Raw genomic sequence first — 56,575 nt, 5'->3', positions numbered from 1 at the left:
ACGGCTTTCGATGGCTTCGGCCAGACGTTCACCGATCTGCCCGCCGCCAGCAATGACGATGCGTTTGTAGGTTTCGTCGAGACGGCGCATTTCACTCATCACTGCGCGAATGTTCTCACGAGCGGCGATGAAGAAGACTTCGTCGTCCGCTTCGATGACTGTGTCGCCTTGCGGCAGGATCGGCCGGTCGCGACGGAAAATCGCGGCGACGCGGGTTTCGACATTCGGCATGTGTTCGCGCAACTGACGCAATTGCTGGCCCACCAGCGGCCCGCCGTAATAGGCGCGCACCGCCACCAGTTGCGCCTGGCCGCCGGCGAAGTCGATCACCTGCAAGGCGCCCGGATGCTGGATCAGGCGCTTGATGTAGTTAGTAACGACCTGCTCCGGACTGATCAGCACGTCGACCGGGATGGCTTCGTTGTCGAATAACTCATCGCGGGTCAGGTACGCCGCTTCTCGCACCCGAGCGATTTTCGTCGGCGTGTGAAACAGGGTGTGAGCGACCTGACAGGCAACCATGTTGGTTTCGTCGCTGTTGGTCACCGCCACCAGCATGTCGGCGTCGTCCGCGCCGGCCTGGCGCAGCACCGTCGGCAGTGACCCACGGCCCTGCACGGTGCGGATATCGAGGCGGTCGCCGAGGTCACGCAAGCGGTCGCCGTCGGTGTCGACCACGGTGATGTCGTTGGCCTCACTGGCCAGATGTTCAGCCAGCGAACCGCCGACCTGTCCTGCACCGAGGATGATGATTTTCATCCAGTCACTCCATTAAAACCGTTTAGCCGCGTGCGGCGGCGATCTTGATCAGCTTGGCGTAGTAGAACCCGTCATGCCCGCCTTGCTGGGCCAGCAATTGGCGCCCATGGGGCTGCTTGATCCCCGCGCTGGTGGCCAGATCGAGCTCCCGCGCGCCAGGCGTGCGCTCCAGGAACGCGGCAATGACTTCGGTATTCTCGGTCGGCAGCGTCGAGCAGGTGGCATAAACCAGGATGCCGCCGACCTCAAGCGTCTTCCACATCGCGTCGAGCAGTTCGCCTTGCAGCTGCGCGAGGGCGGCGATGTCGTCGGCCTGACGGGTGAGCTTGATGTCCGGGTGGCGGCGGATCACCCCGGTGGCCGAGCACGGCGCGTCGAGCAGGATGCGCTGGAACGGTTTGCCGTCCCACCATTTTTCGGTCTCGCGGCCGTCGGCGGCGATCAGTTCGGCGTCCAGGCCCAGGCGCGCGAGGTTTTCTTTCACGCGCACCAGACGCTTGGCCTCCAGATCCACTGCCACCACACCGGCGAGTGCTGGTTCGGCTTCGAGGATGTGGCAGGTCTTGCCGCCGGGGGCGCAGCAGGCGTCGAGCACCCGTTGGCCCGGCGCGAGATCGAGCAGATCAGCGGCCAGTTGCGCGGCTTCGTCCTGCACGCTGACCCAGCCTTCGGCAAAGCCCGGCAGGCCGCGCACATCGGTGGGGGCGTCGAGGATGATGCCGTCGCGGCTGTAAACGCAGGGTGTCGCGGCGATGCCGGCGTCGGTCAGCAAGCCGAGGTAGGCATCGCGGCTGTGGTGACGACGGTTGACCCGCAGAATCATCGGCGGATGCGCGTTGTTGGCTTCGCAAATCGCCTCCCACTGTTCTGGCCAGAACGCCTTCAGGGATTTTTGCAGCCAGCGCGGGTGAGCGGTGCGTACCACGGGATCGCGCTCCAGTTCGGCGAAAATCGCTTCGCTGTCACGTTGGGCGCTGCGCAGGACGGCGTTGAGCAAGCCCTTGGCCCACGGCTTTTTCAGCTTGTCGGCGCAACCGACGGTTTCACCGATGGCGGCATGCGGCGGCACGCGGGTGTAGAGCAATTGGTAGAGACCGACCAGCAGCAACGCCTCGACATCGGCGTCGGCGGTCTTGAACGGCTTCTGCAACAACTTGGCCGCCAGCGCCGACAGACGCGGCTGCCAACGGGCGGTGCCGAACGCCAGATCCTGAGTGAAACCGCGATCGCGATCCTCGACTTTGTCCAGTTGCGTCGGCAACGAACTGTTCAGCGAGGCTTTGCCGCTGAGCACGGCGGCGAGTGCCTTGGCGGCGGCCAGACGCGGGTTCATTGCGCGGCCACCTCGGCGCCGAGCACGGTGCCGACAGCGAATTTCTCACGGCGACTGTTGAACAGATCGCTGAAATTCAGCGCCTTGCCGCCGGGCAATTGCAGTCGGGTCAGGCACAGGGCTTGTTCACCGCAGGCGACGATCAGCCCGTCCTTGCTGGCGCTGAGGATTTCCCCCGGCGCGCCTGTGCCTTCGGCGAGCGTTGCCGCCAACACTTTCAGCGCTTCGCCATTCAGCGTGCTATGGGTGATCGGCCACGGATTGAAAGCGCGCACGAGACGTTCCAGTTCCACCGCCGGGCGGTTCCAGTCAATGCGCGCTTCGTCTTTGTTCAGTTTGTGGGCGTAGGTGGCGAGGCTGTCGTCCTGCACTTCGCCTTCCAGCGTGCCGGCGGCGAGACCGGCAATGGCTTGCACCACGGCCGGCGGGCCCATTTCGGCGAGTCGGTCGTGGAGACTGCCGCCGGTGTCTTCGGCGCTGATCGGCGTGACGACCTTGAGCAGCATCGGCCCGGTGTCGAGACCTGCTTCCATGCGCATCACCGTCACGCCGCTCTCGGCATCGCCGTGCTCGACCGCGCGCTGGATCGGCGCCGCACCGCGCCAGCGTGGCAGCAACGAGGCGTGGCTGTTGATGCAGCCCAGACGCGGAATATCCAACACCACTTGCGGCAGGATCAGGCCGTAGGCGACCACCACCATCAAGTCAGGCTTCAGCGCGGCCAGTTCGGCCTGAGCGTCTGCGTTGCGCAACGTCGGCGGCTGCAACACTTGAATGTTGTGCTCCAGGGCCAGTTGCTTGACCGGGCTCGGCATCAGTTTTTGCCCGCGCCCCGCCGGACGATCCGGTTGGGTGTAGACCGCAACGATCTCGTAAGGGCTGTCCAGCAAGGCCTTAAGGTGTTCGGCAGCGAACTCCGGGGTGCCGGCAAAGACAATGCGCAGTGGCTCAGTCATGAAGGGCTCTCTGTTGCAAAACATCTGGAAAAGAAAAAGGCTTGCCGCAGCAAGCCTTTGAAGAGGGGCATCAAGCGTTCTGGCGGTGAAGCTTTTCGAGCTTCTTCTTGATGCGGTCGCGCTTGAGCGTGGACAGGTAATCAACGAACAATTTGCCGTTGAGGTGGTCGCATTCGTGCTGGATGCACACCGCGAGCAGGCCTTCGGCGATCAGTTCGTAAGGTTGGCCGTCGCGATCCAGCGCCTTGATTTTGACTTTTTGCGGGCGGTCGACGTTTTCGTAGAAGCCCGGCACCGAGAGGCAGCCTTCCTGATACTGATCCATGTCTTCGGTCAGCGGCTCGAACTCGGGGTTGATGAACACCCGGGGTTCGGTGCGGTCTTCGGAGAGGTCCATCACGACGATACGTTTGTGCACGTTGACCTGGGTCGCGGCGAGGCCGATGCCCGGCGCTTCATACATTGTTTCAAACATATCATCGACCAACTGACGCACTTCGTCGTCCACTGCGTCCACCGGTTTGGCAATGGTGCGCAGGCGCGGGTCAGGAAATTCGAGGATGTTCAAAATGGCCATAAGCTTGATTGATGCACGTGTGAAGTAAAGTCGGGTCGATGGCCTGGCGGGTCCGAAGATGCAGGCTACCGTTGTAAAACGTAGCTCCCGGTTCTTCAAAAGAGCAAGGGGCGAGCCACGGGGGCTCTGGCGTTTTACGCGAACGCACATAATAAAGGGATTCACCGCATGAGGAAATCACTACTCGCCCTGCTGCTTCTGGCCTCGGCCGGCATCGCGCACGGGCAAGTGCAACTCAAGGAAGGTTTTCCACAGCAATACACGGTGGTTTCGGGGGACACGCTCTGGGACATTTCCGGCAAATACCTGCGCGAACCTTGGCAGTGGCCGCAGCTGTGGCGGGCCAATCCGCGGATTGAAAACCCCAACCTGATCTATCCTGGCGACACCTTGACGCTCACTTACGTCGACGGCCAGCCCCGGCTGACCCTCAATCGCGGGGCGACGCGCGGTACGATCAAACTGTCGCCACGGATCCGCACCAGCCCGGTGGCCGAGGCGATTCCAAGCATTCCGCTCAAAGCGATCGACAGCTTTCTGCTTAGTAACCGCATCGTCGACAAGGTCGAGGACTTCGACAAGGCGCCTTACATCGTCGCCGGGGATGCCGAACGGGTGCTCAGCGGCACTGGCGATCGCATCTTCGCTCGCGGCCACTTCGACCCCGAGCAGCCGGTCTACGGGATTTTCCGCCAGGGCAAGGTCTACACCGATCCAGCGAGCAAGGAGTTCCTGGGGATCAACGCCGATGACATCGGCGGCGGTGAAATTGTCGCGACCGAAGGCGATATCGCCACTCTCGCCCTGCAACGCACGACCCAGGAAGTGCGCCTCGGCGACCGCTTGTTCAGCGGCGAAGAACGTTCGATCAATTCGACCTTCATGCCCAGCGCCCCGCAAACCGACATCAACGGCGTGATCATCGATGTGCCTCGCGGCGTCACGCAGATTGGCGTCATGGACGTGGTCACATTGAACAAAGGCAAGCGTGACGGCCTGGCCGAGGGCAACGTGCTGGAGGTGATGAAAACCGGCGAAACCGTGCGCGACCGTGTCACTGGCCAGCCATTGAAGATTCCCGATGAGCGCGCCGGTTTACTGATGGTATTCCGCACCTACGACAAACTCAGTTACGGCCTGGTCTTGAACGCTTCGCGCTCGCTGGCGGTGCTCGACAAGGTGCGCAATCCTTAGCTCGCTTCACAAGTTACCAACAGAGTTATCCACAGCTTGTTCCCGAATGTTCGGGGCTTATAACGATCAAGGATGATCCATGATGATGCCTGTCTGTACGCCGGTCTCCCCGGCGGAGCTGGAAGCGCGTCTGCGTTTGCAGCGCTTGCCGGAAATCGGTCCGAAACGTTTTTCAAAACTCATCGAAGCCTTTGGTTCAGCCTCCAAAGCCATCAGCGCCCCGGCCAGTGCCTGGCGCGCATTGGGTTTGCCGGCAGCGGCTGGCGAGGCGCGGCGAAACCCCGAGGTGCGTGATGGCGCAAGCCACGCGATGCGCTGGCTAGAGCGTCCGGAACACCATTTGCTGATGTGGGATCAGCCGGATTATCCGGCGCTACTGGCGCAAATTCCCGACCCGCCGCCGCTGCTGTTTGTCGCCGGCGACCCGCTGATTCTGGAAAAACCGCAACTGGCGATGGTCGGCAGCCGCCGTGCTTCACGCCCGGGCATGGACACTGCTGCCGCATTTTCTCGCAGTCTGGCCGGGGCCGGTTTTGTCATTACCAGCGGGCTGGCGCTGGGCATCGATGCCGCTGCACATCAGGCCGCCGTCGATGTCGGCGGGCAAACCGTCGGGGTGCTCGGCACCGGTCTGGAAAACTTTTATCCACAGCGTAATAAACGCCTGGCTGACACGATGATCGCCAACGGCAGCGCCGTGCTGTCGGAGTTTCCCCTTGATGCCGGGCCGACCCCGAGCAACTTCCCGAGACGTAACCGGATCATCAGTGGCTTGTCTCTCGGCGTGTTGGTGGTTGAGGCGAGTGTTGCCAGCGGTTCGTTGATCACCGCGCGATTGGCGGCGGAACAGGGCCGTGAGGTTTACGCCATTCCGGGTTCCATTCACCATCCCGGCGCTCGTGGTTGTCATCAACTGATCCGCGATGGTGCGGTGCTGGTGGAAACCATCGAACACATTCTTGAAGCGTTGCGCGGGTGGCATCATCCGGCGTTATCGCAGGCGCCGGCAACGACGGATCACCCGCTGCTGCGCTTGCTCCACGCCGCTCCGCATACAAGCGAAGCCCTGGCCGAAAGCAGTGGCTGGGCGCTGCCCAAAGTGCTGGCGGCGTTGACGGAACTGGAAATGGACGGCCGCGCCGTGTGTGAGAGCGGGCGCTGGTTTGCGCGCATGCGCTAGGTTTTACATTGAAGATCGGTAAACTGCGCAAAACCAGATTGCGGAGATTTTTTCATGGTCAACAGTTGGCGTGTGCAGCAAGCCGCACGGGAAATTCGCGCCGGGGCGGTCATTGCCTATCCAACCGAAGCCGTCTGGGGCCTGGGTTGCGATCCGTGGGATGAAGAGGCGGTGGAACGGCTGCTGTTGATCAAGGGCCGGTCCGTCGATAAGGGTTTGATTCTGGTGGCCGATAATATCCGCCAGTTCGATTTCCTGTTCGAAGACTTCCCCGAGTTGTGGATGGATCGCATGGCCAGCACTTGGCCAGGGCCGAACACTTGGCTGGTGCCGCATCAGAATCTGTTGCCGGAATGGATCACAGGCGTGCACGACACCGTGGCGCTGCGGGTCAGCGATCATCCGCAGGTGCGGGACTTGTGTGCACTGGTCGGGCCGCTGGTGTCGACGTCGGCCAATCCGCAAGGACGGCCGGCGGCGCGTACGCGGTTGCGGGTCGAGCAGTATTTCCGGGGGCAGGTTGACCTGGTGTTGGGTGGTTTGTTGGGTGGGCGCAAGAACCCGAGCCTGATTCGGGATCTGGCGACCGGCAAGGTTGTGCGTCCCTCCTGAGACCGCGTTGCGGCTATCGCTGGACAGCCAGCTCCCACAGGTTTCAACGGCGTGCACAGATTTTGTGTTCGACATAAAACACTGTGGGAGCTGGCTTGCCAGCGATGGCGTCCTTAAGGCAACAAAATGGTCGAGCCGGTCGTGCGCCGCGCCGACAACTCGGTCTGCGCCTTCGCTGCCTCAGCCAGCGTGTAACGCTGGCTGATGTCCACTTTCAGCTTGCCGCTGGTGATCATCCCGAACAGCTCATCAGCCATGCTTTGCAGGTTCTGCGCGTTGTTGGCGTAAGTCGCCAGCGTCGGGCGGGTCACGTACAGCGAGCCTTTTGCTGCGAGAATCCCCAGGTTCACGCCATCCACCGCACCCGAGGCATTACCAAAACTCACTACCAGGCCACGCGGTGCGACGCTGTCCAGCGACGTCAGCCAGGTGTCCTTGCCGACGCCATCGTAGACCACCGGGACTTTCTTGCCGTCGGTCAATTCCAGCACACGCTGCGCCACGTTCTCGTGGCTGTAATCGATGGTTTCCCACGCACCGTTGGCCTTGGCCAGTGCCGCTTTCTCGGCGGAGCTGACCGTGCCGATCAGCTTCACACCCAGCGATTTTGCCCACTGGCAGGCCAGCGACCCGACGCCACCGGCCGCTGCGTGGAACAGGATGGTTTCGCCACCCTTCAGTTCATATGTCTGACGCAGCAGGTACTGCACGGTCAGGCCTTTGAGCATCACCCCGGCGGCGGTTTCGAAGTCGATGGCGTCCGGCAGGTGCACCAGGTTGGCTTCGGGCAAGACGTGAACGTCGCTGTAGGCGCCGAGCGGGCCGCTGCCGTACGCCACGCGATCACCCACCTTGAAGCGAGTGACTTCGCTGCCCACCGCGTCGACGACGCCCGCGCCTTCCGCGCCCAGTCCGGACGGCAGGGTCGGCGGCGCATAGAGGCCGCTGCGGTAATACGTGTCGATGAAATTCAGGCCGATGGCTTTGTTGCTCACTCGAACCTGTTGCGGGCCCGGTTCGGCGGGTTGGAAGTCGACGTACTCAAGCACTTCGGGGCCGCCATGGGCACGGAACTGGATACGTTTTGCCATCTGCCTACTCCTTGGGTTTCAGTCAGTGAAAATGTCACACGAAGCGCCCTATCGAACTCCCATGCTTGATCTTCGTCAACTGCGGCGCGCCCGCCTGCGGTGGTATGCTACGCGCCGATTTGCGCCGCCCGCCCGACTGGCGGGGCGCCGCGCCGTTTTTGCCCGATCTGTTTTTGCTTCGATCCAAGGGGATGCCATGACGACCCGCACCGACGCCGTAAAGGCGTACCTGCTCGACCTGCAAGACCGCATCTGCGCCGCGCTGGAAACCTTCGAGCCCGCGACCCGCTTCGTTGAAGACGCCTGGACGCGGCCGGCCGGCGGTGGCGGGCGCACCCGAGTGATCGAAAACGGCACGCTGATCGAAAAGGGCGGCGTCAACTTTTCCCACGTCTACGGCAGCGGCCTGCCACCGTCCGCCAGCGCCCATCGCCCGGAACTGGCTGGTCGCGGCTTCGAAGCCCTCGGCGTGTCGCTGGTGATCCACCCGCACAACCCGCATGTGCCGACGTCCCACGCCAACGTGCGCTTTTTCATCGCCGAGAAGGAGGGTGAAGAGCCGGTCTGGTGGTTCGGCGGCGGCTTCGACCTGACGCCGTATTACGGCAACGAAGAAGACTGCATCCACTGGCACCGCGTTGCCGAGCAGGCCTGCGCGCCGTTCGGTGCGGACGTCTACCCGCGCTACAAGGCCTGGTGCGACACCTATTTCCACATCAAACATCGCCATGAGCCACGCGGCATCGGCGGCCTGTTCTTCGATGACCTGAACGAATGGGACTTCGACACCAGTTTCGCCTTCATGCGCGCCATCGGTGACGCCTACATCGACGCCTACCTGCCCATCGTGCAGCGCCGCAAGGATGATGCGTTCACCGCCCAGCAGCGCGAGTTCCAGGAGTTCCGCCGTGGCCGCTACGTCGAGTTCAACCTGGTTTACGACCGTGGCACGCTGTTCGGCCTGCAATCGGGCGGGCGTACCGAATCGATCCTCATGTCGCTGCCGCCGCAAGTGCGCTGGGGCTACGACTGGAAAGCCGAGCCTGGCAGTGAAGAAGCGCGCCTGACCGAGTATTTCCTGCAGGATCGCGACTGGCTGGCCGAGGTCTGAGGAATGTCGATGGATCGTTACGTCGTTTTCGGTAATCCGATCGGCCACAGCAAGTCGCCGATGATTCACACACGGTTTGCCGAACAGACCGGCCAACGCCTCGATTACGCCACTGTGCTGGCGCCGCTTGATGATTTTTCCGGCTGCGCCACGGCGTTTTTCCGCGAGGGTCGCGGCGCCAATGTCACGGTGCCGTTCAAGGAAGACGCCTATCGCCTGGCTGACAGCCTGACCGCCCGCGCCCAGCGTGCCGGAGCGGTGAACACCTTAAGCAAACTGGCCGACGGTTCGTTGCTGGGCGATAACACCGATGGCGCCGGGCTGGTGCGGGATCTGACGGTCAACGCCGGATTCAGCCTGACCGGCAAGCGCATTCTGTTGCTTGGCGCGGGCGGCGCGGTGCGCGGGGCACTGGAGCCGTTGCTGGCGGAAAAACCTGACTCGGTCATCATCGCCAACCGCACCGTGGACAAGGCTGAGCTGCTGGCAGAGTTGTTCAGCGACTTGGGGCCGGTATCGGCCAGCGGATTCGACTGGTTGTTTGAACCGGTCGACGTGATCATCAACGCCACGTCCGCCAGCCTCACCGGCGATGTCCCGCCGATTGCACCGAGCCTGATCGAGCCGGGCAAAACCCTGTGCTACGACATGATGTACGGCAAGGAACCGACGGCGTTTTGCCGTTGGGCCACGGAACACGGCGCGGCGGTGTCGATGGATGGCTTGGGCATGCTGGCCGAGCAGGCGGCGGAAGCGTTCTTCCTGTGGCGCGGCGTGCGCCCGGACACGGCGCCAGTGCTGGCCGAACTGCGCCGTCAGTTGGCCCTTTAAGAGCATCGCTGGCAAGCCAGCTCCCACAAGGATCACCTAAATCCCTGTGGGAGCTGGCTTGCCAGCGATTGAAGTCGACACGGATATCAGATCAATCCTCAAACCGGATCGGGCATTTCTCCGGCCCTTCCAGCTTTCTCAATTCTTCCACCACCTGCGGCCGCGCCTGGCGCAAGGTCAGGCTGCGCTGCTGACTCAGCAATCGCCGCGCCTCCTGATGCAGCATCTCCACCCCTGAATAGTCGATGAAGTTGATCTGCTGCGCCTCAATCACCACCCGCGCGCCGTGCATGCGTTGCAGACGCACTTGCAGGTAATGGCTGGCGCCGAAAAAGATCGAGCCGCCGACGCGCAGCACATCGTCCTCGCCGTCGCGCCAATGCTGCACACGCGGTTGCGAAGTGCGTTTGAGGTAGAAAAACAGCGATGCCAGCACTCCGGCGTAGATCGCAGTCTGCAATTCCAGCAGCAACGTCGCGAGGCACGTCAGCGCCATGACCACGAATTCGGCGCGGCTGACCCGCAGCAACGCGCGAATGCCGCGATGATCCACCAACCCCCAGGCAATCAGCAAAATGCTCCCCGCCATGGCCGGAATTGGAATGTGCGCGATCAGCCCCGCGCCGAAAATTGCGAACAGCGCCACCCAGATCGCCGAAAACACCCCCGCCAGCGGCGAGCAGGCGCCGGCCTCATAGCTGAGCCCGGAACGGGTGAACGAGCCGGCGGACAGCGAGCCGGAAAAGAACGCACCGACAATGTTGGATAAACCCTGAGCGCGGACTTCCTGATTGGCGTCGAGCAACTGCTGCGAACGCGCGGAAATCGATCGGGCAATCGACAGGCTGGTCACCAGTCCGAGCATGCCCACCGCCACCGCGCTCGGCAGCAGTCGCAGGATCAGATCGATGTCCAGCGGCAGCGCACTGAACGGCGGCAGACGCCCGACAAACGCACTGACCAGATGCACATGGCCGAACATCGCCGGCCACAGCCACACCACCAGACTGGCGAGCACCAGCGTCATCAACAGTGTTGGCCATCTTGGCAGCAAGCGTTTGAGGGCGACACCGACGACGACAGTGGCCAGGCCAAGGATCAGCGAGGGTTTATCCACAGCCCGCAAGTGGTGGATCAGATCCATCAGGCTGGACAGCGCCGTCGCCTTCGCCGGCAGATCCAGTCCCAGCAGGTTCGGCAGCTGGCCGATGGCAATCACCACCGCCGCGCCAAGGGTGAAGCCGAGCACCACTGAGTGCGAAACGAAATTGACCAGCGCGCCGAAGCGCAACAGGCCGAGCAGCCACTGGAAAATCCCGGCCAACAGGGTCAGCAACAGGATCAGGGTGATGTAGTCATCGGAAGCGGGCACGGCCAACGGGCTGACGCTGGCGAACAACACGATGGAAATCGCGGCAGTCGGGCCACAAATCAGGTGCCAGGACGAACCCCACAGGCAAGCGATCAGCACCGGGATGATTGCGGCGTAGAGACCGTATTCGGGTGGGAGACCGGCAATCAGCGCGTAGGCAATCGATTGGGGCAACGCCAGGATCGCGCCGCTGAGGCCGACGATCAGGTCGCGACCGACGCTGGCGCGGGTTTGTCGGGGGAGCCAGCTCAGAAACGGGAACAGTGAGTGGCGACTGGGGAGGGCCATGGATCCTCTCGGTGGACGTTTTGCGAAAGAGTATCAGGCTGAGACGCGATCGTTCCCATGCGCTGGGTGGGAATGCATCAACGCACGCTCCGCGTTCGGCTCTTGAGTGGGACGCGGAGCGCCCCGGGCAGCGTTCCCACGCAGAGCGTGGGAACGATCAGAATCAAAGCTTGGCTTTCACCGCCGCCAACGCATCTTTGCCGTCAGCGGTCTTGACTCCGTCCAGCCATTTGTCCAACACGGCCGGATTGGCCTTGATCCACGCCTTCGCCGCAGCGGCATTGCTGACTTTTTTGTTCACCACCTCGGCCATGATGCTGTTTTCCATGTCTTGAGTGAACGACAGGTTGGTCAGCAACTTGCCCACATTCGGACAAGCCTCCGCGTATCCCTTGCGCGTCAGGGTGTGCACGCTGCCGGTATCGCCGAAATATTTCTCGCCGCCCTTCAAGTAATGCATTTTGAGTTGCACGTTCATCGGGTGTGGCGTCCAGCCAAGGAACGTGACGAATTTCTGTTTCTTCACTGCCCGCGACACTTCGGCCAACATCGCCTGCTCGCTGGACTCGACCAGTTTCCACCCGCCCATGTCGAAGTCGTTCTTCTTGATGATTTCCTGCAACGAGATGTTCGCCGGCGCGCCGGAGCCGATGCCGTAGATCTTCTTGTCGAACTTGTCAGCGAACTTGTTCAGATCCGAAAAGTTACGCACACCCGCGTCCCAGACATAGTCCGGCACGGCCAGGGTGAATTCGGTTCCGTCGAGGTTTTTCGCCAACTGGGTGACGTCGCCGGTGGCCACGAACTTGTCGTAGAAGCCTTGCTGCGCCGGCATCCAGTTGCCGAGGAATACGTCCACTTGGCCATCCTTCAAACCGCCAAAGGTGATCGGCACCGCGAGGGTGTCGACCTTGGCCTTGTAGCCCATGCCGTCCAGCAGAAACCCGGTGATGGCGTTGGTCGCGGCAATGTCGCTCCAGCCGGGGTCGGCCATCCTCACCGTTTCGCAGCTTTGCTCGGCAAATGCCGAGGCACTGCCCAGAGCCAGCAGGCTGACCGTCACTACTGTGGATAACTTACGCATGGACTTCCCCTTAACATTATTGGTTTTGGCAGGGTTGTGGATAACGTGCTTTACGCTCCAGATCATCGAGGTCGATGTGGTTGCGCATGTACTGCTGACTGGCGTCCACCAGCGGCTGGTGATCCCAGCTCTTCAGCTTGCCGAGGGTCAGCGCCTGGGCGACGAATCGCCGACGGCGCTGGCTTTGCAGAACATCTCGGTGGATCGCCGGGATGTCCCATTTGGCCCGTGCTTCGGCGAGGAAATCGTCGAACAGCGGACGATGCGTCGGCGACTGACTGAGTTCTTCCAGTTCCCGTGGATCGTTGTCTACGTCGAAGAGTAGGCAAGGGTCGGTTTCGCTGTAGATAAATTTGTACGCACCGCGACGGATCATCATCAACGGGCTGACTGTGCCTTCGGCCATGTACTCGCCGAATACTTCGTCGTGGCCGCCCTGCCCTTGCAAATGTGGCACCAACGAACGGCCATCCAGTGGCAGATCCGGCTCCAGGCTGCCGCCCCCCAACTCGACGAAAGTCGGCAGCAGGTCGGCGGTGGACACTGCAGCGCTGACACGGGCGGCAGCAAACTGTCCCGGCGCACTGATCAACAGCGGCACGCGGGCGGCCATTTCATACCAGTGCATTTTGTACCAGAGGCCTTTTTCGCCGAGCATGTCGCCGTGGTCACCGGAGAAGACGATGATGGTGTCGTCGATCAGCCCGGTATCCTCGAGGGTTTGCAGGAGTTTGCCGACGTTGCTGTCGATATAGCTGCAGGCACCGAAATAGGCGCGGCGTGCATCGCGGATTTTATCCACAGGCAGCGGCTTGTCCCACAGGTCGTAGACCTTGAGCAAACGCTGGGAATGCGGATCAAACGAGTGTTGATCCGGGGTTTCCGGCATCGGAATTTCGCTGTCTTCGTACAAATCCCAAAACGCCTTGGGGATCGTGTACGGATCGTGCGGGTGAGTCATCGACACGGTCAGGCAAAACGGCTGGTCGCCGTCTTCGCGAATGTGATCGAACAAGTATTGCTGGGCCTTGAACACCACTTCTTCGTCGAAATCGAGCTGATTGGTGCGCACGCACGGCCCGGCTTGCAGCACCGAAGACATGTTGTGATACCAACTCGGACGCACGTCCGGTTCGTCCCAATTGACGGACCAGCCGTAGTCGGCCGGATAGATGTCGCTGGTCAGGCGCTCTTCATAACCGTGCAATTGATCCGGGCCGCAGAAATGCATCTTGCCCGACAGGGCCGTGCGGTAGCCGAGGCGGCGCAGGTAGTGGGCATAGGTCGGCACATCGGCGGGGAAATCGGCAGCGTTGTCGTAAGCGCCGATCTTGCTCGGCAACTGGCCGCTGACTAGGGTGAACCGCGAAGGCGCGCACAGCGGGCTGTTGCAATACGCGGCGTCGAACACCACGCCTTGGGCGGCGAGACGGGAAAGATTGGGCAATTTGATAGGCGAAGGGCCGTAGAACGGCAACATTGGCGCGGCCATTTGATCGGCCATGATGAAAAGAATGTTCTTGCGCTTCATGTGATCGCGGCATTCCATGTTGAATATTTATGCGAGAGTGCTGCGATTGAGGATGGAGTCCATAGCCCATCTGGTAAACACCGTGGCCGGCAATGACTAGGATAAGCACAGCTTATGTATGAAGCCCTTGGCGATTTGTCCCTCGACCTGTTACGCGCTTTCGAAGCGGCAGCCCGCCATCGCAGCTTTACGGCGGCGGCCGTCGAGTTGGGCACGACGCAACCGGCGATCAGCCAGCAGATCAAACGCCTGGAAGAACAACTGGGCACGCGGCTGTTTGATCGTATCTATCGTGGCATCGAAATGACCGAGGTCGGCACGATTCTGTTCGAACAGGTTCAGCTCGGTTTGCAGAACATCGATGCAGGTCTCAGCGCGATCAGCACGCAGCAGCAACATGAAGTCTTGCAGGTTGCCACGGATTTTGCCTTCGCCGCCTACTGGCTGATGCCGCGCCTGCACCGTTTTCATGAAGCCAATCCGCAGGTCGACGTCAGCCTGGTCACCAGTGAACGCAGTCACAACATGTTGCGCAGCGATATTGACGTGGCAATCCTGTTTGGCGATGGCCGCTTCAAGCAGGGCGAGAGCCATGGATTGTTCAGCGAAGAAGTGTTCCCGGTGTGCAGTCCGCGACTGCTCAAGGATCGAACCTTGCCTCTGCCCGCCCAGGCGCTGCTGGAATTCCCGCTGCTGCACTTGAGGGGTGAGAACAGCAGCAACTGGTTTGACTGGAGTGGTCTGTTCCGTGAATTGGGCATCACTACGCCGCCAGCGCCGGGGCAATTACGGTTCGATAACTACACGCTGCTGATTCAGGCGGCGATTGGTGGTCAGGGTGTGGCGATTGGTTGGCGGCACCTTGTGGATAACTTATTGAGCCAGGGTTTGCTATGCCGGCCGATTGCGCAAACCACGGTGTCGCGGCTGGGGTATTACGTTGTGTTGCCGCAGCGAAAGCGCCGTGGGGCGTTGATTCAGCAGTTTGTCGACTGGTTGATGGTTGAGCAGGCTGGCGGGGCATAGGGTTGAAGATCAAAAGATCGTCCGAACGCGGCTCGGGCCTGCGGCAGCTCTTACACGGGGGGCGAGGCAGCGACGAAACTGACGTGTTCGCCGATGTGCAGATTCAGCCGCAGCTCGTCGGCCATTCCTACCGCCGTGCGGTTCAGGCGTTCCAGCGGTTCGGCCAGGCCCGGTTCAAGATTGCCGCCGACCTGGCTGAAATGCTCGATGGTCAAACCGGCGACGCCGCGTGGCGCATTAACCAGCGTCCAGCGCACGGAACTGCTTTGCAGCGCTTCGCGAATTTCTTCGGCGGCATGACGTTGCAACGGATCCGCCACTTCCGGATCGTCCAGCACTTCGAAATCGCCAACCAACAGCAACCGCGCTACGCTCGCCGCTTGCAGACCGTCGATCAGTGCATCGACCGCCAGCACCTGCTCCACAGGGCCGAGTACGACGGACTTTTCCACATGCTCGCTATTGAACGGCAAGCCCGGCGCGTCGAGCAGGCAGATAACCGCCGAACTGCCGGCCACGCTCTGGTTGATCCGCTCGGCATCGAACAGATCACCGGTCTTGGTGCGTAACCCCGGGCGCGGAGCCAGGGCGGTGAGGTCGTCGAGAATTGCGATCACTTCATGCTGGCGGCGCAGCAATTCAGCCATCAACGCACTGCCCAGGCTACTCATGGCACCATAGAGCACCACTTTGACGACTGGGGTTTCGGCATTTTTCATGGCCTTTTTCCTTGTTTTTGACCTATATGGCATGTGACTGGTGGGCAACGCCGAGGGTTCGAATCAATTCAGAGGGTTTGCGATGCAAGCGATCAAGGGTTACCACGCCCACGTCTATTTCGATGCCGACACGATTGATCAGGCACGTGCCTTGTGTGAGCAGGCGGCGCAATTGTTTACGCTGAGAATGGGCCGCGTGCACGAACGCCCGGTCGGCCCGCACCCGGACTGGAGTTGCCAATTGGCCTTCGGCCCTGAGGTGATCGCCGATGTGTTGCCGTGGCTGGCGCTCAACCGAAAAGGGCTGGTGGTGTTCCTGCACCCGGACACGGGAGACGATTTGCTCGATCACACCGACCACGCGATCTGGATGGGCGCGATTCGCTCGCTGAACCTGTCTGTTTTTTGATCGATCCATAGCGTCGGTTCCGGTCATCGCGCCACCCGACCGCCGGTTCACCATTTGCCGGACGCTTTCATCTGCGAAAGCTGACTGAAAGCTTTCGCGATTAGGATCGCCTCACCTGCCGGCAACAGACCGGTTGGCCAACGCGCATGTTGCATCGTGCGCCAGGCCCTTTTAACAAAAACAATGGTGATTCTGATGTCCTCTGCAACCCGCCTCCTCGCTGTAACTCCGCCCGTACGCCTCGTGCCTTTCGTTCTGCGCTGATTCTCCCGATCCGCTCATTCCCTAGCCGCGCTACGCCTGGAGTATTCCCATGCTGACTTTCCTTGGCTTCGCCATGGTCATCACGTTCATGTTCCTGATCATGACCAAGCGCCTGTCCGCGCTGATCGCCCTGATCATCATCCCGATCGTCTTCGCCCTGTTCGGCGGTTTCGCGCCGAAGATCGGCCCGATGATGCTCGAAGGCATCACCAAGCTTGCGCCGACCGGCGTGATGCTGATGTTTGCCATTCTGTATTTCGCCCTGATGATCGACTCAGGCCTGTTCGACCCGGCCGTGCGCAAGATCCTCAAACTGGTCAAGGGCGACCCGCTGAAAGTTTCGGTCGGCACCGCCGTTCTGGCGCTCGTTGTCTCCCTTGATGGTGACGGCGCGACCACTTATATGATTTGCGTGGCCGCCATGCTGCCGCTGTACAGCCGCATCGGCATGAGCCCGCGCATCATGGCCGGCCTGATCATCCTCGCCGGTGGCGTGATGAACATGACGCCGTGGGGTGGACCGACCGCCCGTGCCGCCAGTGCGTTGCATGTGGATCCGTCGGACATTTTCGTACCGATGGTGCCGGCCATGGCTGCCGGTGTGGTGGCGATCCTGTTGATCGCTTACTTCTACGGCAAACGCGAGCGCGCGCGCCTGGGTGAACTGCACCTGGTCGGCGACGAAATCGATCACAGCGAAATCAGCGTCTCGCAGTTCCCTGACGCTCGTCGTCCGAAGCTGATCTGGTTTAACGGCGCCCTGACCCTGTGCCTGATGTGCACGCTGATCGCCGGTCTGCTGCCCCTGCCGGTGCTGTTCATGGTGGCGTTCAGTATCGCGATGATCGTCAACTACCCGTGCCTGCAACAGCAGAAGGATCGGGTCGCGGCCCACGCCGGCAGTGTGCTGGCGGTGGTCGGCCTGATCTTTGCGGCGGGCATCTTCACCGGTATCCTGTCGGGCACCGGCATGGTCGATGCGATGTCGAAGAGTTTGTTGGCGGTAATCCCTGACTTCCTTGGCCCGTACCTGGCGGTGATCACGGCGCTGGTGAGCATGCCGTTCACCTTTTTCATGTCCAACGATGCCTTCTATTACGGCGTGCTGCCGGTACTGGCCGAAGCCGCCAGCCATTACGGCATCACCGGTGTGGAAATGGCCCGTGCCTCGATCGTCGGTCAGCCCGTCCACTTGCTGAGCCCGTTGGTGCCGTCGACCTATCTGTTGGTGGCGCTGGCCGGCATCGACTTCGGTGACCACCAGCGTTTCACCCTGAAATGGGCGATCCTGGTGTGCATGTGCATCTTGGTTGCAGCATTGCTGATGGGGATTTTTCCGCTGTTCAGCACTCTATAAGCCTAATACCCGCCAACCGGGGGCCAGGCTTCGTGGTTTGAAGCCGGGCCCTTTGTTGGTTTAACAATTGCTCAAAGGAATACACATGGATTGGCTGACCAACCCCGAAATCTGGGTTGCCTTCTTCACCCTGACCGCTCTGGAAATCGTCCTCGGCATCGATAACATCATCATGATTTCGATCCTGGTCAGCCGCATGCCCAAACACATGCAGCAGCGCACCCGGATCTTCGGTCTGGCCCTGGCCATGATCACGCGAATCCTGTTGCTGCTGTCGATCACTTGGGTCATGCGCCTCACCGCCGACCTGTTCGTGGTGTTCGGCGAGGGCATCTCTGGCCGCGACCTGATCCTGTTCTTCGGTGGCCTGTTCCTGCTCTGGAAAAGCTCTCAAGAGATGTACCACGCGCTGGAAGGCGAAGACGAAAACAACGACGAGCCCTCGGGCGCGGGCGGCAAATTCCTCTACACCATCATCCAGATCGCGATCATCGACATCGTCTTCTCGCTGGACTCGGTCATCACCGCCGTCGGTATGGTCTCTCATGTACCGGTCATGGTCGCCGCGATCATCGTGGCCGTCCTGGTGATGATGCTGGCTTCCGGCAAGATCAGCGAATTCATCGACAAGCATCCGTCGCTGAAAATGCTGGCGCTGTCGTTCCTGCTGGTGGTGGGTACTGTTTTGATCGCCGAGTCGTTCGACGTGCACGTGCCGAAGGGCTACGTCTACTTCGCCATGGCGTTCTCGCTGGCGGTTGAAGCGATCAACATCAAGTTGCGCACCGCGATTGCGAAAAAGCGCAAACAGCAGGATCCGGTGAAACTGCGCAAGGACATTCCGGGGCAGTAATCCGGTAGGCGATACAAAACCTGTGGGAGCTGGCTTGCCAGCGATAGCGAAGTGTCAGCGACATCATGTTTGCTGGGCTGACGCCATCGCTGGCAAGTCAGCTACCACAGGTTTTTGCGTTTAGCGATGAGCGTGTATGAGCCGGTTTCTTATGACACTTTTGTTTCAATCCGCACTTTAGCTGTGCAATGCTGGCGCCCTGACCGTTAGCCAACTACAGCTTAAGTAAAGAAACGTAGAAATCGCGCGGCACCGTCAATTTGCTCCTTTGGGGCACAGCCAATACAGGGGGCCTGCATGCTCACCCTGCTCAATCTGCTTTCTGCCGTTGCCCTGTTGATCTGGGGCACGCACATCGTCCGAACCGGCATTTTGCGGGTTTACGGTTCCAATCTGCGCCATGTGATTGGCCAGAACATGTCCAGGCGTTGGTTGGCTTTTATCGCCGGGATTGTCGTTACGGCGATGGTGCAGAGCAGCAACGCCACGGCAATGCTGGTGACTTCCTTTGTCGGTCAGGGCCTGATGGCGCTGACCCCGGCGCTGGCGACCATGCTCGGCGCCGACGTCGGTACGGCGCTGATGGCGCGGGTGCTGACGCTCGACTTATCGTGGCTGTCGCCGCTGTTGATTTTCCTCGGGGTGATTTTCTTCCTGTCGCGCAAACAGACGCGGCTCGGGCAAATGGGCCGCGTCAGCATCGGGCTGGGGCTGATCATCCTGGCGCTGCAACTGATCGTCGAGGCCGCCGCGCCGATCACCAGCGCCCAAGGGGTGAAGGTGATTTTCGCCTCGCTGACCGGGGATATTCTCCTCGACGCCTTGGTCGGCGCGTTGTTCGCAATGGTTTCCTACTCCAGCCTCGCGGCCGTGTTGCTGACCGCGACCCTCGCCGGCGCGGCCGTGATCAGTTTGCCGGTGGCAATCGGACTGGTGATCGGCGCCAACATCGGCAGCGGCATCCTGGCATTCATGAGCACCAGCATGCAGAACGCCGCCGGCCGCCAAGTCGCGCTGGGCAGTCTGCTGTACAAACTGATCGGTCTGCTGCTGATCATTCCGGTGCTCGATCCGCTGGCGCACTGGATCGACAGCCTCGATTTCAGCCCGCAGGAAATGGTCATCGGCTTCCACCTCCTCTACAACACCGCGCGTTGCCTGATCCTGCTGCCCAGCGTCGGGCCGATGGCGCGGTTGTGTGGCTGGCTGCTGCCGGAGCGTCCGGATGTCAATGGCACGGTCAAACCACGCCATCTCGATGCCACAGCTTTGGTCACTCCGAGCCTGGCCCTGGCCAACGCCGCCCGGGAAACGCTGCGCATCGGCGATCTGGTCGACAACATGCTCGAAGCGATGCTCAACGTGCTGCGCGGCAAGCAGACGGCGATCACCCAGGAAATTCGCCGCATGACCGATGACGTTGAAGCCCTGTACAGCGCGGTCAAGCTGTACCTGGCGCAGATGCCCCGCGAAGACCTCGGCGAGCAAGACAGCCGGCGCTGGGCGGAAATCATCGAACTGGCAATCAACCTCAAGCTCGCCAGCGACCTCATCGAACGGATGTTGCGCAAAGTGCAGCAGCAGAAAACCTCCCAGCGCCGCTCGTTTTCCGAGGTCGGCCTGGAAGAACTGGCCGATCTGCACAGCCAGTTGATTTCCAACCTGCGCCTGGGTCTTTCGGTGTTTCTCAGTGCCGACCGGGAAAGTGCGCGTCAATTGCTGCGTGAAAAACGGCGGTTTCGCGCGCAGGAGCGCCGTCTGGCTCACGCCCATGTCAGCCGTTTGCAGCGCAAGATCGTCCAGAGTCTTGAAACCAGTTCGCTGCATCTGGAGCTGATTGCCGACATGAAGCGCCTCAATTCGCTGTTCTGCAGCAGTGCATATGCGGTGTTGGAAACGGCTGATACGGGCGCATTGGCCGTGGATGATATGAGCGACATTACGCATTCGCCTTGAACGTCTGTCGGTGCGGTCAGTCAGTAATTCATGGTTCAGCCTCAAGGCCGCCTTCGCGAGCAAGCCCGCTCCCACAGGTTCACGAAACCCATGTGGGAGCGGGCTTGCTCGCGAAGGCGATCTGACTGACGACACGGATCTATGGAAGCCCTTATGCGTTGCCTGTTGTTCGCCTGTCTGTTGCTCGGTTCCCTTCCCGCCCTCGCTCTGGATCGTTTTCAGGTCGAAGGCTATGCCCTGCCCAACGGCCTGCAACTGATGCTCAAACCCGGTACCGAACGCGGGCATGTGGCGATTCGTCTGGTGGTCGGCGTCGGCCTCGACGATTTTGGTTGCGATGAAAAGGAGCTGCCGCATCTGCTCGAACATTTGCTGTTCAGCGGCATCGACGCCACCGGCGAAGGTGGCCTCGAAGAACGCATGCAGGCCCTTGGCGGCGACTGGAACGCGTTCACCAGCAATGCCGATACCACGTTTGTCATAGAGGCTCCGGCGAAAAACCAGCGCAAGGTGCTCGACCTGCTGCTCGATCTGCTGACCCAGACGCGCATCGATGACAACGCCATCATCGCCGCGAAAAAAATCGTCGAGCGCGAGGACGGCGGCCATTACACCCATCTGCAACGCTGGCTCGACCGGCAGGATCTGGGCCACACCGCGAGCAACCAGCTGGCCGTGGAACTGGGCCTGAAATGCCCGCAGCGCGCCCAGGTCGAAGGCCTGACCCAGCAACAGCTGGAGAAGGTGCGCAAGGCCTGGTATGCGCCGAACAACATGACTCTGATCGTCGTCGGCGAATTGGACAAACTGTTGCCGGCCTATCTGGAACGGACATGGGGCGCGCTGGAACCCGTCGAGCCCACCGAGCACTCGCCACTGCCGGATATCCGCGCCAGCGCCGCCCACGAACGCACACTGATGCGCGGTTTCATTGGTGATGGCGCCAAACTGCACTGGCTGGTACCCGAGCCGGTGCTGGAAGACCAGCACGACGAGACCTTCGACCTGCTCAAGGAATATCTCGACTGGGCGCTGTACCGAAAACTGCGTCTGGAACACAGCTTGTCGTACGGGCCGTGGGCCGAACGCGAAGTGTTCGGCGGCGTCGGCTTCACCAGCCTGAATGCGGATCTGGATCGCGACGATGTGGCCCAGGCTCAACAAGTGCTCGAAGACCTCAAGGCCGAGCTGCTGAAAAACGGCCTCGACGCCGACACCTTTGCTCGCCTCAAACAAGCCGCCATCGCCCATCAGGCCTGGGCGGTGCAAGGCAACAGCGCGTTAGCCGATTATTACTGGAGCGCGCTGGGCGATTACGAAGACGGCCGCTTCGCCAATCCTGCCCGCGAGCTGCAAGGTGTGTCGCTGCAAGCGGCGAACAAGGCGATGCGTGAATTGTTGATGCAACCGGGGTATTGGCGGATCGAGAAGCCGCTGGTTGGTGACGATCAGGTGCTTTGGCTGATGGCGGGCGGTTTGGGCGTGGTGTTGCTGGTTTTGATTGGCTGGCGATTGCGCCGGAAATAGGTGTTGTTGATTCCTGACCGGGAGCCTCGCCACAACGCAGCGCCAGCGTTACCCTGTCGAGGTTTTTTCCACCAGCCCTGTGAACCGCCCAATGCCGACTCTGACCCTCATGATCCAGCGCACCCTCGAGCTGATGAAGCGCTATCCCGGAGTCATTGCGCTCGGTGGCTTCATTTCCGGAGTCGGCAGCTTCATTCTGGTTGACCGTCAACAAGGCCTGGCGAGCTGGATCACCACGATCATGCTGGTCAGCTGGATCTGGCTGATGCTGGAAAACAGCCTGACCAAGCTGTTCACGCGCATATTCAAACGCGAGATTCCTCAGCCGCTGCTGCGTTACGCGACGCAGATGATTCACCAGGAAAGCCTTTTTTTCGTCCTGCCGTTTTTCTTCATCACCACGACGTGGAACAGCGGCCAGTTTTTCTTCACCGGCCTGCTGAGCATCGCCGCGCTGATCTCGATCATCGATCCGCTCTACTACAAATGGCTGGCACCCCGGCGCTGGGCGTTTCTGGCGTTGCACACGCTGACGCTGTTCGCCGCCCTCCTCACCGCGCTGCCGGTGATCATGCACCTCACCACCTCGCAGAGTTTCAAATGGGCGTTGGGCATTGCCGTGGTGTTGTCGTTCCCGAGCCTGGCGTCGATCTTCCCGATCCGCACCGTGCGCAATGCCCTGGCGATCCTGTTCATCACCGTTGGCATCGGCGGCCTCGGCTGGGTGCTGCGTTCGTGGGTGCCGCCGGCGACGTTGTGGATGACCGATGTGGCAATCAGTACGCAATTGCAGGATCGCACCCCCGGCGAAAGCCTTGACGAAGTCAGTGCAGAGCAGATCCGTGGCGGCGGGCTCTACGCCTATACCGCGATCAACGCGCCACGCGGGCTCGATGAGCGCATCTATCACGTCTGGCAGTTCAATGGCAAAGAGGTCGACCGCATCGCCCTCGACATCCACGGCGGGCGCAAGGAAGGCTACCGCGCGTGGACGCACAAGCAGAATTTCCCCGGCAACCCGGCGGGCAAGTGGCAAGTGCGCGTGCTGACCGAGGACGGCCAAGTGATTGGCGTGTTGCGCTTCAACATCACAGACAGCACAGCCGTCAAAGAAAAGTGATCCGGTTCGTGCTAAAAGTCAGGTTCGCGTAATAGCCGAACAAGCACGGAGCTTATGACCACCAGCCCACTATCCGGCAGTGCCTACCTGGACACATCGCTCGCCCCTGCGCGCGTGCGGGTGACCGGCGACTGGACGCTTGCGCATTACGCCGAGCTCAAGCATCTGAGCGAAAAGCTTCAAGGCAAGTACGACGCCAACACCACCATCGATCTCAATGGCCTCGGCGCACTCGACACGGCCGGTGCGTCGTTGCTCGTCGAACTGCTCGGCTCGGAGCGTCTCGGCCAGTCCGCCGAACATCCTGACTGCACGATTTCCACCGCCGACCGCGCGCTGCTGCAAACCATCTACCGCTCGATGACCGACTTCTGCGTGCCGATCAAGGAAGCGGAAGTCAGCGTCAGCGTGCAGTTGCTGACACGCATCGGCCGCGCCGTCGACACGGTTTGGCAGGACACTTTGCAACTGCTGGGTTTTGTCGGCCTGATTATCGAAACCATCGCCCGTGGCCTGTTTCGGCCCAAGCGCTGGCGGATCACGCCGATGATTGCGCATATCGAGCAGACCGGCCTCGACGCCGCGCCCATCGTGGCGTTGCTGACGTTTCTGGTCGGCGCGGTGGTGGCGTTTCTCGGGGCGACGGTGCTGGCCAGTTTCGGCGCGAGCATTTTCACTGTCGACCTGGTCGGTTTCGCGTTCCTGCGCGAATTCGGCGTGTTGCTCACCGCCATCCTGATGGCCGGCCGCACCGCCAGTGCGTTCACCGCGCAGATCGGTTCAATGAAAGCCAATGAAGAAATCGACGCCATCCGCACGCTGGGCCTCGACCCGGTTGAGTTGCTGGTCGTGCCGCGTGTGCTGGCGTTGCTGGTGGCGCTGCCGATGCTGACCTTTCTGGCGATGCTTTGCGGGATTATCGGCGGCGCAGTGGTGTGTGCGGTGTCCCTGGATATTTCCCCGGCGATGTTCCTGTCGCTGCTGCAATCGGACATCGGCATTCAGCATTTTCTGGTCGGGTTGGTGAAGGCGCCGATCTTCGCGTTCCTGATCGCGGCGATTGGTTGTCTGGAAGGCTTCAAGGTCAGCGGCAGCGCCGAGTCGGTCGGCGCGCACACCACGTCCAGCGTGGTGCAGTCGATTTTCGTGGTGATCGTCCTCGACGCCATTGCTGCGCTGTTTTTCATGGAGATGGGCTGGTGAATCGTCTACCCCGAGCGCCCGCCGAGGCGGTGATTGAAGTCCGTGGCCTGTGCAACCGCTTCGGTCCGCAGAGCATTCACGAAAACCTCGATCTGGATTTGTATAAAGGCGAGATTCTCGCCGTGGTCGGCGGTTCCGGCAGCGGCAAATCGGTATTGCTGCGCAGCATTGTCGGCCTGCGCCGGCCCAGCGAAGGGATGGTCAAAGTGTTCGGCCAGAACCTGCCGAGCCTGGCGGAACATGAACGCTCGCTGATCGAACGGCGCTTCGGCGTGCTGTTTCAGAAAGGCGCGCTGTTTTCTTCGCTGACCGTCACCGAAAACGTCGCTCTGCCCCTTATCGAACATGCTGGCCTGAGCCGCGAAGACGCCGAGCATCTGGCGGCGGTCAAACTCGCCCTGGCCGGGTTGCCGTTGTCGGCGGCCGATAAATACCCCGCGTCGCTGTCCGGCGGCATGATCAAGCGCGCGGCGCTGGCCCGGGCGCTGGCGCTGGATCCAGACATATTGTTTCTCGACGAACCCACCGCCGGCCTCGATCCGATCGGCGCGGCGGCGTTTGATCAATTGATTTTGACCCTGCGCGATGCCCTGGGCCTGAGCGTGTTTCTGGTCACCCACGACCTCGACACGCTTTACACCATCACCGACCGCGTGGCCGTGCTGGCGCAGAAGAAAGTGCTGGTGGCCGGCCCTATCGACGTCGTCTCGGAAACCGATGACGCGTGGATTCACGAATACTTCCACGGCCCGCGCGGCCGCTCGGCGCTGGACGCCGCCAAACAGCTCAACGAGGTCTGACATGGAAACCCGAGCCCATCATGTGTTGATTGGCCTGTTCACGGTGATTGTGGTGGCAGGCGCCCTGCTCTTCGGCCTGTGGCTGGCCAAGTCGAGCGTCGACACCGAGTTCAAGGATTACGAAATCGTTTTCAATGAAGCGGTCAGCGGCTTGTCCCGGGGCAGTTCGGTGCAGTACAGCGGGATCAAGGTCGGCGATGTGGTCAGCCTTCGTCTCGATCCGCAGGATCCGCGTCGGGTGCTGGCGCGAATTCGCCTGGCCGGCGACACGCCGGTCAAGGAAGACACCCAGGCCAAACTGGCACTGGCCGGGATCACCGGAACGTCGATCATTCAGCTCAGCGGCGGCACGCCACGGAGCCCGAAACTCAAAGGGCATGAAGGCAACCTGCCGACCATCGTCGCCTCGCCTTCACCGATCTCGCGGCTGCTCGCTGACAGCAACGACTTAATGAGCGGCATTACCACATTGCTGAATAACGCCAACCAGATGTTTTCCGCCGAGAACGTCACGCGCATCAGCGCCACCCTCGCGCATCTGGAGCAGACCACCGGCGCGATCAACGATCAACGCGGCGACTTGCGTCAAGCCATGCAGCAACTGGCAACCGTCGGCAAACAGGCCGGCAACATGCTCGAACAAACCTCGGCGCTGATGCGCAACGCTAACGGCTTGCTCAACGATCAGGGCAAGCAAACCCTCGGCAGTGCCGAGCAGGCGATGAAGTCGCTGGAACAAAGCAGCGCCACCATCAACGCCCTGCTCAGCAAGAACCAGAATTCCCTCGACAGCGGCATGCAGGGCCTCAACGGCCTGGCTCCGGCGGTGCGCGAGCTGCGCGAAACCCTCGGTTCGCTGCGCGCCATCTCCCAACGCCTTGAGGCCAATCCCAGCGGTTACCTGCTGGGCAGTGACAAGAACAAGGAGTTCACGCCATGAAGCTGAACCACATCGCCTTCCTCGCCGGTTTCACATTGCTGGCGGCGTGCTCGATTTTGCCCAAGTCGGAACCTTCGGATGTTTATCGCCTGCCTGTGGCACAGGCGCCCGCCTCGACTGCCCTGGCGACTCAATCCTGGTCGTTGCGGCTGAATAAATTGCAGGCCAGTGAAGCGTTGAATCGGCCGAACATCGCCGTGATTCCTCAAGGCGATGTGATCAGCAGCTACAAGGCTTCGCGCTGGAGCGATCCGGCGCCGGTGCTGGTGCGCAATCGTCTGCTGGATGGTTTTCAGCGCGATGGACGGGTTTCGCTGTTGAGTACCGATGACGCGAATTTCCAGGCGGATCTGGAACTGGGCGGTAGCTTGCAGGCGTTTCAGACTGAATATCAGGGCTCGACCCCGACCGTTGTCGTTCGCCTGGATGCTCTGCTGATACGTGGGTATGACCAGCGCATCCTCGCCAGCCGCCGCTTCGAAGAGCGCCAGCCATTGAACGATGTACAGGTGCCGGCGGTGGTGGCCGGGTTTGGCCAGGCCAGTGACCGGTTGACCGCCAAGGTTGTAGCGTGGGCCGTCGAGCAAGGCCAGCGGCTTGCGCCCCCACCAAGACCTTAAACCCATACCATCCCTTGTGGGAGCTGGCTCGCCAGCGATGGCGGTGTGTCAGCCAACAGGTTATTTGGATGTGCTGGCCACATCGCTGGCAAGCCAGCTCCCACAGGTTTTTCGGTTAGCCGAAGAACCAGTAGCAGACGCCAATGGCGCCGAGCACGCCGGCAAATTCAGCCAGCAACGCACAGCCCACCGCATGCCGGGCCCGCTGGATGCCCACCGCACCGAAGTACACCGCCAGCACATAGAACGTGGTCTCCGTGCTGCCCTGCATCGTCGCCGCCACTAATGCCGGGAAGCTGTCTACGCCGGACGTCTGCATGGTTTCAATCAACATCGCCCGGGCGGCGCTGCCGGAGAACGGTTTGACCATCGCCGTCGGCAACGCATCGACGAAACGCGTGTCCCATCCGGCCCACTCGATCAGATGGCGAATGCCGTCGAGGCCGAAATCCAGCGCGCCCGATGCCCGCAACACGCCCACCGCGCAGAGCATCGCCACCAGATAGGGAAGCAGATTTTTTGCGACATCGAAGCCCTCCTTCGCGCCTTCGACAAACGCCTCATACACCTGCACCTTGCGCAACGCACCGATCACCAGAAACAGCATGATCAGGCCGAACAGCGTCAGGTTGCCGAGGATCGACGACAGGCCCGCCAGCGCGGTGGCCGATAGCGTGCCGAGCAGCGCCATGAAGCCGCCGAGCACCAGCGCGCCGGGAATCAGATAGGCCAGCACCACAGGATCCCAGATGCGCAGGCGCTGCATGAACGCCACCGACAGGAAGCCGACGATGGTCGAGCAGCTGGTTGCCAACAGAATCGGCAGGAACACCAGCGTCGGATCGGGCGCGCCTTGTTGGGCGCGGTACATGAAGATCGTCACCGGCAGCAGGGTCAGGGACGAGGCGTTGAGCACCAAAAAGAGGATCTGCGCGTTACTGGCGACGGTGGCACAGGGGTTGAGCTCTTGCAGCGCCTTCATGGCTTTGAGGCCGATGGGCGTGGCGGCGTTGTCGAGACCGAGGCCGTTGGCGGCGAAGTTCAGGGTGATCAGGCCGAGGGCCGGGTGGCCGGGCGGGACTTCCGGCATCAGTCGCAGGAATAGCGGGCCAAGTACTTTGGCCAGCCATTCGACAATTCCGGCCTTCTCGGCGATGCGCAAAAAACCCAACCACAGGGTCAGCGTGCCGAACAGCAGCACCATGACTTCGACCGACAGCTTGGCCATGGCAAAAATGCTTTCCACCATCGCCGCGAAGATCCCGGCGTTCCCGCCGATCAGCCACTGCGCCAGCGCCGACACGGCTGCCACGATGAAGAAGCCAAGCCACAGGCCATTAAGCATCAGTCAAATCCCCCGGAAGATGCGGCGAATGATAGCGGCCGCGCCAGAAACGACAAACCCCGGATTTTTCCGGGGTTTGTTTATAACGGCAGGTGACGATCCCTGTGGGAGCGGGCTTGGCCGCGATGGCGGTGTGTCAGTCAACAGAGACGTTGAATGTGCCGGTCTCATCGCCGGCAAGCCAGCTCCCACAGGTTTTGCGTTATGGCTTGGAAATCTCGCCGGCTGGCAGTTTCTCTTTGCTGCGCCAGTGCGGCAGGGAATTCCAGTAGCGCTGGCCTTTGGCGTCGTCGTACATGCCTTCCCAACGCGAGATGACCAACACCGCCAGGGCGTTGCCGATCACGTTCAGTGCGGTACGCGCCATGTCCATGATGCGGTCGACACCGGCGATGAACGCCAGGCCTTCCAGCGGAATCCCCACGCTGCCCAAGGTGGCCAGCAGCACCACGAAGGACACGCCCGGTACGCCGGCGATGCCTTTGGAGGTGACCATCAGGGTCAGCACCAGCAGCAACTGCTGGCTGATCGACAGGTCGATGCCGTACAGCTGGGCAATGAAGATCGCCGCGATGCTTTGGTACAGGGTCGAACCGTCGAGGTTGAACGAGTAACCGGTCGGGACCACGAAGCTGCAAATGGCTTTCGGCGCGCCGTAGGCTTCCATCTTCTCGATCACGCGTGGCAGCACGGTCTCCGACGAAGCGGTGGAGTACGCCAGCACCAACTCATCCTTGAAGATGCGCATCAGCTTCAAGACGGAGAAGCCGAACAGCTTGGCGATCAGGCCCAGCACCACGAAGGCGAAGAAGGCGATGGCGACGTAAACCAGGATCACCAGTTTGGCCAGCGGCACCAGGGAGGCGAAGCCGAAGTTGGCGACGGTCACGGCAATCAGTGCGAACACGCCGATCGGGGCGTAATTCATGATCATGTGGGTGACTTTGAACATGCTTTCCGAGACGCCCTGGAACATCTTCACCAGCGGCTCGCGCAGATCCGATTGCAGGCTCGACAGACCGAGACCGAACAATACGGAGAAGAAGATGATCGGCAGCATCTCGCCACGGGCCATGGCCGCGAAGATGTTTGACGGAATCAGGTTGAGGATGGTCTCGATGAACGCATGTTCATGCTGCACTTCGGCGGCGGTCGCCTGGTACTTGGAGATATCCACGGTGCCCAGCGTGCTCATGTCGATGCCGGTGCCCGGATGGAACACATTGGCGAGCAGCAAGCCGACGACGATTGCGACGGTGGTCACGATTTCGAAGTAGATGATGGTCTTCAGGCCGATGCGGCCGAGTTTCTTCGCGTCGCCGACACCGGCAATGCCGACGATCAGGGACGAGATGACAATCGGGATTACGATCATCTTGATCAGACGGATAAAGATATCGCCCGCTGGTTGCAAGACGTTGCTGATCCACCAGGCCTTCTCGGCACTGAAGTGGTTGAGCAACGCGCCGATTGCAATCCCCAATACCAGACCGATGAGGATCTGCCAGGCGAGGCTAAGCTTTGCCTTCTTCATTATCTTTACCCTTACTTGCGTTTGACTCAGGCACATGCAGGAACTGGAACGCTTCTTGAGCGGAAAAGTCTGTGCATCTGCCTCCGTATAAGGTGCCCCGCGATGCCTATAAAGGTCTCAGCGGCGGGCGAAAAAAGGCGCAACTATTCCGATGCGGGGGTGCGACGTCTAATGCCGTAAACGCCTACCCTATGCCGAATCGGCATGAGATTTTCTAGCCGAAACGGGCGTCCCAGCCGGTTCGAATACGACATTTCGGCAGGCATAACTGCCGTGAACCGGCCATCCCAGCGTGTATAGATCGTTTTTTAAACAGCAAAATCCAGTGAAAAATTCGCTTTGAAGCCCTCGCACCTGAGTTAAAAACCGTCCGAGTATTTAGGTTTTTTTCTCGATGTACGGTCGCAAAGAGATACCGCCAAGAATATTTTGCGCAGCGTAAGGGATTGAAAAATGAGCAGAACGCTCTAGAACGGGAAGTGTGTGATTGAAGCTCGCGCAAGTCCGTCGAGCCACTTGGGGCCGGCGAACTTGCGTCGCAGCTTTTGCCCTGACCCGGCCCTCAGCGCAGGTACTCCCTGTACCCGTAGGTCACTCCGACCCTGTAACAGTCAGAACGTCCCGGCCCCTTGGTCATGCGCCGGTCCTCTTCGGGCCGGGCAGTGGAAGCAACAAGGCGCTGCTCCCGCGTTCAAAAACTCAGTACCACTTTGGATCTTTTTTCAGCGTTTCCATCAACAGATCCTGCATGCCCTGATCGGGCTTGCCGAGGAACCGGTAGGTGGCGTGTCGCGTCGGCGACTTGTCGGCCGGTAATCCTTCCGGCACGTCCACCAGCATGGCGTACGCGTCTTTCTTGTCGAAGCTGAAGGCGACAATCAAGCGATGGTTGAGACACGTTTCCTGCGTTTCACACAGCGGGCCGACCAGATACTCGTCGCCGTCTTCCGTGACCGCATGCATCTGCTGATCCGGCGCACCGGACAGGTTCATCACCCATTCCGGTAGACGTTCTTCTTTCTTCACCACGCCCTGCCAGGTTTCCCTGTACTGCGGGTCGGCATTGAGCAGCTCATTGACCCGTGTCTGACCGTCATTGGCCGCCATCGCCATGGCACTACCGCCCAGAAGCAGGGCGGCTGCCAGTGTCTTGAACGCGATCATGGTCAACCTCGGCCGCGACGGCCAAAGAAGAAGGAAGCGATGAACATGACCAGGAACACCACGAACAGAATCTTGGCGATACCCGTGGCAGTGCCCGCGATACCACCGAAGCCCAGTACGGCGGCGATGATGGCAATGATCAGGAATGTAATAGCCCAACTCAACATGGTGATTCTCCTTACTTCTATTTAGAGGTATTGCGTGTGATACCGACTCAGGAGCCGATGTCCGTTAAAAAATCCAGCGTTCCTGACGGGGCATTTCATCCATAGGCTGCGTCTGGTCGACATCCATCATGCGCAGGGAGGCGTTTTCAGCCTGACGGTTGCTGACAGCGCTGAAATGGGTCTGGGTTGAATGCTGCATCGAGATCAGCGCAGCTTCAGGCTGTTGGCTCTGCTCCCAGCGCAAATACTGCTGACAGGCGATCAACGTGATTAACAGCGCAAGCACGCCAAACAGCGCTTGCTGGATATGCAATGGCGAGATGCGCATTTGGGCGGCACGTTGGCGAGTCATCCTGGGTTCCCTCACGCTTGTTTTGTTGGGGCAGCATGTAATCTGCCCGGGCTGAGCTAGGTATTGCAGCCTGCATGCCAGCTTTTTCGATTAAAAAATAGTTTATAAATCAATAGGTTATGAAATTTTAAAAAACGTCGTAAGACGCATCCTGCACGATGGCCTATTGTTCGTCGTGCGTAATGCACGATAAATGAGTAGGAAATTTCATTCTTTTTGAATTGCTGACGGGCGGTAGATGTCAGAAAGGGAGGCAGGCATTCGCCTGCTCGTCGTGACTTCTCGTTAAAACCAAGAAAATCAATTGATTAGCTGATGGCAGGGGCGAGAGCTATGCTGCTGTAGCCGGAATCGATCAGAATGAACCATGCAACTTGCCCGATTATTCCGGGACTAAACCAAGACAAATCACTTATGGAGCGTAGGAAAAATGGAATCTGCCGCTGAGCAACAAGGCCGCATTCTGCTGGTGGACGATGAATCCGCCATCCTGCGAACCTTCCGCTACTGCCTGGAAGATGAGGGTTATACCGTCGCCACCGCCAACAGCGCGGCCCAGGCTGACGCGCTACTGCAACGCCAGGTGTTCGACTTGTGCTTCCTTGACTTGCGTCTGGGCGAAGACAATGGCCTCGATGTGTTGGCGCAAATGCGTATTCAAGCGCCATGGATGCGTGTGGTCATTGTCACCGCCCATTCGGCGGTCGACACAGCGGTAGACGCCATCCAGGCTGGTGCCGCCGACTATCTGGTCAAGCCGTGCAGCCCGGATCAATTGCGTCTGGCGACGGCCAAGCAACTTGAAGTGCGTAGACTCTCGGCGCGCCTCGAAGCGCTTGAAGGCGAAATCCGCAAACCGAAGGACGGTCTCGATTCCCACAGCCCGGCAATGAAAGTGGTGCTGGAGACGGCGCGCCAGGTCGCCAGCACTGACGCCAATATCCTGATCCTGGGCGAGTCCGGCACCGGTAAAGGCGAGCTGGCGCGGGCGATACACGGTTGGAGCAAGCGCGAGAAAAAATCCTGCGTCACCATTAACTGTCCGTCGCTGACCGCCGAGCTGATGGAAAGCGAGTTGTTCGGTCATAGTCGCGGCGCGTTTACCGGCGCCAGCGAAAGTACCTTGGGTCGCGTCAATCAAGCGGACGGTGGCACGCTGTTTCTCGACGAGATCGGCGATTTTCCGCTGACGTTGCAGCCAAAGTTGCTCCGATTCATTCAAGACAAGGAATACGAACGGGTTGGCGATCCGGTGACCCGTCGCGCCGACGTGCGCATCCTCGCTGCCACCAATCTCAACCTCGAAGACATGGTGCGCGACGGCCGCTTCCGCGAAGACTTGTTGTATCGCCTGAACGTCATCACGTTGCACCTGCCACCGCTGCGCGAGCGGGCGGAAGACATCCTGACCCTGGCTGACCGGTTCCTGGCACGCTTCGTCAAAGAGTATGCACGTCCGGCGCGAGGTTTCAGCGACGAGGCGCGGGAGGCGCTGCTCGGCTATCGCTGGCCGGGCAACATCCGCGAACTGCGCAACGTAGTCGAGCGGGCGAGCATTATCTGCCCACAGGAAAAAGTCGAAATCAGCCACTTGGGCATGGCCGAACAACCGGCCAACAACGCACCACGGGTCGGCGCGGCCCTGAGCCTGGATGAACTGGAAAAGGCGCACATTGGCGCAGTATTGGCGACCGCCGGCACGCTGGATCAAGCGGCCAAGACGCTGGGTATCGATGCTTCCACGCTGTATCGCAAGCGCAAGCAGTACAACTTGTGAGTGGTCGCTGATGAAACTGGCGATGAAGTTGCGGACTCGGTTGTTTCTGAGCATTTCGGCGTTGATCACCGTGGCATTGCTCGGGCTGCTGCTCGGGCTGGTCAGCGTGATGCAAATGGCCGGGACGCAGGAAGCGTTGATCCGCAATAACTTCGCCACGCTAGACCTGGGCCTCAAGTTGCGCCAGACCCTTGGCGACCAACTGATCATGATGCTTTCCGAAAAACCTGACCCGGTCGCCTTTGAAACCTCCAGACAACACTACTTTGCGTTGCTTGATGAGGGCATCGCTCAGGAGCAGAAGGACGAGGGGCGGCCGTATGGATTCGAACGGGCGAAAGCTGATTATTTGAGGTTTCTCCAGGCTTTTGAAGAGTCACAGGGTTCGGGTAGTGCGTTCGATGACAGCAACCTCAGGGAGCGCTTCAACACTTTGCGCAATGGCCTGATCACCGAACACAAGCATGCGCTGGACAACATCAATTCAATGCAACATGCGGCGCGGTCACGCGCCCTGTTGGTCGCCGGCCTGATCGGGTTTGTCGGTCTCGCGGTGTTGATCATCGGTTTCATTACGGCGCACGGGATTGCCCGGCGTTTCGGCGCGCCGATCGAGGCATTGGCCAAAGCGGCGGACACCATCGGGCAAGGCAGTTTCGAAGTGACTTTGCCGGTGTCCTCGGCGATGGAAATCAATCAGCTGACCCGGCGCTTCGGCATGATGGCCGAGGCCTTGCGTGAGCATCAGGCCACCAACGTCGACGAACTCATGGCAGGCCAGCAACGCTTGCAGGCCGTGCTCGACAGCATTGACGACGGCCTGCTGATGATTGACCGCGAAGGGCGCCTGGAGCACCTCAACCCAGTGGCGCAGCGACAATTGGGCTGGGACAGCGAACGTCTGGGCCAAGGGCTGGGCACGGCGCTTGAGCGTCCGGAGCTGGATGCACAGTTGCAGCTGGTGCTGCGCGGCGGTTCTCTGGAGCGTGCGCCGGAAGATCTGAGCATTGAGGTCGACGGTGAATCACGTGTGCTGACGTTCAGCCTGACACCGGTCAGCCACACCCAGGGACACATCCTCGGCGCGGTGATGGTGTTGCATGACGTCACTGAGCAACGGGCATTCGAGCGTGTTCGCAGCGAGTTTGTATTGCGTGCCTCTCACGAGCTGCGCACGCCGGTCACTGGCATGCACATGGCATTCGGCTTGTTCCGTGAGCGCACGCATTTTCCAGAAGAATCGCGCGAAGCGGATCTGCTCGATACGGTCAATGAAGAAATGCTGCGCCTGATGCAACTCATCAACGACTTACTTAACTTCTCCCGCTACCAGAGCGGCTTGCAGAAACTGACACTGGCGCCTTGCTCCATTGAAGATCTGCTGGAACAGGCGCAGGCACGGTTCGCCGGCCCGGCGGCGGAGAAGGGCGTGGATCTTCGCGTGGAAGTCCAAGAACCGTTGCCGCGCTTGCAGGCGGATAAGCCGCAGCTTGAGCGCGTGCTGGATAACCTGATCGACAATGCCTTGCGCCATACCGCCCGTGACGGTTTGATCCGTTTGCAGGCGCGGCGACATGGCGAGCGGGTGATCATTAGCGTTGAAGACAACGGCGAAGGCATTGCCTACGGTCAGCAGGGGCGGATCTTCGAACCGTTTGTCCAGGTTGGGAGGAAAAAGGGCGGCGCGGGGCTGGGCCTGGCGCTGTGCAAGGAAATCGTCCAGTTGCATGGCGGGCGCATGGGTGTTTATTCGCGGCCGGGGCAGGGCACGCAGTTCTACATGGCGCTGTCGGTTTAGGCTTCGTCGTCCAGACGCCGTCCGGCCAGCCGTCGTCCCCGGGTAATCAGTTCAATGAACTGCACAGCGCTGAGAGCGTGGGCGAACAGCCAGCCCTGCCCGAACTTGACCCCTTCACTGCTCAACAACTCTGCCTGGGATTCGAGTTCGATGCCTTCGGCAATCACCTTCAGATCCAGTGCCTGCGCCATGTGGATAATGTGCGGCGCAACGCCACTGCTGGCAGCGTCGTGGCCGAGGGCATCGATGAACGCTTTGTCGATTTTCAGGCAATCCACCGGCAGGGTTTGCAGGTAGGCGAGGCTGCAATAGCCAGTGCCGAAGTCGTCGATCAGCACTTGATGGCCGACATCACGCAAGCCTTGCAGGTTCTCTCGGGCCACCACCACGTCGATCAATCCCCGCTCGGTCACCTCGAATGCAATCTGCCGCGCCGCCACCCGGTGCAAGGTAAGTAATCGAGCGATGACCTGTCCAATTCGCGGCACCATCACATCGCAGGCTGCCAGGTTCACCGAGATGTATAGATGCGGGTTGGCTCGCAACAACTGGCCTAACTGTTCAAGCAAGCGTTGCAGGACGAAATCGGTCATCTGGCGAATCTGCCCGGTGTTTTCCGCCAGCGGGATGAACAGGTCGGGACTGGTCAGGGTGCCGTCCGGCCGACGCCAGCGGAGAAGGGCTTCGGCGCCGACGCAATGACGGCTGTCGAGGTCGAAGATCGGTTGGTACAGCACCTGCAACTCGCCACGGCGTATCGCCCCATGCAGTTCGGCGTCCAGCGACTGACGCTGGCGCACGAGCAGCAGCACCAGAAATCCGACAAACCCGCCGACCATCAGGCTGAGGGGCAAAAGCCACCACCACGCCATTGGAATGTGCATGCCGGTGCGCGGGGTGATCAGCACCAGTTGATACTGCGGATTGTCAGTGGGCATGCGATAGATGAGGCGATTCTGGGTGACTTGCAGCGCGTCCGTGTTTTTCGGCGGACGAGGCTCTGTGGGTGGCCATGCCTGAGCGGCGCCGAGCACCGGAATGGCTCGCGTACCGTGATCAAGAATCACCAGGAGGCTACTGCCGGGTGACAGATCGACCATGTCGGTCAAATGTCCGCGAGAAGTCGCCACGCGAAAATTGCCGCGCCCGAGCATCAATGCGGCGCGGTTTTCATCCGGTTCGGTGGTGGTGTTCAGCCAATAGCTGTAGGTCGGGCCTTTGATGTCCGGCGCCCGGTTCGCGGAAAGCCCTTCCTGTCGTGGCCTGTTGGAGCACAGCCGTGAGGCGTCCATGTACGCGGCTTCGTAGACGAAGCGATAGTTGAAGGTCACTTGCTGCAAGGTCGCGATCATTTCGTCGTCGCAACTGCGCAGAGGCTGTGCTTCAAGGTCGTCGAGGCTTTCGCGCAATTGACCGAACAACTGTTCCAGGCGGGCAAGGAAGCGTTCGCCTTGAGCGTTCATTTCCTGGCTTTCGGTTTGTTCAACCTGACGCATGGCGAAGAACAGGCCGCCTGTGACCAGAAGGGCCGCACTCAAGACAGCCGCCAGCGTCGCCAGAAACCAAGGGCGATAGAACCGGCTGCGCAGTGTCTCTCGGGTAGCAACCATCATGGATATCCGAAGAATTACCAATGAGTTATAGCTGCTGATTTCGATTTCGCCCTGACCGTCGGGCGGCCGTCATTATTTTGTCTGATTCAACACCAGCAGCAACGCCGCCGTTTGCGCATCCGGCGTGCCATCGAAGCGGGAAGGGCGGTAGTGCATCTGGAAGGCCGCGAGTACGTGGCGGGTCGCCACATCCAGTTCACCGGTCTGCGGCGTGGCGTAACCGAGGCGCGCCAGTTGCGCCTGGAACCAGCCGATGCCAGGCAGTTCGTTGTTGAACAGCATTTGCTGGCGCGCGACGGCTTGTTCGTTGGGCCAAAGTCCAAGGCCTTCATTGGCCAGACGCTTCCAAGGGAACAGCGGGCCTGGATCGAGTTTACGCAGCGGCGCAATGTCACTGTGGCCGATGATGTGCCGAGGACTGATGCCATTGCGCTGGCTGATGTCCTTGAGCAGGACAATCAGCGACTGTATCTGGGCTTCGCTGTAGGGATACCACAAGCGACCGGTGGGGGTGTCCTTGAAACCTGGATTGACGATTTCGATACCGATGGAGCTGGAGTTCAGCCAGGTGCGCCCCTGCCATTCGCTTTCCCCGGCGTGCCAGGCCCGGCGGTTCTCGTCGACCAGCTTATAAATAGTCGCGCCCTTGTCGTCGCCGATCAGGTAATGACTGCTGACTTCGCCATGGGTCAGCAGTTGCAGCGAACGCTCAAGCGATGCGGAGGTGTAATGCACGACCACGAACTGGATTCGGCTGTCGTGATTGACGGACGGATGGCTGTTGTCGAAACGTGGGCCACTGGCGCAACCGGCGAGGAAGAGTAACGATGAGACGAGGAGGGCGAAAAATTTCATGGCAAAGGGCAACACGCAGGACAGTAATGCAACAGTGTAACGTACTGCCCCGCGTCATGATGCCCGGCAGGCCGATTTACACAAAATGGAACATATGCAATCAGTCGATTTCGATTTGATTGCGCCCGCCATTTTTTGCGCGATACAGCGCCTGATCGGCTCTTTTCAGCACCAGATCGCTATGTTCCCCGGACTTGAATGCGGTCAGGCCCATCGAAATCGTTATCGTCACGCGCTCGCCTTTGAAGTGAAACGGACACGCCTCGATAGCCGCGCGCAGGGTTTCCAGCAATCGGGCGCCCACGGCCAACGGCGTATTGGCCAATAGCAAAACGAATTCCTCACCGCCGAACCGCGCTATGAAATCAGTGCCACGCAGTCTTTTGCGCAACACGGTGGCAATGATTTTCAACACCTTGTCGCCAGCCAAATGGCCATAGTTGTCGTTGATCCGCTTGAAGTGGTCGAGATCGAGCATTGCCAGGCACAAGGTGTTGCCATGCTGTTGCCATTGTGTGATTTCGTGTTCCAGCCGCTCGCTCCAGGCTGCACGGTTGGGCAGGCCGGTCAGCGGGTCGATCAAGGCCTTTTGGCGCTGTTCTTCGAGGTGCTCGCGATAGCCCAGCGCTTCCTGCTCCATGTGCGCCACGCGTTCAGCGAGACTCTTGAGGCGCCCCGACACTTCCTCTTCCCGGGCATCGCGTTGCTGGCGATGCTGATCCATGGTGCCAAGCAAGCCTTCAAGGTGGTTTTCCAGCACCTGTTTCAGGTCGTCCAGATCGGCTGCTTCCTGCATGCTGCTTTGCAAGCCATCGACCTGCTCGCGCAGTTGCGTGTCCATGGCCCGCGCGGCGGAGCTGTTGTCGGCGTGGCCGGCGCTGGCGGCTTGCAGGTTGCTCTGGAATGCTTCGAGGCGTTCGTTGAGTTGCTTTAGATAAACTTCGAATTCATGTTGGCCGCTGTCGGTGATGGCCAGCATCAGCGTCGCCAGATCGTCGAGGATCGGCAGCAGCTCGTACCAGTTCAAGCCACTTTGCAGCCGGTCGCGCATGGCCTCGGCTTGCGGGCGGTGACGCTCGGGCAGGGTCAGGTCATCCAGCAGGCCGAGCAACGTGTCTTCGATGTGCTGGGCCACGGAGCTGTAGGACGGCTCCGGGGAGTCGGGCAGGGCGTAGAGAATGTCGTGCTCTGGCTGCTCCGGATCGATGGCGGCGAGTGCCTGGGCGATGGGTTCGGGCAACGGCAGGCTATCGAGAATCAGCGGGGCAAGATGATCGCCGGGGTCAATCTGCTCGTCCGGGTTGGTCGCGGATAGCAATGGCTCGACCGCTGACGCTGGTTCGGGCTCTGACGCCGGGTCATAAACGGACTCTGGAGCAAGGCTTGGTGGGACGGGCGCGACGACGTCAGGCTCTGGCGGCCGTTCAGGTGGGGCCGGAATTTCGATGGCTGGGGCAGCGTCTGCAGGCACCGGCGCTGGCGGTTGCGCGGCGTTGGAAGACGCCTCGGCAACGACCTCCGCCGTTTCAACTGCGGCGGCCGCTGGAGCTGGCGCCGAATTCGCCAATGGCATAGGGGGCGGTGCAGGAGCGGGCGTTAATTCAAGCGGCGCGGGCACTTCCTCGATGTCGCGATGGCCAAACAGGCGCTGAAACAACCCGGGCCGCTCTGCTTCGGTCGGCGCGTCCAATTGGCTGAGAGCTCTGCCTTGCAGGCCGCTCAGTTCGCTGAGCAGCAGCGGCATTTCTCGCGCCTGGCTGACGCGACTGTCCAGTTGCTTGGCGAATTTCTTCAGCGGCTGGCTGACGTCTCGGGGCAACGGCAGGGCTTGCAGTTGGCTGACCAGCGCGGTGAGCGCGGTGCTGACCTGATTGATGCGGGTTTCGCGCCGCTGCTCCGAGTCGAGCACGGCTTTTTCCAGACGCGGCAACAGGGCTGCGAGGCCGGCGTCCATGTCGTCAGTGCGCACTACGTCGCGCATTTCTTTCATGCATTGGTCGACCACCTTGTCGGTGCCTTCAGCCGCCAGGGTGCTGCGCACCAGACCGCGACGCAGCAAGTCGAGCCGGGCGTCCCATCGACGTTCGAGCTTTTCCTGTTGTTCGATGCTTTTGAGGTATTTCTCTTTCCAGCGCTGGGCTTCGTCGCTCATTCAGGGGTTCCGCGAAGGGCAGGACTCAACGCGGGCAATGCATTGGCCGTGAGCGAACCCGGCAAACGAATCTCTACCGCGACGGGCAGGTGATCGGAAATCGGTTGCGCCAGCACTTCGACCTTTTCCAGGGTCAGGGTCGGGCTGAGCAAAATGTGATCGAGGCAGCGCTGAGGGCGCCAGCTCGGAAACGTCGCCTCAACCTGCGGGGCCAAAAGGCCAAGGTCGCGCAGCGGCGAGTGTTGCAGCAGATCGCTGGCGTGGGTGTTCATGTCACCCATCAGTACCTGATGCTTGTAGTCGCCGATCAGCTCGCGGATATAAGCCAGTTGCATCGTGCGAGTCCGGGCGCCGAGGGCCAGGTGCATCATGACGACGACCAGCGCCTCCGGGCCTTCGCCGAAGCGCACCAGGATGGCGCCGCGACCTTTCGGGCCGGGCAGCGGATGATCCTCAATCGCCCACGGACGCAGACGGCTGAGCACGCCATTGCTGTGCTGGCCCAGTCGACCGAGATTACGATTGAGTTGTTGATACCAGTAAGGAAACGCGCCGAGTTGCGCCAGATGTTCGACCTGATTGACGTAGCCCGAACGCAGGCTGCCACCATCGGCCTCTTGCAGAGCCACCAAGTCGAAATCGTTGAGCAGGCTGCCGATCTTTTGCAGATTGCCGGCACGCCCGGTGTGCGGCAGCAAATGCTGCCAGCCCCGGGTCAGGTAGTGCCGGTAACGCTCGGTGCTGATACCGACCTGAATATTGAAACTGAGCAAGCGCAGACGGCTGTCTGCGGGCAGGCCCGTGGATTCCAGGTGATGCTCGTTGACCTGCGGATCATGCAGGCCAACGAGACGTTCGGTGCCCCAGCGGCGCATGGCTGATGCCGCGCTTAGTTGGCAGCTGCCTTATTGGTCGCTCGCTCTTTGGCCACCAGTTGATCGGCCAGTTTCAGCGCTTCTTCGGCACCGCCGGCGGAGCCTACGTCAAAGCGGTATTTACCGTTGACGATCATGGTTGGAACGCCGGAGATTTCATACTTCTTGGCCAGGTCTTTGGCTTTTACGATCTGACCCTTGATAGCGAAGGAGTCGAAGGTGGCCAGGAACTTGTCCTTGTCCACGCCTTGAGTGGCGAGGAAGTCGGCCATTTCGTTCTTGTCGGTCAGCTTCTTGTGTTCTTTCTGAATCGCATTGAACACGGCAGCGTGAACCTTGTGCTCGACACCCATGGCTTCGAGGGTCAGGAACATCTGGCCGTGAGCGTCCCATGGGCCGCCGAACATGGCCGGGATGCGGACGAAGTTGACGTCGGATGGCAGTTTTTCGACCCAAGGGTTGATCACCGGCTCAAAGGCGTAGCAGTGCGGGCAGCCATACCAGAACAGCTCGACGACTTCGATCTTGCCAGGCACGGCAACCGGCACCGGGTTACTCAGTTCGACGTAGGGCGCGGCAGGGGCTTCGGCGGCCTGGGCCGTCACGCCGAACAGGCTGGCAGCGACGAGGGCGGCGCTGATGATCAGATTACGCATGCTTTACTCCTGGACAAATTGGGTCGCCTCGCGCGACCTGTTTTCAGACAGGTCCTGGCGGGCATGAGTTCTGTAGTGTAACGGCAGCGGCCACAAAAAAGGGCGGCCTGAGCCACCCTTTTTATACTTGCTGGCGCGGATTAATCGAGCGTTAACGTTGCGCGAGACAAGCCCCGGCCGCAACGCTCGCCCGCAGGCTTCAGTGCAGGCCCTGAATGTAGCTGGAGAGCGCTGCGATGTCTTCGTCGCTCAGGCGTTTGGCGATGGTCTGCATGGTCATGGTGTCACCATCGTTGGTACGGCCGCCTTCTTCCTTGCGGAAATCGGTCAGTTGCTTGGCGATGTACTGAGCGTGCTGGCCACCCAAGTGAGGGAACCCGGCGGCTGCGTTGCCGGCGCCGTTCGGCGCGTGGCAGCCGGTACAGGCGGGCAGGCCCTTGGCCAGGTTGCCGCCGCGGAACAAGTCTTCACCGCGCTTGACGAGTTTTTCATCAGCGGCGCCGACACTGCCCTTCTGGCTGGCGTAGTAAGCGGCGAGGTCAGCCAGATCCTGATCATTCAGGTTGGTCAGCAGGCCGGTCATTTCCAGGACGACGCGCTTGTTCGACTTGATGTCGTGCAATTGCTTGTTCAGGTAGCGTTCGCCCTGACCCGCCAGTTTCGGAAAGTTTGGCGCCATGCTGTTGCCATCTGGGCCATGGCAGGCGCCGCATACGGCGGCTTTCGCCTGGCCGGCTGCTGCGTCACCCGCAGCATGGGCCATGCCGGAGATTCCCACGGTCAACAGCAGACTCACGATCAATTTCTTCATCAGCTAATCCAACTACGGCTAAGGGTTAAGAGTTATGGACCGGGTTTACTCGCTCATCCATAGGATGATGGCCTGGTAATCCTCGGCACTGCAGTCCATGCACAAACCACGCGGCGGCATCGCCTTGAAACCCTGGGTCACGTGTTGCACCAGCGTCTCCATACCCTTCGCCAACCTCGGCTGCCAGGCTTCCTGATCGCCTCTTTTGGGCGCCATGGGGAGTTGGCCGGAATGACAGGCACCGCAAACACGGTTGTACACAGCTTCCGGTTCTTGTGTAGCCTGCACGCCATAAATCGGCATCAAGAGTCCGGCAGCCAGCAGCCATTTCGTCATAAAACGGCTTTTCAGGGTTGAGAGCATTCTGCGTTCTAATGCGCAATCAAGGTATGTCGCTCTCACGAACTTCATCCTTCGCTGGGACAAAGCACACACAAAATCTGCGGCATTATATACTGGCGTCACTGAAACGGAAGCGACACCGCGTTCCGCGCCCAATCCCGGCGCCGCCCACATCGGAAATCCCATGCAGCTCAAAAATCCCATCCTCGGCCTGTGCCAACAGTCCACGTTCATGCTCAGTGCCGCCAAAGTCGATCAATGCCCTGACGACGAAGGCTTCGAAGTGGCGTTCGCCGGTCGTTCCAACGCCGGTAAGTCCAGCGCCCTGAACACCCTGACCCACGCCAGCCTGGCGCGCACCTCGAAAACCCCGGGTCGCACACAGCTATTGAATTTCTTCAAGCTAGACGAAGAACGCCGTCTGGTCGACCTGCCGGGGTACGGTTATGCAAAAGTACCGATCCCGCTCAAGCAACACTGGCAGCGTCACCTTGAGGCTTATCTAGGTGGCCGGGAGAGTTTGAAGGGTTTGATTCTGATGATGGACATCCGTCATCCAATGACCGATTTCGACCTGCTGATGCTCGACTGGGCCGTTGCGGCCGGGATGCCGATGCACATTCTGCTGACCAAGGCCGACAAGCTGACCTACGGTGCAGCCAAGAACACGCTGCTCAAGGTTCAGTCGGAAATTCGCAAGGGTTGGGGCGATCAGGTCACCATCCAGCTGTTCTCGGCACCGAAGCGTATGGGTCTGGAAGATGCCTACACTGTATTGGCGGGCTGGATGGAACTGGCTGACAAAGGTGCTGAGTTGCCTGCCGAGTAAATCGCAGGCAAAAAAAAGCCCCGGACTTCATATGGGGAGGGAGAAGTTCCGGGGTTTAAGTTCCGAACCGCTAGGGCGGGGTTCAGATATCTGCCAACACTTAACACAACATAGGAGCATTGAAGGGCTTCACCAGCCATTCAGTAACTCTGAGTGGTGAATCGCCAGATTAGTTCAGATTATTTTCAAAAAGCTTTGGAATAGGTGTTAACGCGTTCCGGACTAAACGGCTTCCAGCGGCCTCTGCCGCGACGTCACATCGCAGCAAAGGCACCGCTCCAGAAGGCTTAGTGCGCTTCATCCCAGTTATTGCCAACCCCGACTTCCACCAGCAGCGGCACGTCCAGCTTCGCCGCTTCGCTCATGTGCGCACGAATTTCATTGCTCACCTGTTCGACCAGGTCTTCGCGAACCTCCAGCACCAGTTCGTCGTGCACCTGCAGGATGACTTTGGCGTCCAGCCCGGACGTCGCCAGCCAGTTATCCACCGCCACCATGGCTTTCTTGATGATGTCGGCGGCAGTGCCTTGCATTGGCGCGTTGATCGCGGTGCGTTCGGCGGCGGCGCGCTCCTGCGGTTTGTTGGAGTTGATTTCGGGCAGGTACAGGCGACGGCCGAAGAAGGTTTCGACGTAACCCTGATCCGCCGCCTGCTTGCGGGTGCGATCCATGTACTCGCGCACGCCCGGATAACGGGCAAAATAGGTGTCGATGTAGGCCTTGGCGGTCTTGGTGTCGACGCCGATGTCTTTGCCGAGCTTCTGCGCGCCCATGCCGTAGATCAAACCGAAGTTGATCGCCTTGGCGCTGCGCCGCTGATCGGATGTCACGTCTGTGAGCCCGACCTTGAACACTTCAGCAGCGGTCGCGGTGTGCACGTCTAGGTTATTGCGAAAGGCATTCATCAGGCCTTCGTCCTTGGACAAGTGCGCCATGATCCGCAGTTCGATCTGCGAATAGTCCGCCGCCAGCAGTTTGTAGCCCGTCGACGCCACGAACGCCTGACGGATACGGCGCCCTTCGGCGGTACGCACCGGGATGTTCTGCAGGTTCGGATCACTGGACGACAACCGCCCGGTGGACGCAACGGCCTGTTGATACGAGGTATGAATGCGCCCGGTGCGCGGGTTGATCTGTTCCGGCAAGCGGTCGGTGTAGGTGCTTTTCAGCTTGCTCATCGAACGGTGTTCCATCAGCACCTTTGGCAAGCGGTGGTCGTCTTCGGCGAGTTTCGCCAGCACTTCTTCAGCAGTAGACGGCTGACCCTTGGCGGTTTTCTTCAGCACCGGCAAGCCGAGTTTTTCGTAGAGGATGACGCCGAGCTGCTTCGGTGAGCCGAGGTTGAAGGCTTCGCCGGCGATCTCGAACGCTTCACGTTCCAGCGCGACCATTTTCTCGCCCAGCTCGATGCTCTGCACGCCGAGCAATGCGGCATCGACGAATGCGCCCTGGCGCTCGATGCGCGCCAGCACCGGCACCAGCGGAATTTCGATGTCGGTCAGTACGCTGGCCAGGCTTGGGATCGCGCTGAGCTTTTCGAACAATGTCTGATGCAGACGCAGCGTAATGTCCGCGTCTTCGGCGGCGTACGGGCCGGCCTGCTCCAGTGCGATCTGGTCGAAGGTCAGCTGCTTGGCGCCTTTGCCGGCAATGTCCTGGAAGCTCACGGTGGTGTGATCCAGATACTTCAGCGCCAGGCTGTCCATGTCGTGACGGGTGGCGGTGGAGTTGAGCACATAGGATTCGAGCATGGTGTCGAACGCCACGCCACGCACGGTGATGCCGTTGCTCTGGTCGCCGCCGATGGCGCAGTTGGCGAGGATGTTGATGGCGAACTTGGCGCGCTGGCCGACCTTGAGTTTGCTCGGGTCTTCCAGAATCGGCTTGAGTGCGCGCAGTACGGTGTCTCGATCGAGCTGTTCGGGCACGCCGATGTAGGAGTGGGTCAGCGGAATGTACGCCGCTTCGTTGGCCTGCACCGCAAACGACAGGCCGACCAGTTGCGCCTGTTGTGCGTCGACGCCGGTGGTTTCGGTGTCGAAGGCGAACAGCTTCGCGTTGTTCAGCTTCTCCAGCCAGACATCGAAACGAGCCTGATCGAGGATGGTTTCGTATTGCGCTGAAGCAACGGCGGCCGCCGGCACTTCGGCTTCGGGAGCGCTGAACAGATCGCCCGCCGGTGCCGGCTCGGCGGTAGCACTCAGTTCGACCCGCTTGGCGTCACGATCCAGATCATTTAGCCAGCTCTTGAATTCGAGCAAGGTGTAGAGTTCGTAGAGTTTGGCCGGATCCTCCGCTCCCATTTGCAGATCGTCGAGGCCGATGTCCAGCGGCACGTCAATCTTGATGGTCGCCAGGCGATAGGAGAGGAATGCCATCTCCTTGTGCTCTTCGAGCTTGGCCGGCAGGGTTTTCGCGCCGCGAATCGGCAGGGTCGGAACGATGTCGAGCTGTTCATAAAGCTCTTTCAGGCCACCGTTAACGCCCACCAGCAAGCCGGAGGCGGTTTTCGGGCCGATGCCGGGAACGCCCGGAATGTTGTCGGACGAGTCGCCCATCAGCGCCAGATAATCGATGATCTGCTCGGGCGAAACGCCGAATTTCTCTTTCACGCCTTCCACGTCCATCGAGCTGCCGGACATGGTGTTGACCAGCGTGATGTGGCCATCGACCAATTGCGCCATGTCCTTGTCGCCGGTGGAGATGACCACCGGACGATCCGCCGCCGCGCTGCTGCGGGCGAGGGTACCGATCACGTCGTCAGCCTCGACGCCTTCGACGCACAGCAACGGGAAGCCGAGGGCGATCACGCTTTGGTGCAGCGGTTCGATCTGCACGCGCATGTCATCGGGCATGCTCGGGCGGTTGGCCTTGTACTCGGCGAACATTTCATCACGGAAGGTGCCGCCCTTGGCATCGAACACCACGGCGAACGGGCTGTCCGGATATTGCTTGCGCAGGCTCTTGAGCATGTTCAAGACGCCCTTGACCGCGCCGGTCGGCAGGCCTTTGGACGTGGTCAGCGGCGGCAACGCGTGAAAGGCGCGATACAGGTAAGAAGAACCGTCCACCAGGACGAGGGGGGCTTGGCTCATGAGCAGGATCAACCTTTTCGGCGGGTCCGGGGCTAGAATAGCGGGACCGTTGACGACAAAGGGACAAGGTTATCATGCGTACGTTAAATCGCTTGCTGCTGGTCAGTCTGTTTGCAATCTCACCGTTGGCTGCGTTCGCCGCGGATGATGCGCCGTCTTCGGATCCCGAAGTCACCATTCGTACCGAGGGCGACAAGACCATTCAGGAGTATCGCCAAAACGGCTTCCTGTATGCGATCAAGGTCACGCCGAAAGGAGCGCCGCCGTATTTCCTCGTTCGCGCCGATGGAACAGACGCTAACTTCATTCGCTCGGACCAACCGGATATGCTGATCCCGTCATGGAAGATCTTCGAGTGGAAATAACTTCCCCCAACGGAAGTTTCTTAAATTCACCGGCGCCGTTCCGGCGGCGCCCGTACTGAGCAGTTTTTAACCATGTCCGTGTTTACGCCCCTGGCTCGACCTGAGCTGGAAACCTTTCTCGCCCCTTACGGGCTCGGTCGCCTGCTTGATTTCCAGGGGATTGCCGCCGGCAGTGAAAACACCAATTTCTTTATCAGCCTTGAACAGGGCGAATTTGTCCTGACGCTGATCGAGCGTGGGCCGGTACAGGAAATGCCGTTCTTCATCGAACTGCTCGACGTGCTCCACGAAGCCGATCTGCCGGTGCCTTATGCGCTGCGTACGGTCGACGGCCAGGCGCTGCGTGAACTCAAAGGCAAACCGGCGTTGTTGCAGCCGCGCCTGTCCGGCAAGCACATCAAGCTGGCCAACGCGCAGCATTGCGCGCAGGTCGGCGAGTTGCAGGCGCATGTACACCTGGCGACCCAGGGCGAAAACATGATCACGCGCAAAACGGATCGTGGCCTGGACTGGATGCTGGAGGAGGGCACGCAATTCCTTTCGCATCTGGCGTACGAACCGCGTGCGCTGTTGCAAACGGCCTTGGATGAGATTGCACAGCACAAAGAGAAAATTCTCGCGCTGCCTCGGGCGAACATTCACGCCGACCTGTTTCGCGACAATGCGATGTTTGAAGGCACGCACCTGACCGGGCTGATCGATTTCTACAACGCCTGTTCGGGGCCGATGCTCTACGACGTGGCGATTGCCTTGAACGATTGGTGTTCGGACGATGACGGCGTGATCGATGGCCCACGGGCGCGGGCGTTTCTTGGTGCCTACGCGGCGCTGCGTCCATTTACAGCGACCGAAGCCGAACTGTGGCCGACCATGTTGCGGGTGGCGTGTGTGCGGTTCTGGTTGTCTCGTTTGATTGCGGCGGAATCGTTCGCCGGCCAGGATGTGCTGATCCACGATCCGGGCGAATTCGAGATTCGTCTGGCGCAGCGGCAGAAGATCAGCACGCCGTTGCCGTTCGCTCTTTAAGATTAAAAGATCGCCGCCTTCGGCAGCTCCTACAGGGTTCGGTGTAGGCGCTGCCGAAGGCGGCGATCTTTTTTACAGGGTTACAACGATTCCAGGCATCCCGCCAGATCATTGCCCAGCTTCTCCAGCACTTGCTCATAGCCCTGAGCCGTCGCCGGGGTGTAGCCGCCCAGCGCATCCAGTTCCGCCAGTTTCACTGGCAGGCCCGCCACCAGGGTTTCCGCCAAGCGCGGACGCAGCGGCGGCTCGCTGAACACACAGGTCTTGCCGACTTCCTGCAAACGCGTGCGCATCGCCGCCACATGCTGGGCGCCTGGCTGCACTTCGGCGGCCACGCTGAATACGCCGGCGTGTTTCAGGCCGTAAGCCTCTTCGAAATAGTCGAACGCTTCGTGGAAGACAAAATAGGGTTTGCCTTCAATGCCGGCCAGGCGTTGCTTCAAGCGCAAGTCCAGTGCATCCAGGCGGGCGTCGAATGCCTTGGCGTTGCTCTGATAACGCTCGGCGTTGGCCGGGTCGGCTGCGCTCAGGTCGGCGGCCATTTTGGCGGCGATGACCCGGGCGTTGACCGTTGAGAGCCACATATGCGCGTCGAGGCTGCCGGGACGGTGATCGTGATCATGCTCGTCCGCTTCCTCAGCGTGGGAGTGGTTGTCTTCGGCGAAGCGACGCAGTTTCAGACCGGGCAGCTCTTGAATCGCAACAGTCGGCAATGTACGACCGTTGAGCACGCGAGGCAGGAAACCTTCCATGTCCGGGCCGATCCAGTAGAGCAGATCCACCGACTGCACCTTCCGTACGTCGGATGGGCGCAACGCATAGTTATGCGGCGAAGCACCCGGCGGCAGCAGCACTTCGGGAATCGCCACGCCGTCCTGTACCGCAGCGGCGATCAGCTGTAATGGCTTGATGCTGGTGAGGACTTTGACCTCGGCCTGAGCCGGGCCGATCAGCAGCAAACTGATGATGAATGCGACAAAAACAGAAAAAAGTCGGGACACGATGACCACTCAATGAGGCGAGAACGGGTAACATAATAACGTCTCTCACCAAAATCGTCGCCGCTCATGCCTATTACACCGATTGCCAGCCGTCCCCACGACCATTCCCATTGCGTTCACAGCGCCCTGTCCGAAGCCGATACCTTGTGCGCGCAAAAAGGCCTGCGCTTGACCGCTTTGCGTCGGCGGGTGCTGGAACTGGTCTGGCAAAGCCACAAGCCGCTGGGTGCCTACGACATTCTCGCGGTGCTCAGTGAGCAGGACGGCCGCCGCGCCGCGCCGCCGACGGTGTATCGCGCGCTGGACTTCCTGCTGGAACACGGCTTGGTGCATCGCATCTCCTCGCTCAACGCCTTCGTCGGCTGCAATCACCCGGAACACGCGCATCAAGGCCAGTTCCTCATCTGCCGGGAATGCCACGCGGCCATCGAGCTTGAGCAAAAAAGCATCAGCGACGCGATCATCCACAGCGCCCGGGACGTCGGTTTCATCGTCGAAACCCAGACCGTCGAAGTGGTCGGCCTGTGTTCCGGTTGCCAGGGGGCTTGATGAGCAATGCGCTGATCCGACTGGAGCAAGTGGGCGTCACGTTCGCCGGGCAGAAGGTGTTGGACAACATTCAGCTGAGCGTCGAGCCGGGGCAGATCGTCACGCTGATCGGCCCTAACGGTGCCGGCAAGACCACCCTGGTGCGCGCCGTGCTCGGACTGTTGAAGCCTGATACCGGCAGCGTCTGGCGCAAGCCGAAACTGCGCGTCGGTTACATGCCGCAAAAACTTCACGTCGATCCGACCTTGCCGCTCTCGGTGCTGCGCTTTTTGCGTCTGGTGCCCGGCGTCGACCGTCCGCGAGCCTTGGCGGCGCTTAAGGAAGTCGGTGCCGAACACGTTATCGACAGCCCGGTACAAAGCATCTCCGGCGGTGAAATGCAGCGCGTTTTGCTGGCCCGTGCCCTGTTGCGCGAGCCTGAGTTGCTGGTGCTCGACGAGCCGGTACAAGGCGTCGATGTTGCCGGGCAGGCCGAGTTGTACAGCCTGATCACCCGTCTGCGCGACCGCCATGGCTGCGGCGTGCTGATGGTGTCCCACGATTTGCATCTGGTGATGAGCACCACCGATCAAGTGGTCTGCCTCAACCGTCACGTCTGCTGCTTTGGGCATCCCGAGCAGGTCAGCGGCGATCCGGCGTTCGTCGAACTGTTCGGCAAGAACGCGGCAAGTCTGGCGATCTATCACCACCATCACGACCACGCCCACGACCTGCACGGTTCGGTGGTCAAGGCGCCCGCGTCGGGCCAACCTCACGTTCATGGAGATGGCTGCAAGCATGGCTGATTTTCTGTTGTACGCCCTGCTTGCAGGCCTGGCACTGGCGATTGTCGCCGGTCCCTTGGGTTCGTTTGTGGTCTGGCGCCGCATGGCCTATTTCGGCGACACCCTGTCCCACGCCGCGTTGCTTGGCGTGGCACTGGGGTTTCTGCTGGATGTCAGCCCGACCGTGGCGGTCACCGTCGGCTGCCTGTTGCTGGCGGTGCTGCTGGTGACTTTGCAACAGCGCCAACCACTGGCGTCCGACACGCTTTTGGGAATTCTCGCACCGAGCACGCTCTCACTCGGTCTGGTCGTACTAAGCTTCATGCACGAAGTGCGGATCGACCTGATGGCGTATCTGTTCGGCGACCTGCTGGCGATCAGTCCGGCCGACCTGGCCTGGATCCTCGGCGGCAGCGCGGCGGTGCTGGTGTTGTTGGTGACATTGTGGCGGCCACTGCTGGCCATCACCGTGCACGAAGAACTGGCCAGAGTTGAAGGCCTGCCGGTGGCCGGATTGCGCATGGCGCTGATGCTGTTGATCGCGGTAGTGATCGCGGTGGCGATGAAAATCGTCGGTGTATTGCTGATTACATCGCTGTTGATCATCCCGGCGGCTGCGGCACAACGTCACGCCCGTTCACCGGAGCAGATGGCACTGGGCGCGAGCCTGCTGGGCATGCTCGCCGTGTGTGGCGGGCTGGCGCTGTCGTGGTTCAAGGACACGCCGGCTGGCCCATCCATTGTTGTGACGGCGGCCGCACTGTTTCTGCTGAGTTTTGTTCTGCCCCGTCGAGGGGTGTAGACTTGCTCGCTTTTTGCGCAAATAGAGAGTCGCAGGAATGAAGCCGTTCGCCTCCCGTTATCTGCTCCTTGTCGCATTTTCCGTGCTGCTGGGCGCCTGCCAAAGCACGCCGCCAGTGGCCGAAGTCCCCGACGCGCGAGCCACGGCCATCGCACAGCTGGAGCAAAGCCTGGCCAGCAGCGAGCTGGCCACCGCCGAAGACCAATTGGCTGCGTTGCAGGCCGAGTCGCCCAACGATCAGTCCCTTGAGCAATATCAACGCCAGCTGGCCGAAGCCTATCTGCGTCGCAGCCAGATCGTGCTGCAGAAAGGTGATGTGAATGCCGCCGCCACGGCCCTGAGTCGTGCACGCGTGCTGATGCCCAAGGCGCCAGCGCTGACCGGTGGCGTCAATGGCGCGATCACCGAAGCGCGCAAAGCCGAGCTTGAGAAAGCCGAAGCGGCGCTCAAGGCTGCTGAGGCACGGCCGAAAGCCAAGGTCATCGACCCGACGGCCGAAAGCACCACAGTGGCGCTGAATATCGCTGATATCAGCCAATTGCGTCGGCAAATGGACGCGATTGCCGCCGATGTGGTGAATTACGAGTGTTCCGTGCACATTCAAGTGCCACGCAAGGATGATTTCCCTTGGTTGGCGACCTTGCTGAGCAAACGTGTGAAGAAGCTGAATCCGGATTTCGAATTGCAGCTTGAGAAGCAGATCCTGCGCAGTGTTCCTGCGCAGATTGTTCTGACTCCGCGTAAACCTTAAAAAGCTTCACGAGCAGGCTCGCTCCCACGAGGTTAACGCTGTACCTGTGGGAGCGAGCCTGCTCGCGAAAGCGTCCTTTCAGTCGATGCAAAGCCTCAGGCCGGAATTGCCTTGGCTTTAGGCTCTCGAGCCCAGACCCGATGCTGGCCAATTGCGGTAAAGAATGGCTTGGTCAACCCCGCCACATCCTTGCCCTCGATCAACCCTGCATCCGCCTCCAGCTTCAACACATCCAGCAATTGCTTGGCCTCGCCATGCAACGCAATCGCCTTCAAATGCTTGTAGGCCTCCAGCAGGTAATGCAACGCCACACCGTCGCCACTCAGCGCCTTGATCGACGCCGCGCCGCCGGGCACGAATACCGCGTCGAACGCTACCGACGGCAGACCTTCCATGGACGCGTCGACCGGCAGCGCCTTGCCGTCCGCTGTCTGTACCGGCGCTGAGGTCGGGCCAAGCAACTTGGCGTGCGCCCCTTCGGCCATCAAAGCCTTTTTCATCGCATCAATCGCAGCGCCATCGACGCCGTTGGCTGCGAGAATTGCGACTTTGCGGGTCTTGATATTTTCCGGCAGCAGGTTCGCCTGACTCAGTGCGGGCGAACGATCCAGCGAGGTCTTACGCACCTCGACCGTCCCTTTGGCCGGCACTGGCAACCCAAGGTTTTGCGCCACACGTTTGGCCAGTTCCAGATCAATGTTGGCGAGAATCTCGTTCACCTCGCGCGCGCGAATGAACTCTCGATCGACCTTGCCCAGCTCAAAGCTATACGCCGCAATAATGTGCTCTTTCTCATGATCGCTCATGCTGTTGAAAAACAGCCGCGCCTGGGAAAAGTGGTCGCTGAACGACTCGCTGCGCTGGCGAATCTTGTTGGCGTCGATACGCTCCGGATAACTCTCGAACCCGCCGTCCTGCGCGGCCGGCGGCGTTTCCTTTGGCCAGCCGCCGTCGATAGAGTTCGGCTCGTAAGAGGCGCGACCCTTGTCGATGGTTGTGCGGTGCTGGGCATCGCGCTGGCCGTTATGGAACGGTGCCACGGGACGGTTGATCGGCAGCTCATGAAAATTCGGCCCACCGAGTCGGCTGATCTGCGTGTCGGTGTACGAAAACAACCGGCCTTGCAGCAGCGGGTCATTGGAGAAGTCGATGCCCGGCACAATATGCCCGGGGCAGAACGCGACCTGTTCGGTTTCGGCGAAGAAGTTGTCCGGATTGCGGTTAAGGGTCATTTTCCCCAGCGGCGTGATCGGCACGATTTCTTCAGGAATGATCTTGGTCGGGTCGAGGATGTCGAAGTCGAAATCATGTTCGTTTTCTTCCTCGACGATCTGCACGCCCAGTTCCCATTCCGGGTAGTCGCCCATCTCGATCGATTCCCAGAGGTCGCGACGGTGATAGTCGGTGTCTTTACCGGCGAGTTTCTGCGCCTCATCCCACACCAGCGAGCAGGTGCCGGCGGTAGGGCGCCAGTGGAATTTGACGAAGCGCGATTTGCCTTCGGCGTTGATCAACCGGAAGGTGTGCACCCCGAAACCCTGCATGCTGCGCAGGCTTTTCGGGATCGCCCGGTCGGACATCGCCCAGATCACCATGTGCGCCGATTCCGGCACCAGCGAGACGAAATCCCAGAACGTATCGTGGGCCGAACCACCGGTAGGAATTTCATTGTGCGGCTCGGGTTTCACCGCGTGGACGAAATCAGGGAACTTGATCGCATCCTGAATGAAGAATACCGGCATGTTGTTGCCCACCAGGTCGAAGTTGCCTTCGTCGGTGAAGAACTTCACGGCAAAACCGCGCACGTCGCGCACGGTATCGCCGGAACCGCGTGGCCCCTGCACCGTGGAAAAGCGTACGAACACCGGGGTTTTCTTCGCCGCGTCCTGCAGGAAACCGGCCTTGGTCAGTTGGGAATGGTTCTCGTAGCTCTGGAAGAAACCATGCGCTCCGGTGCCTCGGGCGTGAACGATGCGCTCCGGGATGCGCTCGTGGTCAAAATGCGTGATTTTTTCACGCATGATGAAGTCTTCGAGCAGCGATGGGCCACGTGCGCCGACCTTGAGGGTGTTCTGGTTATCCGCAATCTTCACACCCTGATTGGTGCGCAGCGCCTGATCGGTGGCGTCGGAGCGGAAGGTTTCCAGGCTGTCGAGCTTGGCGTTGGTATTGGCGCGATCCGGGGTGTCGGTGCCGGCCATCTGGCTTTTGCCGGGGACAGGTTTCTTGGTGGTCATCAGACGTAAACTCCTCGATTGATCCCCTGAAGCCAGGGATTCTTGAGTATTTCCCGGGCACGGCGCCCAGGGTTTCAAGTCGCTTAAGTAGTGACTGATGAGGTTTTTAGGCGTTCCTTTTTTATGACCTTTGATCGCGTTATTGCCAAATGAAAGGTTAATTGCGAAATAAATGCTAAGAACCTCTATACGGACAGGCTAAAATGCGCGCCCGGCTAACCGCTGATCCTTTTCTAACGCGCCCCACAAGGTTCGCTACGTGATCGAGTTTCAAAACGTCCATAAAACTTACCGCGTCGCCGGTAAGGATATTCCCGCGCTGCACCCGACCAGTCTCTCGATTGAGAACGGCCAGGTGTTCGGCCTGATCGGCCATTCCGGTGCGGGAAAAAGTACCCTGCTGCGCCTGATCAATCGCCTGGAGAAATCCAGCGGCGGCAAAATCTTTGTCGACGGTGAGGAAGTCACTGGCTTGGACGCCAACGGCCTGCGCCGTTTTCGCCAGCAGGTCGGGATGATCTTCCAGCACTTCAACTTGCTGGCGTCCAAAACCGTGGCCGACAACGTGGCGCTGCCGCTGACCCTGGCGGGCGAACTGTCGACCAGCGAGATCAACCAGCGCGTCGCCGAATTGCTCAAGCGCGTCGGTCTGTCCGACCACGCCAAAAAGTACCCGGCGCAATTGTCCGGTGGCCAGAAGCAACGCGTCGGCATCGCCCGCGCCTTGGCGACCAAGCCAAAAATCCTGCTGTGCGACGAAGCCACCAGCGCGCTCGACCCGCAGACCACCGCCTCGGTGCTGCAACTGCTGGCCGAGATCAACCGCGAGCTGAAACTGACCATCGTTCTGATCACCCATGAAATGGACGTGATCCGTCGCGTTTGCGACCAGGTCGGTGTCATGGACGCTGGCGTGATTGTCGAGCAAGGTCCGGTGGCCGATGTGTTCCTGCATCCGCAGCACCCGACCACCAAGCGTTTCGTGCAGGAAAGCGAGCAGGTCGACGAAGGCGAGCAGCGCGATGACTTCGCTCACGTGCCGGGCCGTATCGTGCGTCTGACCTTCCAGGGCGAAGCGACCTACGCGCCTCTGCTCGGAACCGTCGCCCGTGAAACCGGCGTGGACTACAGCATCCTCGCTGGCCGGATCGACCGCATCAAAGACATCCCCTATGGGCAATTGACCCTGGCCGTCACCGGTGGCGACATGGACGCGGCATTCGCCCGCTTCACCGCCGCCGATGTCCACATGGAGGTGCTGCGTTAATGGAAATGTATGACGCTGCCGTAAAGCATTACGACGAGGCTGTCGAAGCCATCAAGCTGTTCTTCAAGAACATCGACTGGCTGGAAATCGGGCTGGCCTCCAGCGACACCTTGCAGATGCTCGGTGGTTCGCTGTTGTTCACGGTTCTGCTGGGTCTGCCACTGGGTGTGCTGTTGTTCCTGTGCAGTCCCCGTCAATTGCTCGCCAACCGGGTGGCCTACGCGATCATGTCGCTGATGGTGAACATCCTGCGTTCGCTGCCATTCATCATTCTGTTGATCGTGATGATCCCGTTCACGGTCATGATCACCGGCACCTCGCTGGGCGTGGCCGGTGCGATTCCGCCGCTGGTGGTCGGGGCTACGCCATTCTTCGCACGACTGGTGGAAACCGCGCTGCGTGAAGTGGATCGGGGGATCATCGAAGCGACCCAGTCGATGGGCGCGACGACCCGGCAAATCATCATGAACGCCTTGCTGCCGGAGGCTCGTCCGGGCATCTACGCGGCGATTACGGTGACGGCGATTACACTGGTTTCCTACACGGCGATGGCCGGTGTGGTCGGTGCCGGTGGTCTGGGCGACCTGGCGATTCGTTTCGGTTACCAGCGTTTCCAGACTGACGTGATGATCGTCACTGTGGTGTTGCTGCTGATCCTGGTGCAAGTACTGCAAATGGTGGGTGACAGACTGGTGGTGCACTTTTCGCGCAAATAAACCGGTTGTTAACGATGAAATAAGCTGGCCATTCGCTGGCAGGCGCCCGAGAGACGTCGCCGGCGAGAGCCCAAAAAGGAGTTAGCTGAATGAAAAAACTGATCGTTGCCCTGGCTGCCGTTGCAGCCTTTTCGGCCCACGCCGAAGACCTGACCGTTGCCGCCACGCCGGTGCCGCACGCTGAAATCCTCGAATTCGTGAAGCCGGCACTGGCCAAAGAAGGCGTGGATCTGAAGGTCAAGGTTTTCACCGACTACATTCAACCGAACGTACAGGTGGCCGAAAAGCGCCTCGACGCCAACTTCTTCCAGCACCAGCCGTACCTCGATGAGTTCAACAAGGCCAAGGGCACGAGCCTGGTGTCCGTGACCGGCGTACACCTGGAACCGCTGGGCGCTTACTCCAGCAAGATCAAGAAAATCGAAGAGCTGCCAAGCGGCGCCAACGTCGTCATCCCCAATGACGCCACCAACGGCGGCCGAGCGCTGTTGCTGCTGGCTAAGGCTGGCGTGATTACGCTGAAGGATCCGACCAACATTCTGTCGACTGTCAAAGACATCGCGCAGAACCCGAAGGATCTGAAAATCCGTGAACTGGAAGCCGCGACCATCCCGCGCGTGCTGACCCAGGTCGACCTGGCGCTGATCAACACCAACTACGCGCTGGAAGCCAAGCTTGATCCGTCCAAGGATGCGCTGGTGATCGAAGGTAACGACTCGCCGTACGTGAACATTCTGGTGTCCCGCGCCAACAACAAGGACAGCGCCGCCATGCAAAAACTGGCCGCTGCCCTGCACAGCCCGGAAGTGAAGGCGTTCATTCTCGAGAAGTACAAAGGCGCGGTATTGCCGGCGTTCTGATTGGATGCAGTAACGAAAAGGGGCGCATTCAATCAGGCTGTGTGAAAACACAATCTGTCCCGGTTAAAAGCAAATGCCCCGACTTGTCGGGGCATTTGCTTTTCTGCGATCTGAAAAATAAAGGGCCTCTCAGCCCATCAGCGCCATCAGCTTTTGCGC

The 56,575-nt window shown here is 60.4% G+C and carries 52 protein-coding genes (1 of these 52 cut by a window edge); 28 read left to right on the top strand and 24 right to left on the bottom strand.

Translation table 11 applies throughout. The features are described 5' to 3' along the window. From trkA to def, 4 genes are all read right to left on the bottom strand, one after another. Positions 1 to 759: the 5' portion of a Trk system potassium transporter TrkA gene (gene trkA, locus GIW69_RS18270; RefSeq protein ID WP_236484193.1), read on the bottom strand. 615 nt of this gene lie to the left of the window's left edge; the window shows 759 of its 1,374 coding nt (coding positions 1-759); the start codon lies at positions 757 to 759; the stop codon falls past the left edge of the window. Positions 760 to 781: 22 nt separating this feature from the next. Continuing rightward, on the bottom strand, positions 782 to 2,092 hold the full coding sequence (rsmB, locus tag GIW69_RS18265) for a 16S rRNA (cytosine(967)-C(5))-methyltransferase RsmB (protein WP_236484192.1): 1,311 nt from the start codon (positions 2,090 to 2,092) through the stop codon (positions 782 to 784). Further along, the gene (gene fmt / locus GIW69_RS18260; RefSeq protein ID WP_236484191.1) at positions 2,089 to 3,048 is read right to left on the bottom strand and encodes a methionyl-tRNA formyltransferase; all 960 of its coding nucleotides are present in this window, start codon (positions 3,046 to 3,048) and stop codon (positions 2,089 to 2,091) included. Before fmt ends, rsmB begins: the two co-directional genes overlap by 4 nt. Positions 3,049 to 3,118: 70 nt before the next feature. After that, a complete protein-coding gene (gene def / locus GIW69_RS18255; RefSeq protein WP_236484190.1) occupies positions 3,119 to 3,625 on the bottom strand; it encodes a peptide deformylase in 507 nt (168 codons plus the stop codon). Between the two features lie 168 nt (positions 3,626 to 3,793). Between def and GIW69_RS18250 the strand changes: the two genes are divergently transcribed. From GIW69_RS18250 to tsaC, 3 genes are all read left to right on the top strand, one after another. Next, positions 3,794 to 4,819 (top strand): LysM peptidoglycan-binding domain-containing protein, encoded by a 1,026-nt coding sequence (locus GIW69_RS18250; RefSeq protein ID WP_236484189.1) that lies wholly within the window; start codon positions 3,794 to 3,796, stop codon positions 4,817 to 4,819. A 79-nt stretch (positions 4,820 to 4,898) separates the two neighbouring features. Beyond that, a complete protein-coding gene (gene dprA, locus GIW69_RS18245; protein WP_236484188.1) occupies positions 4,899 to 5,999 on the top strand; it encodes a DNA-processing protein DprA in 1,101 nt (366 codons plus the stop codon). Positions 6,000 to 6,053: 54 nt separating this feature from the next. Beyond that, positions 6,054 to 6,611 carry an L-threonylcarbamoyladenylate synthase type 1 TsaC gene (gene tsaC / locus GIW69_RS18240; protein ID WP_236484187.1) on the top strand — a complete coding sequence of 186 codons (558 nt, stop codon included), beginning with the start codon at positions 6,054 to 6,056 and terminating at the stop codon, positions 6,609 to 6,611. A 113-nt stretch (positions 6,612 to 6,724) separates the two neighbouring features. On the opposite strand, the gene GIW69_RS18235 is transcribed toward tsaC, so the two are convergent. Further along, positions 6,725 to 7,702 carry an NADPH:quinone reductase gene (locus tag GIW69_RS18235; protein WP_236484186.1) on the bottom strand — a complete coding sequence of 326 codons (978 nt, stop codon included), beginning with the start codon at positions 7,700 to 7,702 and terminating at the stop codon, positions 6,725 to 6,727. Positions 7,703 to 7,898: 196 nt separating this feature from the next. On the opposite strand from GIW69_RS18235, the gene hemF reads away from it, so the two are divergent. Together hemF and aroE are read left to right on the top strand one after the other, a co-directional pair. Then, positions 7,899 to 8,813 carry an oxygen-dependent coproporphyrinogen oxidase gene (hemF, locus tag GIW69_RS18230; protein ID WP_236484185.1) on the top strand — a complete coding sequence of 305 codons (915 nt, stop codon included), beginning with the start codon at positions 7,899 to 7,901 and terminating at the stop codon, positions 8,811 to 8,813. Positions 8,814 to 8,822: 9 nt separating this feature from the next. Then, positions 8,823 to 9,644 carry a shikimate dehydrogenase gene (aroE, locus tag GIW69_RS18225; RefSeq protein ID WP_236484184.1) on the top strand — a complete coding sequence of 274 codons (822 nt, stop codon included), beginning with the start codon at positions 8,823 to 8,825 and terminating at the stop codon, positions 9,642 to 9,644. A gap of 91 nt (positions 9,645 to 9,735) precedes the next feature. On the opposite strand, the gene GIW69_RS18220 is transcribed toward aroE, so the two are convergent. From GIW69_RS18220 to betC, 3 genes are all read right to left on the bottom strand, one after another. Beyond that, a complete protein-coding gene (locus tag GIW69_RS18220; RefSeq protein ID WP_236484183.1) occupies positions 9,736 to 11,304 on the bottom strand; it encodes a SulP family inorganic anion transporter in 1,569 nt (522 codons plus the stop codon). A 163-nt stretch (positions 11,305 to 11,467) separates the two neighbouring features. Further along, the gene (gene choX / locus GIW69_RS18215) at positions 11,468 to 12,388 is read right to left on the bottom strand and encodes a choline ABC transporter substrate-binding protein (RefSeq protein ID WP_236484182.1); all 921 of its coding nucleotides are present in this window, start codon (positions 12,386 to 12,388) and stop codon (positions 11,468 to 11,470) included. 16 nt (positions 12,389 to 12,404) lie between these two features. Continuing rightward, a complete protein-coding gene (gene betC, locus GIW69_RS18210; RefSeq protein WP_236484181.1) occupies positions 12,405 to 13,919 on the bottom strand; it encodes a choline-sulfatase in 1,515 nt (504 codons plus the stop codon). Between the two features lie 114 nt (positions 13,920 to 14,033). Between betC and GIW69_RS18205 the strand changes: the two genes are divergently transcribed. Then, positions 14,034 to 14,945: a choline sulfate utilization transcriptional regulator gene (locus GIW69_RS18205; RefSeq protein WP_236484180.1), complete on the top strand. Its 912-nt coding sequence runs from the start codon at positions 14,034 to 14,036 to the stop codon at positions 14,943 to 14,945. 50 nt (positions 14,946 to 14,995) lie between these two features. Here GIW69_RS18205 and GIW69_RS18200 read toward each other — a convergent pair whose 3' ends face one another. Next, a complete protein-coding gene (locus tag GIW69_RS18200; RefSeq protein ID WP_236484179.1) occupies positions 14,996 to 15,664 on the bottom strand; it encodes an NAD(P)H-binding protein in 669 nt (222 codons plus the stop codon). A gap of 82 nt (positions 15,665 to 15,746) precedes the next feature. On the opposite strand from GIW69_RS18200, the gene GIW69_RS18195 reads away from it, so the two are divergent. The 10 genes from GIW69_RS18195 (at position 15,747) to GIW69_RS18150 (ending at position 26,713) form a co-directional block, all read left to right on the top strand. Then, on the top strand, positions 15,747 to 16,073 hold the full coding sequence (locus GIW69_RS18195) for a DOPA 4,5-dioxygenase family protein (RefSeq protein ID WP_236484178.1): 327 nt from the start codon (positions 15,747 to 15,749) through the stop codon (positions 16,071 to 16,073). A 313-nt stretch (positions 16,074 to 16,386) separates the two neighbouring features. After that, positions 16,387 to 17,694 carry a CitMHS family transporter gene (locus tag GIW69_RS18190; RefSeq protein WP_236484177.1) on the top strand — a complete coding sequence of 436 codons (1,308 nt, stop codon included), beginning with the start codon at positions 16,387 to 16,389 and terminating at the stop codon, positions 17,692 to 17,694. 85 nt (positions 17,695 to 17,779) lie between these two features. Continuing rightward, positions 17,780 to 18,547 (top strand): TerC family protein, encoded by a 768-nt coding sequence (locus GIW69_RS18185; RefSeq protein WP_236484176.1) that lies wholly within the window; start codon positions 17,780 to 17,782, stop codon positions 18,545 to 18,547. 297 nt (positions 18,548 to 18,844) lie between these two features. Continuing rightward, on the top strand, positions 18,845 to 20,503 hold the full coding sequence (locus tag GIW69_RS18180) for a Na/Pi cotransporter family protein (protein ID WP_236484175.1): 1,659 nt from the start codon (positions 18,845 to 18,847) through the stop codon (positions 20,501 to 20,503). Between the two features lie 153 nt (positions 20,504 to 20,656). Continuing rightward, positions 20,657 to 22,030 (top strand): insulinase family protein, encoded by a 1,374-nt coding sequence (locus tag GIW69_RS18175; RefSeq protein WP_236484174.1) that lies wholly within the window; start codon positions 20,657 to 20,659, stop codon positions 22,028 to 22,030. Between the two features lie 91 nt (positions 22,031 to 22,121). Further along, positions 22,122 to 23,150, top strand: coding sequence for a DUF5924 family protein (locus GIW69_RS18170; RefSeq protein ID WP_236484173.1), 1,029 nt, complete (start codon positions 22,122 to 22,124; stop codon positions 23,148 to 23,150). A 54-nt stretch (positions 23,151 to 23,204) separates the two neighbouring features. After that, complete coding sequence (locus tag GIW69_RS18165) at positions 23,205 to 24,353, top strand: MlaE family ABC transporter permease (protein WP_236484172.1); 1,149 nt, start codon at positions 23,205 to 23,207, stop codon at positions 24,351 to 24,353. Further along, a complete protein-coding gene (locus GIW69_RS18160) occupies positions 24,350 to 25,153 on the top strand; it encodes an ATP-binding cassette domain-containing protein (RefSeq protein WP_236484171.1) in 804 nt (267 codons plus the stop codon). Before GIW69_RS18165 ends, GIW69_RS18160 begins: the two co-directional genes overlap by 4 nt. Before the next feature lies 1 nt (position 25,154). Further along, positions 25,155 to 26,093 carry an MlaD family protein gene (locus tag GIW69_RS18155; RefSeq protein ID WP_236484170.1) on the top strand — a complete coding sequence of 313 codons (939 nt, stop codon included), beginning with the start codon at positions 25,155 to 25,157 and terminating at the stop codon, positions 26,091 to 26,093. Beyond that, entirely contained in the window at positions 26,090 to 26,713 is a 624-nt protein-coding gene (locus GIW69_RS18150) for an ABC-type transport auxiliary lipoprotein family protein (RefSeq protein ID WP_236484169.1), read from the top strand. The genes GIW69_RS18155 and GIW69_RS18150 overlap by 4 nt, the downstream gene beginning before the upstream one ends. A 115-nt stretch (positions 26,714 to 26,828) precedes the next feature. Here the strand turns inward: GIW69_RS18150 and GIW69_RS18145 are convergent, their stop codons facing one another. From GIW69_RS18145 to GIW69_RS18125, 5 genes are all read right to left on the bottom strand, one after another. Next, positions 26,829 to 28,058 (bottom strand): spore maturation protein, encoded by a 1,230-nt coding sequence (locus GIW69_RS18145; RefSeq protein WP_236484168.1) that lies wholly within the window; start codon positions 28,056 to 28,058, stop codon positions 26,829 to 26,831. A 202-nt stretch (positions 28,059 to 28,260) separates the two neighbouring features. Beyond that, entirely contained in the window at positions 28,261 to 29,592 is a 1,332-nt protein-coding gene (gene gltP, locus GIW69_RS18140; RefSeq protein ID WP_236484167.1) for a glutamate/aspartate:proton symporter GltP, read from the bottom strand. A gap of 699 nt (positions 29,593 to 30,291) precedes the next feature. Beyond that, positions 30,292 to 30,756: an inhibitor of vertebrate lysozyme family protein gene (locus tag GIW69_RS18135; RefSeq protein WP_236484166.1), complete on the bottom strand. Its 465-nt coding sequence runs from the start codon at positions 30,754 to 30,756 to the stop codon at positions 30,292 to 30,294. Positions 30,757 to 30,758: 2 nt separating this feature from the next. Beyond that, positions 30,759 to 30,923 (bottom strand): DUF1328 domain-containing protein, encoded by a 165-nt coding sequence (locus GIW69_RS18130; protein WP_003177151.1) that lies wholly within the window; start codon positions 30,921 to 30,923, stop codon positions 30,759 to 30,761. 64 nt (positions 30,924 to 30,987) lie between these two features. Beyond that, positions 30,988 to 31,275, bottom strand: a complete 288-nt coding sequence (locus GIW69_RS18125; protein ID WP_236484165.1) for a hypothetical protein — start codon at positions 31,273 to 31,275, stop codon at positions 30,988 to 30,990. A gap of 430 nt (positions 31,276 to 31,705) precedes the next feature. Between GIW69_RS18125 and algB the strand changes: the two genes are divergently transcribed. Further along, positions 31,706 to 33,052 (top strand): sigma-54-dependent response regulator transcription factor AlgB, encoded by a 1,347-nt coding sequence (gene algB / locus GIW69_RS18120; RefSeq protein WP_236484164.1) that lies wholly within the window; start codon positions 31,706 to 31,708, stop codon positions 33,050 to 33,052. Between the two features lie 10 nt (positions 33,053 to 33,062). Then, entirely contained in the window at positions 33,063 to 34,850 is a 1,788-nt protein-coding gene (locus tag GIW69_RS18115; RefSeq protein ID WP_236484163.1) for a KinB sensor domain-containing domain, read from the top strand. On the opposite strand, the gene GIW69_RS18110 is transcribed toward GIW69_RS18115, so the two are convergent. The 7 genes from GIW69_RS18110 to GIW69_RS18080 all read right to left on the bottom strand — a co-directional run bounded on the left by GIW69_RS18110 (position 34,847) and on the right by GIW69_RS18080 (position 42,148). After that, the gene (locus tag GIW69_RS18110; RefSeq protein ID WP_236484162.1) at positions 34,847 to 36,463 is read right to left on the bottom strand and encodes an EAL domain-containing protein; all 1,617 of its coding nucleotides are present in this window, start codon (positions 36,461 to 36,463) and stop codon (positions 34,847 to 34,849) included. The genes GIW69_RS18115 and GIW69_RS18110 overlap by 4 nt on opposite strands. Positions 36,464 to 36,535: 72 nt before the next feature. Then, the gene (locus GIW69_RS18105) at positions 36,536 to 37,318 is read right to left on the bottom strand and encodes an N-acetylmuramoyl-L-alanine amidase (RefSeq protein ID WP_236484161.1); all 783 of its coding nucleotides are present in this window, start codon (positions 37,316 to 37,318) and stop codon (positions 36,536 to 36,538) included. Between the two features lie 100 nt (positions 37,319 to 37,418). Beyond that, positions 37,419 to 39,470 carry a GGDEF domain-containing protein gene (locus GIW69_RS18100; protein WP_236484160.1) on the bottom strand — a complete coding sequence of 684 codons (2,052 nt, stop codon included), beginning with the start codon at positions 39,468 to 39,470 and terminating at the stop codon, positions 37,419 to 37,421. Then, positions 39,467 to 40,345: an endonuclease/exonuclease/phosphatase family protein gene (locus GIW69_RS18095; protein WP_236484159.1), complete on the bottom strand. Its 879-nt coding sequence runs from the start codon at positions 40,343 to 40,345 to the stop codon at positions 39,467 to 39,469. Before GIW69_RS18095 ends, GIW69_RS18100 begins: the two co-directional genes overlap by 4 nt. A gap of 14 nt (positions 40,346 to 40,359) precedes the next feature. Further along, positions 40,360 to 41,001 (bottom strand): thiol:disulfide interchange protein DsbA, encoded by a 642-nt coding sequence (gene dsbA, locus GIW69_RS18090; RefSeq protein ID WP_236484158.1) that lies wholly within the window; start codon positions 40,999 to 41,001, stop codon positions 40,360 to 40,362. A 199-nt stretch (positions 41,002 to 41,200) separates the two neighbouring features. Beyond that, on the bottom strand, positions 41,201 to 41,812 hold the full coding sequence (locus GIW69_RS18085; protein ID WP_236484157.1) for a c-type cytochrome: 612 nt from the start codon (positions 41,810 to 41,812) through the stop codon (positions 41,201 to 41,203). A gap of 45 nt (positions 41,813 to 41,857) precedes the next feature. Next, positions 41,858 to 42,148 (bottom strand): c-type cytochrome, encoded by a 291-nt coding sequence (locus tag GIW69_RS18080; protein WP_236484214.1) that lies wholly within the window; start codon positions 42,146 to 42,148, stop codon positions 41,858 to 41,860. Positions 42,149 to 42,338: 190 nt separating this feature from the next. Between GIW69_RS18080 and yihA the strand changes: the two genes are divergently transcribed. Continuing rightward, complete coding sequence (gene yihA / locus GIW69_RS18075) at positions 42,339 to 42,983, top strand: ribosome biogenesis GTP-binding protein YihA/YsxC (RefSeq protein WP_236484156.1); 645 nt, start codon at positions 42,339 to 42,341, stop codon at positions 42,981 to 42,983. A gap of 287 nt (positions 42,984 to 43,270) precedes the next feature. On the opposite strand, the gene polA is transcribed toward yihA, so the two are convergent. Further along, on the bottom strand, positions 43,271 to 46,078 hold the full coding sequence (gene polA, locus GIW69_RS18070; protein ID WP_236484155.1) for a DNA polymerase I: 2,808 nt from the start codon (positions 46,076 to 46,078) through the stop codon (positions 43,271 to 43,273). A gap of 74 nt (positions 46,079 to 46,152) precedes the next feature. Between polA and GIW69_RS18065 the strand changes: the two genes are divergently transcribed. Beyond that, on the top strand, positions 46,153 to 46,443 hold the full coding sequence (locus GIW69_RS18065; protein WP_236484154.1) for a DUF2782 domain-containing protein: 291 nt from the start codon (positions 46,153 to 46,155) through the stop codon (positions 46,441 to 46,443). A 72-nt stretch (positions 46,444 to 46,515) separates the two neighbouring features. Beyond that, positions 46,516 to 47,469, top strand: a complete 954-nt coding sequence (locus GIW69_RS18060) for a homoserine kinase (RefSeq protein ID WP_236484153.1) — start codon at positions 46,516 to 46,518, stop codon at positions 47,467 to 47,469. An 80-nt stretch (positions 47,470 to 47,549) separates the two neighbouring features. Here the strand turns inward: GIW69_RS18060 and GIW69_RS18055 are convergent, their stop codons facing one another. Further along, positions 47,550 to 48,479 (bottom strand): metal ABC transporter solute-binding protein, Zn/Mn family, encoded by a 930-nt coding sequence (locus tag GIW69_RS18055; protein ID WP_236484152.1) that lies wholly within the window; start codon positions 48,477 to 48,479, stop codon positions 47,550 to 47,552. A 57-nt stretch (positions 48,480 to 48,536) separates the two neighbouring features. Here GIW69_RS18055 and GIW69_RS18050 point away from each other — a divergent pair, with 57 nt between their 5' ends. From GIW69_RS18050 to GIW69_RS18035, 4 genes are read left to right on the top strand one after another with little or no spacing between them, the layout of a single operon-like run. Beyond that, entirely contained in the window at positions 48,537 to 49,019 is a 483-nt protein-coding gene (locus GIW69_RS18050; RefSeq protein WP_236484151.1) for a Fur family transcriptional regulator, read from the top strand. Then, the gene (gene znuC, locus GIW69_RS18045; protein WP_236484150.1) at positions 49,019 to 49,804 is read left to right on the top strand and encodes a zinc ABC transporter ATP-binding protein ZnuC; all 786 of its coding nucleotides are present in this window, start codon (positions 49,019 to 49,021) and stop codon (positions 49,802 to 49,804) included. Before GIW69_RS18050 ends, znuC begins: the two co-directional genes overlap by 1 nt. Beyond that, on the top strand, positions 49,797 to 50,585 hold the full coding sequence (gene znuB / locus GIW69_RS18040; RefSeq protein ID WP_236484149.1) for a zinc ABC transporter permease subunit ZnuB: 789 nt from the start codon (positions 49,797 to 49,799) through the stop codon (positions 50,583 to 50,585). The genes znuC and znuB overlap by 8 nt, the downstream gene beginning before the upstream one ends. A 37-nt stretch (positions 50,586 to 50,622) precedes the next feature. After that, positions 50,623 to 51,336, top strand: coding sequence for a PA5502 family lipoprotein (locus GIW69_RS18035; RefSeq protein ID WP_236484148.1), 714 nt, complete (start codon positions 50,623 to 50,625; stop codon positions 51,334 to 51,336). Between the two features lie 95 nt (positions 51,337 to 51,431). Here the strand turns inward: GIW69_RS18035 and katE are convergent, their stop codons facing one another. After that, positions 51,432 to 53,573, bottom strand: a complete 2,142-nt coding sequence (gene katE, locus GIW69_RS18030) for a catalase HPII (RefSeq protein WP_236484147.1) — start codon at positions 53,571 to 53,573, stop codon at positions 51,432 to 51,434. A 259-nt stretch (positions 53,574 to 53,832) separates the two neighbouring features. Between katE and GIW69_RS18025 the strand changes: the two genes are divergently transcribed. The 3 genes from GIW69_RS18025 (at position 53,833) to GIW69_RS18015 (ending at position 56,416) form a co-directional block, all read left to right on the top strand. Continuing rightward, positions 53,833 to 54,840 carry a methionine ABC transporter ATP-binding protein gene (locus GIW69_RS18025; RefSeq protein ID WP_236484146.1) on the top strand — a complete coding sequence of 336 codons (1,008 nt, stop codon included), beginning with the start codon at positions 53,833 to 53,835 and terminating at the stop codon, positions 54,838 to 54,840. 5 nt (positions 54,841 to 54,845) lie between these two features. Continuing rightward, a complete protein-coding gene (locus tag GIW69_RS18020) occupies positions 54,846 to 55,556 on the top strand; it encodes a methionine ABC transporter permease (protein WP_236484213.1) in 711 nt (236 codons plus the stop codon). A gap of 89 nt (positions 55,557 to 55,645) precedes the next feature. Next, entirely contained in the window at positions 55,646 to 56,416 is a 771-nt protein-coding gene (locus tag GIW69_RS18015; protein WP_236484145.1) for a MetQ/NlpA family ABC transporter substrate-binding protein, read from the top strand. The last annotated feature ends 159 nt before the right edge of the window (positions 56,417 to 56,575 follow it).

Source organism: Pseudomonas syringae (genome assembly GCF_021605415.1).
Classification (GTDB): domain Bacteria; phylum Pseudomonadota; class Gammaproteobacteria; order Pseudomonadales; family Pseudomonadaceae; genus Aquipseudomonas; species Aquipseudomonas syringae_S.
This window is presented reverse-complemented; position numbering and strand designations above follow the sequence as displayed.

Excerpts from the sequence above, each read along its gene's own strand:
- rsmB (WP_236484192.1), bottom strand. The coding sequence starts at position 2,092 with ATGAACCCGCGTCTGGCCGCCGCCAAGGCACTCGCCGCCGTGCTCAGC.
- fmt (WP_236484191.1), bottom strand. The coding sequence starts at position 3,048 with ATGACTGAGCCACTGCGCATTGTCTTTGCCGGCACCCCGGAGTTCGCT.
- def (WP_236484190.1), bottom strand. The coding sequence starts at position 3,625 with ATGGCCATTTTGAACATCCTCGAATTTCCTGACCCGCGCCTGCGCACC.
- GIW69_RS18250 (WP_236484189.1), top strand. The coding sequence starts at position 3,794 with ATGAGGAAATCACTACTCGCCCTGCTGCTTCTGGCCTCGGCCGGCATC.
- dprA (WP_236484188.1), top strand. The coding sequence starts at position 4,899 with ATGATGATGCCTGTCTGTACGCCGGTCTCCCCGGCGGAGCTGGAAGCG.
- tsaC (WP_236484187.1), top strand. The coding sequence starts at position 6,054 with ATGGTCAACAGTTGGCGTGTGCAGCAAGCCGCACGGGAAATTCGCGCC.
- GIW69_RS18235 (WP_236484186.1), bottom strand. The coding sequence starts at position 7,702 with ATGGCAAAACGTATCCAGTTCCGTGCCCATGGCGGCCCCGAAGTGCTT.
- hemF (WP_236484185.1), top strand. The coding sequence starts at position 7,899 with ATGACGACCCGCACCGACGCCGTAAAGGCGTACCTGCTCGACCTGCAA.
- aroE (WP_236484184.1), top strand. The coding sequence starts at position 8,823 with ATGGATCGTTACGTCGTTTTCGGTAATCCGATCGGCCACAGCAAGTCG.
- GIW69_RS18220 (WP_236484183.1), bottom strand. The coding sequence starts at position 11,304 with ATGGCCCTCCCCAGTCGCCACTCACTGTTCCCGTTTCTGAGCTGGCTC.
- choX (WP_236484182.1), bottom strand. The coding sequence starts at position 12,388 with ATGCGTAAGTTATCCACAGTAGTGACGGTCAGCCTGCTGGCTCTGGGC.
- betC (WP_236484181.1), bottom strand. The coding sequence starts at position 13,919 with ATGAAGCGCAAGAACATTCTTTTCATCATGGCCGATCAAATGGCCGCG.
- GIW69_RS18205 (WP_236484180.1), top strand. The coding sequence starts at position 14,034 with ATGTATGAAGCCCTTGGCGATTTGTCCCTCGACCTGTTACGCGCTTTC.
- GIW69_RS18200 (WP_236484179.1), bottom strand. The coding sequence starts at position 15,664 with ATGAAAAATGCCGAAACCCCAGTCGTCAAAGTGGTGCTCTATGGTGCC.
- GIW69_RS18195 (WP_236484178.1), top strand. The coding sequence starts at position 15,747 with ATGCAAGCGATCAAGGGTTACCACGCCCACGTCTATTTCGATGCCGAC.
- GIW69_RS18190 (WP_236484177.1), top strand. The coding sequence starts at position 16,387 with ATGCTGACTTTCCTTGGCTTCGCCATGGTCATCACGTTCATGTTCCTG.
- GIW69_RS18185 (WP_236484176.1), top strand. The coding sequence starts at position 17,780 with ATGGATTGGCTGACCAACCCCGAAATCTGGGTTGCCTTCTTCACCCTG.
- GIW69_RS18180 (WP_236484175.1), top strand. The coding sequence starts at position 18,845 with ATGCTCACCCTGCTCAATCTGCTTTCTGCCGTTGCCCTGTTGATCTGG.
- GIW69_RS18175 (WP_236484174.1), top strand. The coding sequence starts at position 20,657 with ATGCGTTGCCTGTTGTTCGCCTGTCTGTTGCTCGGTTCCCTTCCCGCC.
- GIW69_RS18170 (WP_236484173.1), top strand. The coding sequence starts at position 22,122 with ATGCCGACTCTGACCCTCATGATCCAGCGCACCCTCGAGCTGATGAAG.
- GIW69_RS18165 (WP_236484172.1), top strand. The coding sequence starts at position 23,205 with ATGACCACCAGCCCACTATCCGGCAGTGCCTACCTGGACACATCGCTC.
- GIW69_RS18155 (WP_236484170.1), top strand. The coding sequence starts at position 25,155 with ATGGAAACCCGAGCCCATCATGTGTTGATTGGCCTGTTCACGGTGATT.
- GIW69_RS18150 (WP_236484169.1), top strand. The coding sequence starts at position 26,090 with ATGAAGCTGAACCACATCGCCTTCCTCGCCGGTTTCACATTGCTGGCG.
- GIW69_RS18145 (WP_236484168.1), bottom strand. The coding sequence starts at position 28,058 with ATGCTTAATGGCCTGTGGCTTGGCTTCTTCATCGTGGCAGCCGTGTCG.
- gltP (WP_236484167.1), bottom strand. The coding sequence starts at position 29,592 with ATGAAGAAGGCAAAGCTTAGCCTCGCCTGGCAGATCCTCATCGGTCTG.
- GIW69_RS18135 (WP_236484166.1), bottom strand. The coding sequence starts at position 30,756 with ATGATCGCGTTCAAGACACTGGCAGCCGCCCTGCTTCTGGGCGGTAGT.
- GIW69_RS18130 (WP_003177151.1), bottom strand. The coding sequence starts at position 30,923 with ATGTTGAGTTGGGCTATTACATTCCTGATCATTGCCATCATCGCCGCC.
- GIW69_RS18125 (WP_236484165.1), bottom strand. The coding sequence starts at position 31,275 with ATGACTCGCCAACGTGCCGCCCAAATGCGCATCTCGCCATTGCATATC.
- algB (WP_236484164.1), top strand. The coding sequence starts at position 31,706 with ATGGAATCTGCCGCTGAGCAACAAGGCCGCATTCTGCTGGTGGACGAT.
- GIW69_RS18115 (WP_236484163.1), top strand. The coding sequence starts at position 33,063 with ATGAAACTGGCGATGAAGTTGCGGACTCGGTTGTTTCTGAGCATTTCG.
- GIW69_RS18110 (WP_236484162.1), bottom strand. The coding sequence starts at position 36,463 with ATGATGGTTGCTACCCGAGAGACACTGCGCAGCCGGTTCTATCGCCCT.
- GIW69_RS18105 (WP_236484161.1), bottom strand. The coding sequence starts at position 37,318 with ATGAAATTTTTCGCCCTCCTCGTCTCATCGTTACTCTTCCTCGCCGGT.
- GIW69_RS18100 (WP_236484160.1), bottom strand. The coding sequence starts at position 39,470 with ATGAGCGACGAAGCCCAGCGCTGGAAAGAGAAATACCTCAAAAGCATC.
- GIW69_RS18095 (WP_236484159.1), bottom strand. The coding sequence starts at position 40,345 with ATGCGCCGCTGGGGCACCGAACGTCTCGTTGGCCTGCATGATCCGCAG.
- dsbA (WP_236484158.1), bottom strand. The coding sequence starts at position 41,001 with ATGCGTAATCTGATCATCAGCGCCGCCCTCGTCGCTGCCAGCCTGTTC.
- GIW69_RS18085 (WP_236484157.1), bottom strand. The coding sequence starts at position 41,812 with ATGAAGAAATTGATCGTGAGTCTGCTGTTGACCGTGGGAATCTCCGGC.
- GIW69_RS18080 (WP_236484214.1), bottom strand. The coding sequence starts at position 42,148 with ATGACGAAATGGCTGCTGGCTGCCGGACTCTTGATGCCGATTTATGGC.
- yihA (WP_236484156.1), top strand. The coding sequence starts at position 42,339 with ATGCAGCTCAAAAATCCCATCCTCGGCCTGTGCCAACAGTCCACGTTC.
- polA (WP_236484155.1), bottom strand. The coding sequence starts at position 46,078 with ATGAGCCAAGCCCCCCTCGTCCTGGTGGACGGTTCTTCTTACCTGTAT.
- GIW69_RS18065 (WP_236484154.1), top strand. The coding sequence starts at position 46,153 with ATGCGTACGTTAAATCGCTTGCTGCTGGTCAGTCTGTTTGCAATCTCA.
- GIW69_RS18060 (WP_236484153.1), top strand. The coding sequence starts at position 46,516 with ATGTCCGTGTTTACGCCCCTGGCTCGACCTGAGCTGGAAACCTTTCTC.
- GIW69_RS18050 (WP_236484151.1), top strand. The coding sequence starts at position 48,537 with ATGCCTATTACACCGATTGCCAGCCGTCCCCACGACCATTCCCATTGC.
- znuC (WP_236484150.1), top strand. The coding sequence starts at position 49,019 with ATGAGCAATGCGCTGATCCGACTGGAGCAAGTGGGCGTCACGTTCGCC.
- znuB (WP_236484149.1), top strand. The coding sequence starts at position 49,797 with ATGGCTGATTTTCTGTTGTACGCCCTGCTTGCAGGCCTGGCACTGGCG.
- GIW69_RS18035 (WP_236484148.1), top strand. The coding sequence starts at position 50,623 with ATGAAGCCGTTCGCCTCCCGTTATCTGCTCCTTGTCGCATTTTCCGTG.
- katE (WP_236484147.1), bottom strand. The coding sequence starts at position 53,573 with ATGACCACCAAGAAACCTGTCCCCGGCAAAAGCCAGATGGCCGGCACC.
- GIW69_RS18020 (WP_236484213.1), top strand. The coding sequence starts at position 54,846 with ATGTATGACGCTGCCGTAAAGCATTACGACGAGGCTGTCGAAGCCATC.
- GIW69_RS18015 (WP_236484145.1), top strand. The coding sequence starts at position 55,646 with ATGAAAAAACTGATCGTTGCCCTGGCTGCCGTTGCAGCCTTTTCGGCC.